The 57,671-nt window shown below is 49.1% G+C and carries 55 protein-coding genes (2 of these 55 cut by a window edge); 13 read left to right on the forward strand and 42 right to left on the reverse strand.

The features are described 5' to 3' along the window. A protein-coding gene (gene rtcR, locus A1SC_RS07785) for a DNA-binding transcriptional regulator RtcR (protein WP_001232910.1) crosses the window boundary here: on the forward strand, nucleotides 1-320 show its final stretch. Its footprint begins 1,279 nt before the window's first position; the window shows 320 of its 1,599 coding nt (coding positions 1,280-1,599); its start codon lies off the left edge, out of view; its stop codon occupies nucleotides 318-320. Here the strand turns inward: rtcR and A1SC_RS07780 are convergent. Genes A1SC_RS07780 through glpE form a run of 3 tightly spaced genes read right to left on the reverse strand, consistent with a single transcriptional unit; the run spans nucleotide 302 to nucleotide 2,278 of the window. Next, the gene (locus A1SC_RS07780) at nucleotides 302-1,060 is read right to left on the reverse strand and encodes a DeoR/GlpR family transcriptional regulator (protein ID WP_000815101.1); all 759 of its coding nucleotides are present in this window, start codon (nucleotides 1,058-1,060) and stop codon (nucleotides 302-304) included. The two genes, rtcR and A1SC_RS07780, sit on opposite strands and share 19 nt — an antisense overlap. A gap of 16 nt (nucleotides 1,061-1,076) precedes the next feature. Next, the gene (glpG, locus tag A1SC_RS07775) at nucleotides 1,077-1,907 is read right to left on the reverse strand and encodes a rhomboid family intramembrane serine protease GlpG (RefSeq protein ID WP_001517241.1); all 831 of its coding nucleotides are present in this window, start codon (nucleotides 1,905-1,907) and stop codon (nucleotides 1,077-1,079) included. 44 nt (nucleotides 1,908-1,951) lie between these two features. Continuing rightward, complete coding sequence (gene glpE / locus A1SC_RS07770; RefSeq protein ID WP_001517242.1) at nucleotides 1,952-2,278, reverse strand: thiosulfate sulfurtransferase GlpE; 327 nt, start codon at nucleotides 2,276-2,278, stop codon at nucleotides 1,952-1,954. A gap of 189 nt (nucleotides 2,279-2,467) precedes the next feature. Between glpE and glpD the strand changes: the two genes are divergently transcribed. Next, nucleotides 2,468-3,973 carry a glycerol-3-phosphate dehydrogenase gene (glpD, locus tag A1SC_RS07765; protein WP_016262617.1) on the forward strand — a complete coding sequence of 502 codons (1,506 nt, stop codon included), beginning with the start codon at nucleotides 2,468-2,470 and terminating at the stop codon, nucleotides 3,971-3,973. Nucleotides 3,974-4,187: 214 nt separating this feature from the next. Here glpD and A1SC_RS07760 read toward each other — a convergent pair whose 3' ends face one another. The 18 genes from A1SC_RS07760 to asd all read right to left on the reverse strand — a co-directional run bounded on the left by A1SC_RS07760 (nucleotide 4,188) and on the right by asd (nucleotide 26,053). Beyond that, a complete protein-coding gene (locus A1SC_RS07760) occupies nucleotides 4,188-4,787 on the reverse strand; it encodes a hypothetical protein (RefSeq protein WP_016262618.1) in 600 nt (199 codons plus the stop codon). 54 nt (nucleotides 4,788-4,841) lie between these two features. Next, nucleotides 4,842-4,985: a YbbD family protein gene (locus A1SC_RS25500; RefSeq protein ID WP_016262619.1), complete on the reverse strand. Its 144-nt coding sequence runs from the start codon at nucleotides 4,983-4,985 to the stop codon at nucleotides 4,842-4,844. Between the two features lie 158 nt (nucleotides 4,986-5,143). Continuing rightward, nucleotides 5,144-5,608: a hypothetical protein gene (locus A1SC_RS07755; protein ID WP_016262620.1), complete on the reverse strand. Its 465-nt coding sequence runs from the start codon at nucleotides 5,606-5,608 to the stop codon at nucleotides 5,144-5,146. A gap of 3 nt (nucleotides 5,609-5,611) precedes the next feature. Further along, nucleotides 5,612-6,016: a hypothetical protein gene (locus tag A1SC_RS07750; protein ID WP_016262621.1), complete on the reverse strand. Its 405-nt coding sequence runs from the start codon at nucleotides 6,014-6,016 to the stop codon at nucleotides 5,612-5,614. Nucleotides 6,017-6,037: 21 nt separating this feature from the next. Next, complete coding sequence (locus A1SC_RS07745) at nucleotides 6,038-7,552, reverse strand: PstS family phosphate ABC transporter substrate-binding protein (RefSeq protein ID WP_016262622.1); 1,515 nt, start codon at nucleotides 7,550-7,552, stop codon at nucleotides 6,038-6,040. A gap of 81 nt (nucleotides 7,553-7,633) precedes the next feature. Then, nucleotides 7,634-8,764 carry a fimbrial protein gene (locus tag A1SC_RS07740; protein WP_016262623.1) on the reverse strand — a complete coding sequence of 377 codons (1,131 nt, stop codon included), beginning with the start codon at nucleotides 8,762-8,764 and terminating at the stop codon, nucleotides 7,634-7,636. A gap of 13 nt (nucleotides 8,765-8,777) precedes the next feature. Continuing rightward, entirely contained in the window at nucleotides 8,778-9,554 is a 777-nt protein-coding gene (locus tag A1SC_RS07735) for a fimbrial biogenesis chaperone (RefSeq protein ID WP_016249295.1), read from the reverse strand. After that, a complete protein-coding gene (locus A1SC_RS07730; protein WP_000199134.1) occupies nucleotides 9,520-10,044 on the reverse strand; it encodes a fimbrial protein in 525 nt (174 codons plus the stop codon). The genes A1SC_RS07735 and A1SC_RS07730 overlap by 35 nt, the downstream gene beginning before the upstream one ends. A gap of 7 nt (nucleotides 10,045-10,051) precedes the next feature. Then, nucleotides 10,052-10,615 carry a fimbrial protein gene (locus A1SC_RS07725; RefSeq protein WP_016262624.1) on the reverse strand — a complete coding sequence of 188 codons (564 nt, stop codon included), beginning with the start codon at nucleotides 10,613-10,615 and terminating at the stop codon, nucleotides 10,052-10,054. After that, complete coding sequence (locus A1SC_RS07720) at nucleotides 10,615-13,206, reverse strand: fimbrial biogenesis usher protein (protein ID WP_016262625.1); 2,592 nt, start codon at nucleotides 13,204-13,206, stop codon at nucleotides 10,615-10,617. The genes A1SC_RS07725 and A1SC_RS07720 overlap by 1 nt, the downstream gene beginning before the upstream one ends. Nucleotides 13,207-13,247: 41 nt before the next feature. Beyond that, on the reverse strand, nucleotides 13,248-14,000 hold the full coding sequence (locus tag A1SC_RS07715; protein WP_016262626.1) for a fimbria/pilus periplasmic chaperone: 753 nt from the start codon (nucleotides 13,998-14,000) through the stop codon (nucleotides 13,248-13,250). A gap of 121 nt (nucleotides 14,001-14,121) precedes the next feature. Next, nucleotides 14,122-14,826 carry a fimbrial protein gene (locus tag A1SC_RS07710; RefSeq protein ID WP_016262627.1) on the reverse strand — a complete coding sequence of 235 codons (705 nt, stop codon included), beginning with the start codon at nucleotides 14,824-14,826 and terminating at the stop codon, nucleotides 14,122-14,124. A 483-nt stretch (nucleotides 14,827-15,309) separates the two neighbouring features. Beyond that, nucleotides 15,310-17,757 carry a glycogen phosphorylase gene (gene glgP / locus A1SC_RS07705; RefSeq protein WP_000993434.1) on the reverse strand — a complete coding sequence of 816 codons (2,448 nt, stop codon included), beginning with the start codon at nucleotides 17,755-17,757 and terminating at the stop codon, nucleotides 15,310-15,312. A gap of 18 nt (nucleotides 17,758-17,775) precedes the next feature. Then, a complete protein-coding gene (glgA, locus tag A1SC_RS07700; protein ID WP_001197632.1) occupies nucleotides 17,776-19,209 on the reverse strand; it encodes a glycogen synthase GlgA in 1,434 nt (477 codons plus the stop codon). Beyond that, nucleotides 19,209-20,504 carry a glucose-1-phosphate adenylyltransferase gene (glgC, locus tag A1SC_RS07695; protein ID WP_000624233.1) on the reverse strand — a complete coding sequence of 432 codons (1,296 nt, stop codon included), beginning with the start codon at nucleotides 20,502-20,504 and terminating at the stop codon, nucleotides 19,209-19,211. Before glgC ends, glgA begins: the two co-directional genes overlap by 1 nt. 17 nt (nucleotides 20,505-20,521) lie before the next feature. Further along, complete coding sequence (gene glgX / locus A1SC_RS07690) at nucleotides 20,522-22,495, reverse strand: glycogen debranching protein GlgX (protein ID WP_000192558.1); 1,974 nt, start codon at nucleotides 22,493-22,495, stop codon at nucleotides 20,522-20,524. Beyond that, nucleotides 22,492-24,678, reverse strand: coding sequence for a 1,4-alpha-glucan branching enzyme (gene glgB, locus A1SC_RS07685; RefSeq protein WP_000116221.1), 2,187 nt, complete (start codon nucleotides 24,676-24,678; stop codon nucleotides 22,492-22,494). The genes glgX and glgB overlap by 4 nt, the downstream gene beginning before the upstream one ends. Before the next feature lie 271 nt (nucleotides 24,679-24,949). Then, nucleotides 24,950-26,053, reverse strand: coding sequence for an aspartate-semialdehyde dehydrogenase (gene asd, locus A1SC_RS07680; RefSeq protein WP_001517255.1), 1,104 nt, complete (start codon nucleotides 26,051-26,053; stop codon nucleotides 24,950-24,952). 192 nt (nucleotides 26,054-26,245) lie between these two features. Between asd and yhgN the strand changes: the two genes are divergently transcribed. Beyond that, complete coding sequence (gene yhgN, locus A1SC_RS07675) at nucleotides 26,246-26,839, forward strand: NAAT family transporter YhgN (protein WP_016262628.1); 594 nt, start codon at nucleotides 26,246-26,248, stop codon at nucleotides 26,837-26,839. Between the two features lie 285 nt (nucleotides 26,840-27,124). Here yhgN and gntU read toward each other — a convergent pair whose 3' ends face one another. The 5 genes from gntU to A1SC_RS07650 all read right to left on the reverse strand — a co-directional run bounded on the left by gntU (nucleotide 27,125) and on the right by A1SC_RS07650 (nucleotide 32,078). After that, entirely contained in the window at nucleotides 27,125-28,465 is a 1,341-nt protein-coding gene (gene gntU, locus A1SC_RS07670; RefSeq protein ID WP_000210103.1) for a gluconate transporter, read from the reverse strand. Nucleotides 28,466-28,468: 3 nt separating this feature from the next. Continuing rightward, nucleotides 28,469-28,996 carry a gluconokinase gene (gntK, locus tag A1SC_RS07665; protein WP_000108330.1) on the reverse strand — a complete coding sequence of 176 codons (528 nt, stop codon included), beginning with the start codon at nucleotides 28,994-28,996 and terminating at the stop codon, nucleotides 28,469-28,471. Nucleotides 28,997-29,134: 138 nt separating this feature from the next. Then, nucleotides 29,135-30,130 carry a gluconate operon transcriptional repressor GntR gene (gene gntR / locus A1SC_RS07660; protein WP_000730265.1) on the reverse strand — a complete coding sequence of 332 codons (996 nt, stop codon included), beginning with the start codon at nucleotides 30,128-30,130 and terminating at the stop codon, nucleotides 29,135-29,137. Nucleotides 30,131-30,223: 93 nt separating this feature from the next. Then, a complete protein-coding gene (gene yhhW / locus A1SC_RS07655) occupies nucleotides 30,224-30,919 on the reverse strand; it encodes a quercetin 2,3-dioxygenase (protein ID WP_016249303.1) in 696 nt (231 codons plus the stop codon). A 121-nt stretch (nucleotides 30,920-31,040) separates the two neighbouring features. Further along, nucleotides 31,041-32,078: an oxidoreductase gene (locus A1SC_RS07650; RefSeq protein ID WP_016262629.1), complete on the reverse strand. Its 1,038-nt coding sequence runs from the start codon at nucleotides 32,076-32,078 to the stop codon at nucleotides 31,041-31,043. Nucleotides 32,079-32,554: 476 nt separating this feature from the next. Here A1SC_RS07650 and yhhY point away from each other — a divergent pair, with 476 nt between their 5' ends. Beyond that, nucleotides 32,555-33,043, forward strand: coding sequence for an N-acetyltransferase (gene yhhY, locus A1SC_RS07645; protein ID WP_001517259.1), 489 nt, complete (start codon nucleotides 32,555-32,557; stop codon nucleotides 33,041-33,043). 60 nt (nucleotides 33,044-33,103) lie between these two features. On the opposite strand, the gene ggt is transcribed toward yhhY, so the two are convergent. After that, the gene (ggt, locus tag A1SC_RS07640) at nucleotides 33,104-34,849 is read right to left on the reverse strand and encodes a gamma-glutamyltransferase (RefSeq protein ID WP_016262630.1); all 1,746 of its coding nucleotides are present in this window, start codon (nucleotides 34,847-34,849) and stop codon (nucleotides 33,104-33,106) included. Nucleotides 34,850-34,970: 121 nt separating this feature from the next. Here ggt and A1SC_RS07635 point away from each other — a divergent pair, with 121 nt between their 5' ends. Next, on the forward strand, nucleotides 34,971-35,411 hold the full coding sequence (locus A1SC_RS07635) for a DUF2756 family protein (RefSeq protein WP_000826135.1): 441 nt from the start codon (nucleotides 34,971-34,973) through the stop codon (nucleotides 35,409-35,411). Here A1SC_RS07635 and ugpQ read toward each other — a convergent pair. The 10 genes from ugpQ to livK form a co-directional block, all read right to left on the reverse strand. Continuing rightward, nucleotides 35,398-36,141, reverse strand: a complete 744-nt coding sequence (gene ugpQ / locus A1SC_RS07630) for a glycerophosphodiester phosphodiesterase (RefSeq protein WP_001517261.1) — start codon at nucleotides 36,139-36,141, stop codon at nucleotides 35,398-35,400. The two genes, A1SC_RS07635 and ugpQ, sit on opposite strands and share 14 nt — an antisense overlap. Then, complete coding sequence (gene ugpC, locus A1SC_RS07625) at nucleotides 36,138-37,208, reverse strand: sn-glycerol 3-phosphate ABC transporter ATP binding protein UgpC (RefSeq protein ID WP_000907767.1); 1,071 nt, start codon at nucleotides 37,206-37,208, stop codon at nucleotides 36,138-36,140. The genes ugpQ and ugpC overlap by 4 nt, the downstream gene beginning before the upstream one ends. A gap of 1 nt (nucleotide 37,209) precedes the next feature. Beyond that, nucleotides 37,210-38,055 (reverse strand): sn-glycerol-3-phosphate ABC transporter permease UgpE, encoded by an 846-nt coding sequence (gene ugpE, locus A1SC_RS07620; RefSeq protein WP_000572182.1) that lies wholly within the window; start codon nucleotides 38,053-38,055, stop codon nucleotides 37,210-37,212. Beyond that, nucleotides 38,052-38,939, reverse strand: a complete 888-nt coding sequence (ugpA, locus tag A1SC_RS07615; RefSeq protein ID WP_016262631.1) for a sn-glycerol-3-phosphate ABC transporter permease UgpA — start codon at nucleotides 38,937-38,939, stop codon at nucleotides 38,052-38,054. The genes ugpE and ugpA overlap by 4 nt, the downstream gene beginning before the upstream one ends. Before the next feature lie 97 nt (nucleotides 38,940-39,036). Beyond that, nucleotides 39,037-40,353: a sn-glycerol-3-phosphate ABC transporter substrate-binding protein UgpB gene (gene ugpB / locus A1SC_RS07610; protein ID WP_000803211.1), complete on the reverse strand. Its 1,317-nt coding sequence runs from the start codon at nucleotides 40,351-40,353 to the stop codon at nucleotides 39,037-39,039. Between the two features lie 407 nt (nucleotides 40,354-40,760). After that, entirely contained in the window at nucleotides 40,761-41,474 is a 714-nt protein-coding gene (livF, locus tag A1SC_RS07605) for a high-affinity branched-chain amino acid ABC transporter ATP-binding protein LivF (protein ID WP_000416891.1), read from the reverse strand. Nucleotide 41,475: 1 nt separating this feature from the next. Next, entirely contained in the window at nucleotides 41,476-42,243 is a 768-nt protein-coding gene (livG, locus tag A1SC_RS07600; protein WP_000082101.1) for a high-affinity branched-chain amino acid ABC transporter ATP-binding protein LivG, read from the reverse strand. Next, nucleotides 42,240-43,517 carry a branched chain amino acid ABC transporter permease LivM gene (livM, locus tag A1SC_RS07595; RefSeq protein ID WP_000803810.1) on the reverse strand — a complete coding sequence of 426 codons (1,278 nt, stop codon included), beginning with the start codon at nucleotides 43,515-43,517 and terminating at the stop codon, nucleotides 42,240-42,242. Before livM ends, livG begins: the two co-directional genes overlap by 4 nt. Beyond that, nucleotides 43,514-44,440: a high-affinity branched-chain amino acid ABC transporter permease LivH gene (livH, locus tag A1SC_RS07590; protein WP_016262632.1), complete on the reverse strand. Its 927-nt coding sequence runs from the start codon at nucleotides 44,438-44,440 to the stop codon at nucleotides 43,514-43,516. The genes livM and livH overlap by 4 nt, the downstream gene beginning before the upstream one ends. Nucleotides 44,441-44,487: 47 nt before the next feature. Beyond that, nucleotides 44,488-45,597: a high-affinity branched-chain amino acid ABC transporter substrate-binding protein LivK gene (gene livK / locus A1SC_RS07585; protein ID WP_001517262.1), complete on the reverse strand. Its 1,110-nt coding sequence runs from the start codon at nucleotides 45,595-45,597 to the stop codon at nucleotides 44,488-44,490. Between the two features lie 422 nt (nucleotides 45,598-46,019). On the opposite strand from livK, the gene panM reads away from it, so the two are divergent. Further along, nucleotides 46,020-46,403 (forward strand): aspartate 1-decarboxylase autocleavage activator PanM, encoded by a 384-nt coding sequence (gene panM / locus A1SC_RS07580; RefSeq protein ID WP_000778773.1) that lies wholly within the window; start codon nucleotides 46,020-46,022, stop codon nucleotides 46,401-46,403. A 187-nt stretch (nucleotides 46,404-46,590) separates the two neighbouring features. Here panM and livJ read toward each other — a convergent pair whose 3' ends face one another. Beyond that, nucleotides 46,591-47,694 (reverse strand): branched chain amino acid ABC transporter substrate-binding protein LivJ, encoded by a 1,104-nt coding sequence (gene livJ / locus A1SC_RS07575; RefSeq protein WP_010381090.1) that lies wholly within the window; start codon nucleotides 47,692-47,694, stop codon nucleotides 46,591-46,593. A gap of 543 nt (nucleotides 47,695-48,237) precedes the next feature. On the opposite strand from livJ, the gene A1SC_RS07570 reads away from it, so the two are divergent. The 6 genes from A1SC_RS07570 to dapA are packed head-to-tail and all read left to right on the forward strand — an operon-like array spanning nucleotide 48,238 to nucleotide 52,547. Continuing rightward, nucleotides 48,238-48,639, forward strand: coding sequence for a PTS sugar transporter subunit IIA (locus A1SC_RS07570; protein ID WP_001071222.1), 402 nt, complete (start codon nucleotides 48,238-48,240; stop codon nucleotides 48,637-48,639). Nucleotides 48,640-48,645: 6 nt separating this feature from the next. After that, entirely contained in the window at nucleotides 48,646-49,131 is a 486-nt protein-coding gene (locus A1SC_RS07565; protein WP_016249309.1) for a PTS sugar transporter subunit IIB, read from the forward strand. 16 nt (nucleotides 49,132-49,147) lie between these two features. After that, nucleotides 49,148-49,894, forward strand: coding sequence for a PTS mannose/fructose/sorbose/N-acetylgalactosamine transporter subunit IIC (locus tag A1SC_RS07560; RefSeq protein ID WP_000021881.1), 747 nt, complete (start codon nucleotides 49,148-49,150; stop codon nucleotides 49,892-49,894). Then, the gene (locus A1SC_RS07555; protein ID WP_000370586.1) at nucleotides 49,887-50,741 is read left to right on the forward strand and encodes a PTS system mannose/fructose/sorbose family transporter subunit IID; all 855 of its coding nucleotides are present in this window, start codon (nucleotides 49,887-49,889) and stop codon (nucleotides 50,739-50,741) included. Before A1SC_RS07560 ends, A1SC_RS07555 begins: the two co-directional genes overlap by 8 nt. Nucleotide 50,742: 1 nt before the next feature. Then, on the forward strand, nucleotides 50,743-51,663 hold the full coding sequence (locus tag A1SC_RS07550; RefSeq protein ID WP_016262633.1) for a phosphoglycerate dehydrogenase: 921 nt from the start codon (nucleotides 50,743-50,745) through the stop codon (nucleotides 51,661-51,663). After that, nucleotides 51,663-52,547 carry a 4-hydroxy-tetrahydrodipicolinate synthase gene (dapA, locus tag A1SC_RS07545; RefSeq protein ID WP_000661258.1) on the forward strand — a complete coding sequence of 295 codons (885 nt, stop codon included), beginning with the start codon at nucleotides 51,663-51,665 and terminating at the stop codon, nucleotides 52,545-52,547. The genes A1SC_RS07550 and dapA overlap by 1 nt, the downstream gene beginning before the upstream one ends. A 101-nt stretch (nucleotides 52,548-52,648) precedes the next feature. Here dapA and rpoH read toward each other — a convergent pair whose 3' ends face one another. The 4 genes from rpoH to ftsY form a co-directional block, all read right to left on the reverse strand. After that, nucleotides 52,649-53,503: an RNA polymerase sigma factor RpoH gene (rpoH, locus tag A1SC_RS07540; protein ID WP_000130220.1), complete on the reverse strand. Its 855-nt coding sequence runs from the start codon at nucleotides 53,501-53,503 to the stop codon at nucleotides 52,649-52,651. A 244-nt stretch (nucleotides 53,504-53,747) separates the two neighbouring features. Next, on the reverse strand, nucleotides 53,748-54,806 hold the full coding sequence (ftsX, locus tag A1SC_RS07535; protein WP_001042022.1) for a permease-like cell division protein FtsX: 1,059 nt from the start codon (nucleotides 54,804-54,806) through the stop codon (nucleotides 53,748-53,750). Then, the gene (ftsE, locus tag A1SC_RS07530; RefSeq protein ID WP_000617724.1) at nucleotides 54,799-55,467 is read right to left on the reverse strand and encodes a cell division ATP-binding protein FtsE; all 669 of its coding nucleotides are present in this window, start codon (nucleotides 55,465-55,467) and stop codon (nucleotides 54,799-54,801) included. The genes ftsX and ftsE overlap by 8 nt, the downstream gene beginning before the upstream one ends. A 2-nt stretch (nucleotides 55,468-55,469) precedes the next feature. After that, the gene (gene ftsY / locus A1SC_RS07525; RefSeq protein ID WP_001040682.1) at nucleotides 55,470-57,008 is read right to left on the reverse strand and encodes a signal recognition particle-docking protein FtsY; all 1,539 of its coding nucleotides are present in this window, start codon (nucleotides 57,006-57,008) and stop codon (nucleotides 55,470-55,472) included. Nucleotides 57,009-57,157: 149 nt separating this feature from the next. Here ftsY and rsmD point away from each other — a divergent pair, with 149 nt between their 5' ends. Further along, on the forward strand, nucleotides 57,158-57,671 hold the 5' portion of the coding sequence (gene rsmD, locus A1SC_RS07520; protein ID WP_000743180.1) for a 16S rRNA (guanine(966)-N(2))-methyltransferase. 83 nt of this gene lie beyond the right edge of the window; only the first 514 of its 597 coding nucleotides appear in the window; its start codon is at nucleotides 57,158-57,160; its stop codon lies off the right edge, out of view.

Genomic DNA, 57,671 nt, shown 5'->3' on the forward strand with positions numbered 1-57,671 from the left:
ATAGCGGACGCATCACTCTGGAAGCTGTGGAAGATGAGATTCGCCGTCTGCGCTATAACTGGCAGGAGAGTCGCCCTTCGGCACTTACGACGTTGCTGGGCGCAGAGGTGGAGAACATCGATCTCTTCGACCGAATGCAACTGGAAAACGTGATTGCCATTTGTCGCCAGGCAAAATCGCTTTCCGCCGCCGGACGTGAACTTTTTGACGTTTCGCGCCAGGGCAGAGCCAGCGTTAATGACGCGGATCGGCTACGCAAATACCTGGCGCGTTTTGGTCTGACGTGGGAATCGGTACTGACTCAGCACAGTTCCAGTTGAATATGATGGTCCGTCAGCACCTGCATCACCCCCGCAGGCGGCATGGTGTCGGTGTAAACGGCATCGACCATGCTGATGCTGCCCATGTTTACCATCGCATTACGGCCAAATTTTGAGTGATCGACAACCAGCATAACGTGGCGCGAGTTCTCAATAATGGCGCGTTTGGTGCGAACTTCATGGTAATCGAACTCCAGTAACGAGCCGTCGCTGTCAATGCCGCTGATCCCAAGAATGCCGAAATCGAGGCGGAACTGAGAGATAAAATCCAGCGTCGCTTCGCCAATGATCCCGCCATCGCGGCTACGCAATTCACCACCGGCGAGAATAATGCGGAAATCTTCTTTCACCATCAGCGTATTAGCGACATTGAGATTGTTGGTGACAATGCGCAAATTGCTGTGATTGAGCAGCGCGTGCGCCACCGCTTCCGGCGTGGTGCCGATATCAATAAACAGCGTCGAACCGTTGGGGATCTGCTCGGCCACTTTACGGGCGATACGCTCTTTTTCTTCGGTCTGGGTAGCTTTGCGATCGTGCCACGGCGTGTTAACCGAACTGGAAGGCAGCGCCGCGCCGCCATGATGGCGCAGGATCAGGTTCTGTTCCGCCAGTTCATTGAGGTCACGGCGAATAGTCTGCGGGCTGACGGAAAAATGCTCTACCAGCTCTTCGGTGCTGACATAGCCCTGCTGCTTAACCAGTTCGATAATACCGTTGTGTCGTTGTGTTTGTTTCATTTATAAATCCCTGGAATTATTTTCGTTTTCGCGCATTGAGCGAATCAACAAAAGCCATCGCTAAACCCACGGCTAACCCGGCGATGTGTGCTCCATTCGCCATCGACATCCCAAACAAATCAAACCATCCGGCAACAATCCAGATCAGCGCAAAGATGATTAACCCACGTTGCAGGTAAATACCGCTTTGCGGATCGCGCTCGCCGCGTAGCCAGACGTAGCCCATCAGTGCATAAACCACGCCGGAAAGCCCGCCAAACCACGGCCCACTGAACTTTTGCTGCACATAGCCGCTTAGCAGGGCGCTGATGAGAGTAATGACTATCAGCTTACCGCTACCGAGGCGTTTTTCCACTGCGCCACCGAGATACCACCACCAGAGCAGGTTAAAGAGGATATGCATCAGCGAGAAGTGCATTAACGCATGCGTGAAGTAGCGCCAGAACTCAAATTTCAGCGTCGGATCGAATGGCCAGGCCAGCCATAACATCACTTCCTGATCGCCAAGAATTTGCATGGCGATAAACACCAGCACGCAGGCAATCATCACTACCCAGGTGACCGGGCCTGCACGTTCACGCAAAGTGGCAAAGAAAGGAAAACGGCGATAGTGCAGGCCACTACCGGTATGACCTGACTGCCAACTGGCGGCGAGATAACGCGGATCTGCCGGGTTTTCGAGAAAACGCGCCAGCTCTGCCCGCACGCGTTCGGCCTGGGATTCATCCGCCAGCCAGACATCGCTTTGGTTATGTTGTTGAATCGTGAGGATAACGCCCTGTGTCGCCATGTAATCAACAAATGCCTGCGCCACGCGGGGGTTAGCAAAAGAGGTAATCATCAACATCGTTGCTGTCGCTTATTCCACACAAAAGGGGACAGTATAAAGCGTTACGCGCCGTAAGCCACCTCTGCGGGAAACTGACGCTGCCAGGCTTCAAAGCCACCATCGATACTGTAAACCACATCATAACCCTGTTGCAGCAGATACTGCGCCGCGCCTTTGCTGCTATTACCGTGGTAACACATCACCATTACCGGGGTATCGAAGTCATTTTCGCGCATGAACGCACCCAGCGTGTCATTGGTTAGATGGAAAGCCTGCGCCGCATGCCCCATTGCGAAACTTTGTGGATCGCGAATATCGACCAGCACCGCCTCTTTTTCCTGCAACTTCTGGTGCGCGTCGGCAACGTTAATACATTCGAACTGATCCATGCGTCTCTCTTTCTTTACAAACAAGTGGGCAAATTTATCGCACAGTTTACGTCGGAGCGGCAGATAAACGCCATAATGTTATGCATATCACTCTAAAATGTTTTTTCAATGTTACTCAAAGCGCGTTTGTTTGCTATTATGTTCGATAACGAACATTTATGAGCTTTAACGAAAGTGAATGAGGGCAGCATGGAAACCAAAGATCTGATTGTGATAGGTGGCGGCATCAATGGTGCTGGTATCGCGGCAGACGCCGCTGGACGCGGTTTATCCGTGCTAATGCTGGAAGCGCAGGATCTCGCTTGTGCGACATCTTCCGCCAGTTCAAAACTCATTCACGGTGGCCTGCGTTACCTTGAACACTATGAATTCCGTCTGGTCAGCGAGGCGCTGGCAGAACGTGAAGTGTTGCTGAAAATGGCCCCGCATATCGCTTTCCCAATGCGTTTTCGCCTGCCGCATCGCCCGCATCTGCGTCCCGCGTGGATGATTCGCATTGGTCTGTTTATGTACGATCATTTGGGTAAACGAACCAGCCTGCCGGGATCAACCGGTTTGCGTTTTGGCGCAAATTCAGTATTAAAACCGGAAATTACGCGCGGATTCGAATATTCCGACTGTTGGGTCGACGACGCCCGTCTGGTATTAGCCAACGCCCAGATGGTCGTGCGTAAAGGCGGTGAAGTGCTTACCCGTACTCGTGCCACGTCTGCCCGCCGCGAAAACGGTTTGTGGATTGTGGAAGCGGAAGATATCGATACCGGCAAAAAATATACATGGCAGGCTCGCGGCCTGGTTAACGCCACCGGTCCGTGGGTGAAACAGTTCTTCGACGAAGGAATGCATCTGCCTTCACCTTATGGCATTCGCCTGATCAAAGGCAGCCATATTGTGGTGCCGCGTGTGCATACCCAGAAACAAGCGTACATTCTGCAAAACGAAGATAAACGTATTGTGTTCGTGATCCCGTGGATGGATGAGTTTTCCATCATCGGTACCACCGATGTGGAATACAAAGGCGATCCGAAAGCAGTGAAGATTGAAGAGAGCGAAATAAATTACCTGCTGAAAGTGTATAACGCGCACTTTAAAAAACAGTTAAGCCGTGACGATATCGTCTGGACTTACTCCGGCGTGCGTCCGCTGTGTGATGATGAATCCGACTCACCGCAGGCAATCACTCGTGATTACACGCTCGATATCCATGATGAAAACGGCAAAGCACCGCTGCTGTCGGTATTTGGCGGCAAGCTGACGACCTATCGTAAACTGGCGGAACACGCGCTGGAAAAACTGACGCCGTATTATCAGGGTATTGGCCCGGCGTGGACGAAAGAGAGCGTATTACCTGGTGGAGCCATCGAAGGCGACCGCGACGACTACGCAGCCCGCCTGCGCCGCCGCTATCCGTTCCTGACCGAATCGCTGGCACGTCATTACGCACGTACTTACGGCAGCAACAGCGAACTGCTGCTCGGCAATGCGGAGACGATAAACGATCTCGGGGAAGATTTCGGTCATGAGTTTTACGAAGCGGAGCTTAAATATCTGGTTGACCACGAATGGGTCCGCCGCGCCGATGACGCTCTGTGGCGTCGCACGAAACAAGGCATGTGGCTGAATGCAGAACAACAATCTCGCATGAGTCAGTGGTTGGTGGAGTATACGCAGCAGAGGTTATCGCTAGCGTCATGATTTAACGTAAGCAGGCCAGGTCAGATTTCAATCTGACCTGAGACTGATGACAAACGCAAAAGCGGCCTGATGCGCTACGCTTATCAGGCCTACTTGGTTCATGCAATATATTGAATTTGCATGATTTTGTAGGCCGAATAAGGCGTTCACGCCGCATCCGGCATGAACAAAGCGCACTTTGTCAACAATCTGACAAACTTTTGGATTCAGGGAATTACGACAAAGCCCACACCATCATACCCAACGTAACAAAACTCAGGCACGTTCCCCACTCACTCCACTTCCGTATCTGGCTTCTATTTTTGCTACGCCACTGGCAGTAATATCCCAACGCAAAACCAAGCTGTGCACTTATCGGACCGACAAAGTCAGTCCACGGTTGGGACCAAAATGGCGAAAAATTCAGTGGGAGCCAGACAACTGTCACAAAGAAACTGCGCATATTTTCCAGCAAAGCAATTTGCGCTGGCGCGACATAAAAAATGATATTCCACAGGAGTAACCAGAAATAAACTGGTGCAAATACCAGCCAACAATGCAGTCTGCTTTTCAATTCGGGTGGCGTTCTGCGCGCAAATTGCCAACCAACGCCCACCATTACACAGAAGAAAAGCGCATATTCAGCCGATAACCATAGTTGTAATTCCAGAAGTGAAATACGCCTGATCATAAGCGGGATAGAGAACAGTATTTCCCCCAGAAAACTCAGCGTGATAATACAAGCAGCCAGAGCAACCACCGTCGGCCACACCAACAACGGCACAATAACAAAGCCGAAAATTAGCGGTGGAATATAAAGCCTGATTTTATTCATCTTTATTGTCCTGAGGATTCGGATGATGCGTCATTCATTGCACATAAACACTCATCAACCATCCAGAGCCTGGTTAATGAGCTGCTGAACAATGCCTTCATCCCAGTATGCCGATTTGCAGTTGGCAATCGTAATATCAACGCCTGTGAAGGGATCAGTACCGGCAAGACTTGCAAATAACGTATCAACTAATTCCATTTGGTTGTCCTTTATTATTAACTGACAGTTTAAGCTGTCAGGATAAACCTATCCTACAGATGATATCTATTCAAAATCCGTGCAATAAATAATAAAAAACTGTGCAAGGCTATTGAGAATGTCAGGAGTTTGTTGATAAATTCATTATTTCATAACGCTCATTCATTAACGCTATGTAGAAACACAGAAATATGGGACTCTATCCATCGTATCATTTCATTATGCCTGAAGCAGACATTCTCACCGTTAATTTTTCCACATAAACCAAAACCATCAAAATAGATATCACATTTTTTATTTTGATATGAAGTGATATTCACGCGCCACCTCAGATTAGTAACATTTTCCTCTTGTTCAGCATAATCCATCTGTAATAGCTCAACAATTTTTTTACTTTCTTTATCATCAAGCTCAGTGATTTCAACCTTGTATTTATAAATTTCATTCAGCCGTCCCTCATCAATTGAAACTGGCGAAGTGCATCCCTGCGGATAATTTATAATCTCTAGTTTATCTACACGATTACCTATGTGGCATAAATCGTTCACTTTGCCTTCGGCAACTGCGGATCCGGCGTAAATCATAAGCAAAACCGTTAAAGCTTTTTCTATTTTTTGTTTCATATTTTATTGAGTAACATTAACAGAGTCGTTTAGCGTTGATTTCTCCCTGTTGCCATCATCACTCCAGTAAATTAATTTATCGATATTATAATCAGGGTAAACTGCATATGATGTTGAAATATTTAACCTGTCCTCAAACGGACTTTTCGCGCTCACTCTCAATAAAGCAGAAACTGATGGTCCTCTGACTTGATTCTCTATATCCGGGCAACGAAAAGCATAATATTGGTACAAGTCAAATTCATTTTCTGAATAATACTCAGACAAATTAATTCCGGGGTTAATTTGCTCTCTTTCACAAACTAATGTGTAATGCAGGAAAGGCGGTGAAATACTCTGGTGTGCAGCATTACTCTCAGGAAGAAAGAGTAAGCAACTGCTGATAGGTAATAAAATCTTCATATCCATATCTGCCCCCTGTTTACTTTATTATTTAATATCTGATAACGTTTTATACATCGGCACATATCCCACATCTTCTACCAGGCTCTGCCCTTGTGGCGTTAAAAACCACTCCACCAGTTTTTGTGTTTCTAACGTTGTATTTTCCCGCGTCACCATGAACGCATCGACGATGTACGGATATTTGCCGTTGCGAATGTTTTCCGCAGTCGGCGCAATGCCGTTAATCGCTAATAATTTTATATTCTTATCAGCATTCATTTGCGTGGCGTAATAGCGGAAGGTGTAACCAATTGCGTTGTTTGTATTACGGTATTCGGCAACGACTTTAATCATTCCTTCCATCACACTTGCTACTTCTGTTTCCTGCGGAGAGATCATGCGGATATTTTTCATGACCTGTGATTGCATCACCGTCTGACTACCCGAGTCTTCCGGACGTTGCCAGGTCTGGATCTCCTGATCATTACCGCCAACCGTGCGCCAGTTGGTAATTGCGCCACTGAAGATGTCACGCACTTGTTGTTCAGTCAGGGAATTAACCGGGTTATCCGCATTGACGATGAAAACAAATGCTTCGCGAGCAAAAGGTGTGTGCATCAAAGTAACACCTGATTCCTCTGCACGTTTTTTCTGCCCACCGGAAGGTTGAGCCACAAAAATAATATCAGCGTCTCCCTTAACGATTTTGTTATACGCCTCCGGCGTGCGAGAGTTCGCCAAATATTCCCGGGTGTGTAAATCTTCCTGTATTACGCTTAACGCATAAAATGCAGAGGCATAAATTGGGTACGCTGCCGTAGCGCCATCGAGTCGCGGCCAGTTTTGCGTAAACTGGATTTGTGGTTTACCACGCAGCGCTGTAAGTTGATTATTGAGTTTATCGGGTCGCCAGGCCCAGGTATCAATATTTTCGCGTACACCAACGCCGGGATTGAGCTGTTTATATAAATAAGCCTGATAACCAGCGACAAAACCAAGCATGAGAAGGATAAACAGGAGAGAATTACGGCAACGTAGCCCGGATGTGCCGGTTAAAGAATGTCTGGTTGGCCAGGCGTATCCCAGCGAAAAACTGATATGCGCCCCAACGGGAATTATGACTATCCACCAGAACTCACCACCAACTAATGAGACTAACAAAACGCCCAGCCAGGGAAGCATAAGGTTTGCCAACCAATCTGCTCCCATCTGGCGAAATTGATAATCTGCCAGATGTAGCGTGATTATCCAGCCAACCAGGATTAATAGTGCCGGTAACAGAAAAAAGCATTGTCGCCAGGCGGCTATTTCTCTTTTTTCTGGAGCGCTATCGCCCGCCCATACTCGCCCCGAGAAAAATAGCATTATCGCGCCCAGCGCCAACATAAAAATGTTAAGCAGAAGGTAAATTGTTGGCGTGAAGAGTAAATTGCAAACCTCAAGAATGGCGGTAAGTCCGACCCCCAGCATGGCAACAACCGCTGCCAAAAATTGCGTCAGTATGGGGATGCCGAAAAAAGTCATTACCAGCGAGGTCAAAATCCATTTTCCGTTTTGCATATTATTCATCCTTGCTGTTACTGCGCTTTATTTTGCACCGATGGCTAAAAGCGGGCTAATCCGATTCTGTACTCACACACATTACTGATATTCCACCCGCAAAATAGCCAGGGCGTTATAACGACCCGCAGCAGGTAGCCGCCCTGTGGTACTGACGGGGAGAGACAGAAAAGTCACGTCTGCCGTCTGAGCTGACGCAGCCCGGTTTTCAACTAACTTAAATGGCACGCCAACATGCGCAGCCAGCTCATTCAAGTCTACGGACTCCTGTTGGCTATCCATAATCATAATGCCAACGTCTGGGTTATCCTCCGCCTGAATAATGCTTTGCCGACCATTAACATCTCTCGTTGATGAAATATTGCCATCAAAAACCAGCGTCATTACGGCATCAATATCTTTATTTGTACAGTTTATCGGAATAGTGGTTGCAACCGGGGAAACGCCCGTTGGCTTCACTCCAGCACCAGCCCGACTTAGCTCACTGGCCCAGACATCCGGCATATTAACGGTAAAACTGGTGCCCTCATTAATTGTGCAACCTTGTGGAACCTCAATATTTAAGTTACCAATATAAGCATTAAATACAGGAACTGGTCCGTGCTCCGTTGGGAACTGGCTGACATACAAAGAAACCAGCAGCACGTTATTTATTGAGATGTCGGATATTATTTTTTTATCAAGTCTGATTTTTATATAGCCTTCTGTTCCGGATGACCAACTCGATGGTTTACTTCTGTCTGCTGGATAATTGGTGCTATAGTTTTCAAAAGGAACTATCTTATCTGTCATTGTTTCATTTCTCTTATAGAGTTTTATATGTGTTGAAACCGATATCTCATGAGTCAAGGGGATAAATATATCGCTTCCCTGATGATCACCAGACGCACCTGATGGATCTATGCCAGATGTGGCTGTAAAATAAACCTCGTAATCATCCAGGGAATTGCAATACGCTTTATAAGTCCCTATTTTCCAGTTCTGCACTGGTAATATTTTCCCGGGAGCATTATTATTAACATCTGAGACAGTAACAGTACCAAAATTATAAGAAAATGTCGCAGGAGTAGTATTATTACCAGGCTTTCCAGGATAACAAAAAGCGCGATCCCGTCCCATATCTTCTGCATACACGATGTTATAGCAACTACTGATTAAAAGAAAAAACAATATACAAATTACTTTTATATTTCCCCAGGAATAAGTTAACATTCTGCTTCTCCAGTTATCCATGTATCGCTACTGCACCCATAACATTATTTTGCAAAACATTTAATTTCACGTTACATACAGGTAAGGCATTATTATAAAGATCCAACGTTTGCCAGTTAACCTCACAATATCCTTGCCGCAAACACCAATTCTGTTGACGATGGCTAAATGGTGCGACCATGCCACCATTTATGCTTTTACCATCAATAGATAAATTATAGAGTGTCACATACCAGGGGGTAGGGTTAAAAATGGTGACAGTTTCATTGTTTCGCGACCAACGTAACTGTTTATAAGCGTCAAGTGGATTACCTGATAATGTCTCCGGGCGATAAAATATTTTCATCCTATTGCGTACGGCTACCTGGAGTTGATTTTCGTTCTTAAGCTGTGAGTTTGGTTCCTGAGCAGGTAACGCTGCAATATTCAGTATAAATAAACTCTCACGATCTGCAGGTAACTGGCCACCCACGTGATTAATTCTTATTTTGGTATGTTTATCTTGTTTAAGTACTAATAATGGTGGCGTCGCAATAAATATCTTATCTGGAAGTAAAGGCTGGGATTCCACTGTCCCTTTTAACTGACGTCCATCATCAGGTGTCACGGAAATTTTAACCAACATATCTTTACTGGCAGTATTTTTAAGCTCGACCGATATTGATGACTGCTTTTCTGGGTAAACAAAACGGGTACTGCCAACGACAACCCCTGCTTGCGCATTTGTGCAACATATTAAAAAGAATATCAGCACATTAATCATAAGTGACGATAAAGGAAACTGATGCATTCGCATCTCCTGGTTGTACATCATTTTTTATGGCTTTATAAGCCGCAAAGAAATGCAATGTGTTATCTACCAATGGCGTAAGAGCATAACTGGTGCTTATTATACCATTACTAATACTTTGTCTGTTGTTATCAAAAATAGCCAGCGCTAACCCCTCAACAGATCCCTCATCCAGTTTATACAGGGTGGTATCTTCACTTACTGATGTTCCATCAAATTTGATATTGGCATTACTGACATCACTGCCACAGCGGGTTAATTTTATAGAGAAGTCAATTTTTTCAGTGACATCCCCTGAATTTCTAACCCTATAACTGGGTACATCTGGCATGTTGACCGTGAAATTTTTAGACTCATCGGCAACAATGCAAGTCTTTGCCGTTATTATTCCTTCTATACGTACAACACCTGTATGCGTTGTATCATCAGCAATGGATGATATTGATATCACAGAGAATAACAAAGCAATTAAATTACAATAGCGCGTCATATTATCCTCACTGATAGTCTATATCAAAGTACAACAGTGCATTTGCCTGCCCCGCATGTACGTTTTGCTGAGTTGACTTATAGCGGAGTTTAAAGTCTAAACTGGCATCGCCATTATTATCTAAAAATAATTCTTTGAAACCTGACTCATCATTAATTGCAATAACTTTATCATCGTTATCTAAAATTTCGACGCCCACTCCAGTTGCACTATCTGCACTGGAAGTAAGGCGTAATAAGGTGGTATTGATGGTGTCTGTATCCCCGCTAAACCGCACATTAGCACTGACTCCTGAACTATAAATAGTACTGGTTGCCGTTGGACATCCTTCCAGATTTATCGTAAATGTATGACTGCCAGAAACATCTCCCACATTTAAAAAATCATTGGCGTCATAAGTTCCCATGCTTACTGGCTGGTCTTTACTTCCAGTTGTAATATCACATGTTTTTGCTAATAACTGACCTGTAAATGTGACCACGACGGTATCGTTAGCAAGTGCATTACATGAAACCACCACCATGAATAATGAAGTAAAAATTAATAAAATAAATTTCTGTAATATATTCATTAGCGGCACTCCAGATTTGCATAGCTAATAGCATTATCTATCTCGCTTTTCGGTAATTGATAGCTTGCCTGACATTGCTGATAAGAACCGTCTCCCCACTGTATATTTATTATGCCTTGTAAAGGCAAACCGGAGAGATAAACCTGACCACTGTCGCCAACTATTCCTGTAATCTGAGCCGTCCCCTCAGTGGGTACACTGGCTGTCGCACCAAATGGAACAGGTTTATTACGATAGCGAACATTAAATAAACCACGAATACCGACATGGGCATTAAACTCAGCGCGAACTAAAGCGCCTTTACTGGGTATCACTTCCATGCTGGTAGCATCTAATTCTGTATGCATACTCATAGACATAGGGTCTAAAGAGATATTATTACGCCGGTATTCCGTGGCATAAGGTACGACAGCATAGCCACGCCAGTCTGTCTTCACTCCCGTTCCACGTTCCACATTTACATTGTTTGCCCCAGGTGCTTTTATCAGTATATTTGTTTCACCTAACGGCTGGCTTAGCGTGAGACCATTTTCATGAACAACCAGGGCACCACTTAAACCATAGTTAAATTGCTGGTTACCATTATTATCGTAGCTGTATCCTGAATTTAGTGAACCATAAGCACCACGGTAGTTTAAACCTACCGATCCATTCCCACCATTATTCTGATTGGCGAAATTTTGTTGAATGTTATAGTTAAGATTATGTTGCTCCAGCAGTGAGCCTGATACTCCAGCATACTGATTCACATGGCCGCTATTATCCTGACTGTAACCATAAGTCGCAGTCATAGAATTTGATGCATTACGCCCATCAACGGCTGGTGATAGCCAATTGCTGATCGGCAATGAGACATTGACGGATAAGATTCTGTCAGCATCAGAACCCGGTGATTTGCTATAATTATAAGCAACATTTAAATAAATCCCATGCACGCTCGTATTATAGCCGACCTGATATAAGGTATCTTTATTATTCGTATTCCAGTAACTTTGCTGACTTGCCGCCAAATACATAGAACCATATTTACCTAATGGTTGCGATATATTTGCCTGAAACTTTCCTCTTTTGTTATAACGCAAATTGTAAAAATCATTCCAGTTATAAACATAGTCTTTTTCATTAAGAGTATCTGGATCGATAACTGTCCCCGACATTTGTTTATATGTGGTATCACTCAACGAATAAAATCCTTCCGTCGAGTAACGATAACCAATAATCTGAAAAGCCGTACCTGTTTGCACTAATGATTTTGAGTATAGAAAACGGTACGATTTCCCTTGATGTTTACTGCCATCGGCAAGCGTGCTATTGGCTTGCGTCAAATCGAATGACGTCGCTCCAAACATACCAAGGTTGAACCCCAGCCCGAGAGCTATTGCCCGATAATTATCAGAATATTGTATTCCTCCATATGCAGTAATATCCCAGGGTAATCCCCAAATCAAATCGCCCTGAAAGATATATGGATTATTTTGATTGTAGCTATTAGTACGATATTTACCGGCCGTCGCGGAATATTTTATATGGCCTTCGCGTTGAAGGATGGGAACAGCGGCGTAAGGAATGGTATAGATAGTTTCAGAATTATCAGACTCTTTGATCGTAACGTCCAAATCCCCTGCGGAAGACGTAGGGTTCAGATCGTTGATTTCAAAAGGTCCGGGAGGAATATAAGTCTGATAAATAACATAGCCATTTTGTTTAATCGTTACCTGAGCATTGCTTTTAGCAATGCCGCGCACAGTAGGGGCAAAACCACTTTGGCTATCGGGCAGCATGTTTTCGTCGGACTCAAGTTTAGCACCACGAATACTCACGCTGTCGAAAACATCTGATGAAGACCAGGTATCACCCAGTGTTAATTCACTTTTGAAAGGAATAATTACCCGTTGTAATGTACTACTCACATGTGCAATTTTCCCCGGTGAATTACCTGAACGACTCCATGTAGAGTAATCACGAAAACGCCACGCCCCTAAATTTAAACCTGAACGCAGATTTAAATAATAGCTATCAGACACGTAGTCGCCACGATCACTATTGCCAGAAAAATCATAATTAATAAGAACTGCCGGGATACCATTATCCCATTCTTCAGGTGGAATATAGCCACGTGCCTCATGCTTTAATATTGCCTGCGGGAAAGTCAGTTTGAGTCGTTGCGCATCAAGTTCAGGTGTATATTGAACTTCTGCAAACCATATACGCAAATCGAGACAATGATTCCCCTCATCTTGCGCCTGCTCCGGCAATGCACTTTTGTTGATTCCTAAAATGACTAATTCATCGAGCGAAAAACAGGGAATCAACTGATTCTGCTCATCAGCTTTGAAAGTGACCTTACGTGATGTCAAAGGCGAATCATTGACCCATATTTCAACCTCATAACTACCAGGTAGATAAGTCATCCCTTTCTCAAAACGAGATAAATCAGCAACAGCTTCAGTATCACCCGACAGAAAGGCAGGGTTAAAGCGCATACCCGCCACTGAATACGCAGGCAAAAGTGTCAGTAGAAGCGGTATACACTGCCCCATCTGCTTGTTCCTTGCCATCCAGTGTTCGAGTTTTTTGAGCTTTAGGTTCATGTCCCTGACCTGAGTTGCTTTAACGTTTTAATCTTCCAGGTTTATTGCATCGTTCCCTTTTGCCTGGCCGTTGTGGCACCGTAATCATTGATAGTTTGATAAGTAATTTCGCCCGCTAACGTCACCGGAGAAGATACTGTGATGTCGCTTTTTGGGGGAACAAACGTATTGGGTAATTTTGCCCCTTGCACCCTGATTCCTGTCACCGTCAGGTAATAGGGAGAAGGGTTAATGATTTTCAGTTGTTTACCTTCGTATTTAAATCGCAGCATATCCCGTGCTTTACCAGCCTGAACGGGTAAGTTAGTCGGACGGTAAAATAATTTAATCCTGTTTTGTAACGCCAGTTGTAATGTGTTTTTCTGGGTATTCTTCTCATCCGTCGGCGGAATCGCTTTCACGTTCATCCAGAATAGTGTTTCACGGTCAGTCGGTAACGGTGTTTTACCAATAAACATTATCCGCAGTGATGCTTCTTTTCGGGTTGGCAACATAAATAATGGAGGCGTAACCACAAAGTTTGAACTTTTCTTACCGCTTTGATTGTCATCCACCCATGACTGAATTAAATAGCTGGTATTGGACCCACCATTCTGCACACTTAACGTGATTTGCTGACTGTCAGATGGATAAACCAGACGCGTAGAACCAAGACCGAAACCACCCGCTGCAATAGCGTTGATAGATATGGCGGACAGTAAAAATAGAGCACCGACCCTTATGGCATATTGAGTCTTCAGCGAAGGTTTAATGTTTCTATTTGCAAAACATTTATTTTTTGAAATCCATCTCATACTGCATCCTTGTAGATGAAAATTAACTGCAATTATTAACTCGTGTATATTTATTATAAATAAACACGTAGTATTAATTTCAGGCTACAAATAACTGTAACCTGAAATTATATTGTTGTAATTATTCGTACAGCACGACGAAACTTGCCGTAGATTTCACCAGACCTGGTGCAACGGTACTACCGTTCTGAGCATATCCCGCGGTAAATGCAGCGATAAAATCATGGGCGGTTGCATCGCCAGGAATCACGTAAGCCGCCGAAGAACTACTCCCCTGAGGAGATTGTGTATTCAGTTTAACCAGGCCATTAGTTGTCGTGTTTTTAGAATAAATACGAATCCCTACTCCAGTTGCTCCCGCTTCGCCAGTACCATCAGCATCAGCAGCCCCTTCCACTTCATTGGCAAGCGTCTGGTTGGCACCGTCCGCTGCACCAGTAAAACGGAATTCAATATTTTGACTGGTCGTATTGCTACAATCGGTTAGTTTAATGTTGAAGTTAGTCTGGTTACTGGCACCCGTTGCTTCAGTATCGATGCCCGTGAAAGCGTTAGAAGGTACGACTGGCAGTACCACTTCAATCTGTTTCGATTCTGTTGCAATCTTACACGTTGCTTTAACCACGCGACCAGTAAAACGAATGTTTCCGCCCATCGCATCGGTGTTGTCATCCATATCGGTAAGTTTCGGATAATCAACGGTGCTCCAGTCTGTATCGGCACCACCAAATTGTGATGCATCGCCTGGCGCAGCGGTTACCGCAGTTGACATCAGCATACCTGATGCGAGTAAAACTACGGATAAATTAGATAGATTGAATTTCATTTATACCTTTCCTTTTGTTAAAAAATCCAAGCAATATTGGCGATTATTATTACATTCAGCTTTAACAAGTCACATTATTAAGATGAGCAAAGCTGGCGTTGGTGAATCCCAGGGGGATTTTATTAAGGGATAGATTGACTTAAAAATATTATATGTGCTGTTTAGCAATGTAACTAAAAAATCCCATACTCGCAATGAGTGACTTTATATAAACATACAGTAGATTGAAAATAAAGGGTTTTATTTTAAACAGAATAGCTGAGGAGTGGTGAAATATATAAATATAACGAATGATTTATTGGTTATTTATTTATGGTGTTTATTATATAATGCGTACTCAGATGAAATTTTTTATTAATAATTTATTATTAATAGATGCTGTGTGTAAATCGTCATGACATATTATTTATCTGATATAAAAATGCCGTATGTCCATTAACGATAGTTTTAAATGGAACACACGGCAGTTATCACTTTGCGAAATTACAATCTCACTGGATCAATATGCCAGATAAGATCGGCGTACTCTTTGATGGTTCGATCAGAAGAGAAGTAGCCCATATTGGCGATGTTCAGCATCGCTTTGGCTGTCCACTCTTCCGGACGCTCGTAAAGTTCGTCAACCTTATCCTGGCAATCGACATAGCTGCGATAATCCGCCAGTACCTGGTAGTGATCGCCAAAGTTGATCAGCGAATCAACCAGATCGCGGTAGCGGCCCGGATCTTCCGGACTGAACACGCCGCTGCCGATTTGCGTCAGCACCTGATGCAGTTCTTCATCTTTCTCGTAGTATTCACGCGGTTTGTAGCCCTGACGACGCAGTTCTTCCACTTCTTCCGCTGTGTTACCAAAGATAAAGATGTTGTCCGCACCGACATGATCCAGCATCTCAACATTCGCGCCGTCCAGCGTTCCGATAGTCAGCGCACCGTTAAGTGCAAACTTCATGTTGCTGGTGCCAGAAGCTTCTGTCCCTGCCAGTGAGATCTGTTCGGAAAGATCGGCCGCCGGGATGATCAACTGCGCCAGGCTGACGCTGTAGTTCGGGATAAACACCACTTTCAACTTGTCGCCAATCTGCGGATCGTTGTTGATCACCGTCGCTACATCGTTGATCAAATGGATAATGTGCTTCGCCATGTAATAGGCCGATGCTGCCTTACCGGCAAAAATATTCACACGCGGAACCCATTTCGCATCAGGATCGGCCTTGATACGGTTATAGCGGGTGATAACGTGTAACACATTCATCAATTGACGTTTGTATTCGTGAATACGTTTGATTTGCACATCAAACAGCGCTTTTGGATTCACCACCACATTCAGTTGTTGTGCGATGTACTCCGCCAGACGCTTTTTGTTATCCAGCTTCGCCTGATGAACAGCATGATTGACCATCGGGAAATCACAGTGCTGTTGTAGCTCGTTTAATTGGCTCAGGTCGGTACGCCAGTTACGCCCCAGGTGTTCGTCCAGTACGGCTGAAAGCGACGGGTTCGCCACCGCCAGCCAGCGACGCGGCGTCACACCGTTGGTGACGTTGGTGAAACGCCCTGGGAAGATTTTCGCAAAGTCGGCAAACAGCGATTGCACCATCAGATTAGAGTGCAACTCCGACACACCGTTAACTTTGTGACTGACCACAACAGCCAGCCAGGCCATCCGCACACGACGCCCATTAGATTCATCAATGATCGACGCCCGTCCCAACAAGTCGGTATCGTTCGGATACTGCTCCTGCAAGGTTTTCAGGAAATAGTCGTTGATCTCAAAGATAATCTGCAAATGACGCGGCAGAATTTTACCCAGCATATCGACCGGCCAGGTTTCCAGCGCCTCGCTCATCAGCGTGTGGTTGGTGTATGAGAAGACCTCACAGCACACTTCAAAAGCGTCGTCCCAGCTAAATTTGTGCTCATCAATCAGCAGGCGCATCAGCTCAGGAATCGACAGCACCGGATGGGTGTCGTTGAGATGAATCGCGATTTTATCCGCCAGATTATCGTAGGTTTTATGCAACTGATAATGGCGACTTAAAATGTCCTGAATGGTTGAGGAGACCAGGAAATACTCCTGACGCAAACGCAGTTCACGCCCGGAATAGGTGGAATCATCCGGGTAAAGCACGCGGGAAACGTTCTCGGAGTGGTTTTTGTCCTCCACCGCCGCGAAGTAATCGCCCTGGTTAAATTTACCGAGATTAATTTCGCTACTGGCTTGTGCGCTCCACAGACGCAAGGTGTTTGTCGCGTCAGTATCATAACCTGGGATGATTTGGTCGTAAGCCACGGCCAAAATTTCTTCGGTTTCAATCCAGCGCGTTTTCTTGCCTTCTTGCTGAATACGACCGCCAAAACGCACTTTGTAGCGCGTATTGTGGCGTTTAAATTCCCACGGATTGCCGTACTCCAGCCAGTAGTCCGGAGACTCTTTCTGACTGCCGTTAACGATGTTCTGTTTGAACATACCGTAGTCATAACGGATTCCGTAACCGCGTCCCGGCAACCCTAAAGTCGCCAGTGAATCCAGGAAGCAGGCCGCCAGACGCCCCAGGCCGCCGTTACCGAGGCCCGGGTCATTTTCCTCATCAATCAACTCTTCGAGATTTAATCCCATCGACTCCAGCGCACCCTGGACATCGTCATAAATACCTAACGACAGCATGGCATTGGAGAGAGTTCGGCCAATCAAAAACTCCATCGACAGGTAGTAAACCTGTCGAGTTTCTTGCGATAGCTGGGCACGATTCGAGCGTAACCAGCGCTCCACGAGACGATCGCGCACAGCAAATAACGTTGCGTTCAGCCATTCATGTTTATTGGCTACGACCGGATCCTTTCCAATCGTAAACATCAGCTTATAAGCGATAGAGTGCTTAAGAGCTTCTACGCTAAGCGTGGGCGATGAATATGTAAACGGAGCATTCATATAGGCGTTTCCTGAAAACTATTTCAAGCGATAGTAAAGCTCACGGTACGACTTCGCCGCGACCTGCCAGCTAAAATCCATTGCCATAGCCTGACGTTGCACAAACCGCCACAGCGAAGGGCGGGACCACAGAACAAAAGCGCGCCGAATAGCCCGTAACAACGACCAGGCATTACTATCTTCAAAGACAAACCCACTGGCGACGCCATCTGCAAGGTTCTCAAGAGAACAGTCAGAAACCGTATCAGCAAGCCCACCGGTACGCCGCACTAACGGCAGCGTGCCGTACTTCAATCCATAAAGTTGCGTTAAGCCGCACGGTTCAAAACGACTGGGCACCAGAATGACGTCCGCGCCGCCCATAATGCGATGCGAAAATGCTTCGTGATAACCAATCTGTACACCAACCTGCCCGGGATGTTCCGCCGCTGCGGCAAGAAAACCTTCCTGCAACACCGGATCGCCCGCGCCGAGTAACGCCAGTTGTCCACCCTGTTCCAGAAGGCCCGGTAAGGCCTCCAGCACCAGGTCAAGACCTTTCTGGCTGGTCAGACGGCTCACCACTGCAAAAAGCGGCACTTTATCGTCAACCTTAAGCCCCATTGCGATTTGCAACTGGCGCTTATTCTCCGCTTTATCCTCCAATGAATCGCGGGTGTAACGCGAGGCTAAAAGTAAGTCCGTCTCTGGACTCCATATTTTCTCGTCCACGCCGTTCAGTATGCCGGAAAGCCGCCCTTCACGATGACGTTGCTGGAGCAGACCTTCCATACCGTAGGCAAACTGAGGTTCAGTAATCTCACGAGCGTAGGTCGGACTAACCGCGGTAATGTGGTCAGCGTAATACAATCCGGCTTTCAGGAAAGAGATTTGTCCGTTGAATTCCAGTCCGTGAACATTAAAGAATGACCATGGCAATTGGATGTCATTCATGTGATGTGCATAAAACATGCCTTGATAGGCCAGATTGTGCACAGTAAACACCGACTTCGCCGGACGCCCACTTGCCGCCAGATACGCAGGCGCAAGGCCTGCATGCCAGTCGTGCGCATGCACCACATCAGGACGCCAGAATGGGTCAAGCCCACTTGCCATCTCTGCCCCAACCCACCCCAGCAGTGCAAAACGCAATACGTTGTCGGTGTAGGCAAATAAGTTGGTATCGTGATACGGGCTTCCGGGACGATCGTAGAGATGTGGCGCATCAATCAGGTAAATGCCAACCCCGTTGTAATGCCCGAACAGCAGCGTGAAATGCCCGGCAAAGGTATCACGACGAGATACCACCTTTGCATCGGTCACGCCGCGGCGAATATCGGGAAATGCAGGCAACAGTACGCGAGCGTCAACGCCGTCTGCGATTTGTGCTGCGGGTAATGCCCCAATAACATCAGCCAGACCGCCGGTTTTAAGCAGCGGGAACATCTCTGAACATACATGTAAAACCTGCATTATCGCTCCTGTTTATACCCTAACTTCCGTAGCATTTCGCGCGTAACCAGCACGATGCCTTCTTCTGAACGATAGAAACGACGTGCATCCTCTTCTGCATCCTCACCAATCACCATGCCTTCCGGAATAACACAAGCGCGGTCAATGACACAGCGACGCAGACGGCACGAGCGACCTACCCATACTTCTGGTAGCAATACGGCGGAATCAATGTTGCAGAATGAATTCACGCGAACGCGTGAGAACAGAACGGACTGCACCACCACCGAACCAGAGATCACACAACCGCCAGAAACCAGGGAGTTAAGGGTCATCCCGTGGCTACCGGAGCGATCCTGAACGAATTTCGCTGGCGGCAATGATTCATTGTAGGTACGAATCGGCCAGTTGCGATCGTACATATCCAGTTCCGGCACGACAGAGGCCAGATCGAGGTTCGCTTTCCAATAAGCTTCCAGCGTCCCCACATCGCGCCAGTACGGCTCGGCGTCCGGGTCGGACTGTACACAAGAGAGCGGGAATGGATGCGCATAGGCGAGGCCTTCTTCGGTAATTTTTGGAATCAAATCTTTACCAAAGTCGTGGCTGGAGTTTTCATCGCGATCGTCTTCTTCCAGCAGTTCATACAGGTAGTCGGCGTCAAAGACGTAGATCCCCATACTCGCCAAAGATTTGCTCGGATCGTTTGGCATTGACGGCGGGTTAGCCGGTTTCTCAACAAATTCGATAATTTTATCGTTTTCATCGACAGCCATAACACCAAATGCAGAGGCTTCTTCAATTGGGACTGGCATACAAGCAACGGTACAACGCGCACCTTTTTCGACGTGGTCGATAAGCATTCGCGAATAGTCCTGCTTGTAGATATGGTCACCCGCCAGGATTACTACATACTCCGCTTTATAACGGCGAATAATGTCGAGGTTTTGGGTAACTGCATCTGCCGTACCGCGATACCAGTTTTCCCCTTTCATTCTCTGCTGCGCTGGCAGCAGATCGACAAACTCGTTCATTTCTTCATTGAAGAACGACCAGCCGCGCTGAATGTGCTGCACCAGGGTGTGAGACTGGTACTGGGTGATCACGCCCATACGGCGGATACCGGAGTTGATGCAGTTGGACAGAGCAAAGTCGATAATGCGGAACTTGCCGCCGAAGTGTACGGCAGGCTTTGCTCTCTTATTGGTTAAATCCTTCAGGCGAGTACCGCGTCCCCCCGCCAGAATCAAGGCAACAGACTTCAATGGCAGCTGGCGTGCCAACATTAAGTGATCGTTCTTCTCTAAACTAATCATGACTAACTCCTTTTTTATCATCTCTGGAACACACACAATCCGTGTGCAGGTCCCGGCCAGACAGCCGTAATCACTGGGTTATCCTCTCCAGCGAATGGGGGAATGGCATGCCACTCCCCTGCAGGTAAAACAATCTCTGTTACCTCAAGCGTGGCGTTTATTGCGATCAAGAAACGATCCGAAAGCAAAATTTGCAGTTGCTTCGGCCCGTTCTGCCACTCATCCGAGCTTAAAGATTGAGCATATCGATTTAGCCAACGGACATTGCCGTCGCCTTCTTCCCACCAGCGATCCTCTACCAAAGCAGGAATGCGCTTGCGCAGATGGATTAACGCGGCGGTAAACGCGATTAAACCACTGCTTGCTTGCGACCAGTCCAACCACGTTAGTTGGTTATCCTGACAGTAAGCATTGTTATTGCCATGCTGGCTGTGACCATGTTCGTCACCGGCCAGTAACATCGGCGTACCCTGGGAGAGCAACAACGTTGTTAACAGGGCGTGAATGCTGTCGCGCCGCCGTTCAACCAGATCAAGAGTACCGCCTAATCCTTCTTTACCATGATTGTTACTGTAATTGTTGTTGGTTCCGTCGCGATTTTCTTCTCCATTTGCTTCATTGTGTTTATGGTTGAAACAAACGCAGTCGCGAAGCGTAAAACCGTCATGTGCTGTGACCAGATTAATCGCAGCACTCGGCAGACGGCCATTACGTTTAAAAACATCACTGGATGCGGCAAAGCGTCCGGCAAACTCTCCCAGAGGTAAATCATAATGCAGCCAGAAACGGCGGGCGGCATCGCGGAAATGATCGTTCCACTCGGCAAACAGCGGAGGGAAATTCCCCACCTGATAGCCGCCGGGTGCGATATCCCACGGTTCAGCAATCAGCTTCACTTGCGAAAGCACCGGGCAATTCTGGATAGCGATAAACAGCGGCGCATCCTGACGAAACTCCGGCGTTCGCCCCATGACTGTTGCGAGATCGAAACGGAAGCCATCAACGTGACAGGTTTCCACCCAATAGCGTAGACAGGCGCTGGCGTATTCCACCACTGCCGGATGGCTCAAGTTGAGTGTGTTGCCACAGCCGGTCCAGTTGTGATAATCGCCGTCTTCTCTTATCCAATAATAGCTACGGTTATCGATCCCGCGCAGTGAGAATACCGGACCGTCGAGATCCAGTTCCGCACTGTGGTTGAGCACGATGTCGAGAATGACCTCAATGCCCGCTTTATGCAGGGCTTTGACTGCATCACGAAACTCATCCAGCGCCGTTTCTGGCGAGCAGGCATACGCCGGATGCAGCGCAAACAGCGCCACCGGGTTGTAACCCCAGTAGTTGCTTAGCCCCATGCGTTGCAAACGCGGCTCACTGGCAAATTGCGCCACCGGCAGCAGCTCCAGTGCGGTAATGCCCAACTGTTTTAAATAGTTGATCATCACCGGATGCCCCAGGGCTTTATAAGTGCCGCGGATCTCTACCGGGATCTCCGGGTGCAAGTAGGTTAATCCTTTGACATGGGCTTCATAAATGATAGTGCTGCCCCACGACGTGCACGGCGGGGCATCATCCTCCCAATCATAGTGGTCCACTACCACGACGCATTTCGGCGCAATGGCAGCATTGTCGCGATAGTCAGGTTCACTATGGCCAGCGTGCAGCAGCGGGTTATCTTTAAATTCCCCGACAATTTGCCGCGCGCAAGGATCAATCAACAACTTCGCCGGGTTAAAGCGATGCCCCATGGCGGGTTGCCATGGGCCATGAACGCGATAACCATAACGCAAACCCGGGCGCGCATCCGGCAGATAACCGTGCCAGATATCGCCACTTCGTCCTGGCAAGTCATACCGATGTTCTACGTCCTGGGCGTCAAACACACACAGCTCTACCCGCTCGGCATGAGCGGAGAAGAGCGTAAAGTTGACGCCCTGGCCGTCGTAATGCGCGCCAAGGGGAGCGGGTTTGCCAATGGCAAGTTGTGTCATTCTCCCTCCCGAACCAGCCAGATAGTGGCCAGCGGCGGTAGTGTAAGGCTTAATGAATGCTGACGACCGTGGCTGGCAATCTCATCGCTGTGTACCGCGCCGCCATTGCCGGCATTACTACCGTGGTAGTGCATGGAATCAGTGTTGAGGATTTCACGCCATTTACCCGGCTGATTAATGCCAAAGCGATAGTCATAGCGCGGCACCGGCGTAAAGTTACTGGCAACGATAATTTCATTCCCCTCTTTATCGCGGCGAACAAAAATCAGCACCGAGCGTTCATGGTCATCCACCACCAGCCATTCAAAGCCATACGCGTCGAAATCCAGCTCATGCAGTGCTTTATGATGACGATAAGTGTGGTTCAGATCGCGTACCAGACGCTGGACACCGTGATGCCAGTTGTCACCGCCTTCCAGCAGATGCCAGTCGAGGCTGGCATCGTGGTTCCACTCTCGCCCTTGGGCAAATTCATTACCCATGAACAGCAGTTTTTTGCCCGGAAACGCCCACATCCAGGCATAGTAGGCGCGCAAATTGGCAAACTTCTGCCATGCATCACCCGGCATTCTGTCGAGAATCGATTTTTTGCCGTGCACCACTTCGTCGTGCGACAACGGCAGGACGAAGTTTTCAGTGTAGTTGTAGAGCATCCCGAAGGTGAGTTTATCGTGATGGTATTGACGATAAATCGGGTCGAGCTTCATGTAATCCAGGGTGTCGTGCATCCAGCCCAGGTTCCATTTGTACCAGAAGCCCAGGCCGCCAATATCCTGAGGACGAGAAACGTTCGGGAAGTCGGTAGACTCCTCCGCCATCGTTACCGCGCCAGGAACTTGCTCACCGATAATACGGTTGGTATTGCGCAGGAACTCAATCGCTTCCAGATTCTCGCGTCCACCAAACTCGTTGGGGATCCACTCACCCTCTTTACGGCTGTAATCACGATAAATCATCGACGCTACTGCATCGACACGCAGCGCATCAATACCAAAACGTTCAACCCAGTACAGCGCGTTACCGACGAGGAAATTGCTGACTTCACGACGTCCATAGTTGTAGATCAGGGTATTCCAGTCCTGGTGGTAGCCTTCACGCGGATCGCTGTGCTCATACAGGTTCGTACCGTCAAATTCGGCAAGCGCAAAGTCATCAGTCGGGAAGTGCCCCGGCACCCAGTCGAGAATAACGTTCAAACCGGCTGCGTGTGCGGCATCAATGAAATAACGGAAGTCATCACGAGTACCAAAACGACGAGTTGGCGCATACAGACCCGTCGGCTGATAGCCCCAACTGCCATCGAACGGATGTTCATTAATCGGCAACAGTTCGAGGTGGGTAAAGCCCATCCACTTGGCGTAAGGCACCAGTTGATCAGCCAGTTCGCGATAGCTTAGCCAGAAGTTGTTGTCGGCGTGACGACGCCAGGAGCCCAGGTGAACTTCATAGATAGAGATTGGCGCATCAAACTGATTCGCTTTTTTGCGCTCTTCAGTCTGTACGACTTTTTCAGGCAGTCCGCAAATAAGGGAAGCGGTTTCCGGGCGCATCTGCGCTTCGAAAGCATAGGGATCAGACTTCAGACGGAGATTACCGTTAGCATCAATCATCTCGTATTTATAGAGCTGACCGTTATGCGCGCCAGGGATAAACAGTTCCCAGATACCGCTTTCTTTACGCAGACGCATTGGGTGACGGCGGCCATCCCAGTAGTTGAATTGCCCAACGACCGAGACTCGTCGGGCATTTGGTGCCCAGACAGAAAAACGCGTGCCGGTAACGCCATCCATAGTATCAGCGTGCGCGCCTAAGGTTTCATATGGGCGCAGGTGAGTACCTTCAGATAACAGCCAGGCATCCATTTCCTGGATTAAAGGACCAAAACGGTAAGGATCATCAATCAGGTTCTGCTGACCATGCCAGACAACAGCCAACTGATAACGGAAAAAATTCTTACGCCGCGGTATGACGCCGCTAAAGAATCCACGAGAGTCGAGACACTCCAGTTTAGCGACTTTGCGTCCGGTTTTTGGTTCAATCACCCACACATCGGTGGCATCAGGTAAAAGGGCACGGACTTCCAGTCCCGCTGTAGTTTTATGCATTCCCAGTACGGAAAATGGGTCTGCAAAATGGCCTGCAATTAGCGCGTTTATCACGTCTCTATCGATACGAACGGACATGCTTGTCTTCCTGTTTTATTGTGTCACCCCATCCAACTGATTTTTGACATCTGGTTGTGACATTTTTTTGACCTGAACGACGCAGCACTCTGTGCATCCTCTCTGCGTCGTCCTCCCTTCAGGTAAGGCAGTGAATACCCAGGTATTCTGCCACCCTTAAAGAATAGCCAATGCTTTATCTAACTCCCGGTAAATCATGAAACATCTGCGCTTACTCCTGTATTACGCACTAAAAGGGGCGGCATCGCGCCCCAAATTTAATGAATAAAGATTACGCCAGTTGACGAAGCATCCGACGCAGCGGCTCCGCGGCCCCCCACAGCAACTGATCACCCACGGTAAAGGCTGATAGGAATTCTGGTCCCATATTCAGTTTACGCAGGCGGCCTACAGGCGTGGTCAGCGTGCCGGTAACGGCTGCTGGGGTTAGCTCACGCATCGTGATTTCACGATCGTTTGGTACTACTTTCGCCCACGGATTGTGCGCAGCCAGCAGTTCTTCCACGGTCGGTATGGATACATCCTTTTTCAATTTAATGGTGAATGCCTGGCTGTGGCAGCGTAGTGCCCCGACACGCACACATAAGCCATCTACCGGGATCACGGAAGATGTGTTGAGGATCTTGTTAGTTTCCGCCTGCCCTTTCCACTCTTCGCGGCTCTGACCATTATCGAGCTGTTTGTCGATCCACGGAATCAGGCTACCAGCCAGCGGCACGCCAAAGTTATCAACTGGCAGTTCGCCGCTGCGGGTTAGCGTCGTAACTTTGCGTTCGATCTCGAGAATAGCAGAGGAGGGGGTCGCAAGTTCATCCGCCACATGGCCATACAACTGACCCATCTGGGTTAATAACTCACGCATATGTCGCGCACCACCGCCGGAAGCCGCCTGGTAGGTCGCAACGGAAACCCAATCAACAAGATTATTAGCGAATAAACCGCCCAACGACATCAACATCAGGCTGACAGTACAGTTACCGCCAACAAAAGTCCTGATGCCTTTATTTAATCCGTCGGTAATGACGCCCTGATTAACAGGGTCAAGGATGATGATGGCGTCATCTTTCATGCGCAGAGACGATGCTGCGTCAATCCAGTAACCTTGCCATCCGCTTTCACGAAGCTTTGGATAGATTTCGTTGGTATAATCGCCGCCCTGACAGGTCACGATGATATCGAGAGCCTTCAGCGCTTCCAGATCAAAAGCATCCTGAAGTGTGCCGGAGGTGCCGCCAAAGGACGGCGCAGCCTGGCCAGACTGGGAAGTCGAAAAGAAGACAGGGCGAATGGCGTCGAAATCGCGCTCTTCAACCATGCGTTGCATGAGAACGGAGCCGACCATACCGCGCCAGCCGATAAAACCAACATTTTTCATAAGCGTTTTTTTCCTGCAAAGATGTGTGCTGTATAAATGTGCCTGTGTCCTCATGGCACATCTTTCACCATACAAAAAGCAGCCAAAGTCGCAAGTGAAATTAATCAATGATAGCGAAGCCATCAGTAATGCGACTTATCCTGCTTTAACAGCACGCAGAAAGTCCACCGCAATTATCAGGGAACTTGAGTTATGAATGAAATCATTTCTGCAGCAGTTTTATTGATCCTGATTATGGATCCGCTCGGAAACCTACCTATTTTTATGTCCGTACTAAAACATACTGAACCGAAAAGACGCCGGGCAATCATGGTGCGAGAATTGCTCATCGCGCTATTGCTGATGTTAGTGTTCCTGTTTGCGGGCGAGAAAATTCTGGCATTTCTTAACCTGCGGGCAGAAACCGTCTCTATTTCTGGCGGCATCATTCTTTTTCTGATTGCCATTAAGATGATTTTCCCCAGCGCCTCGGGTAACAGTAGTGGACTTCCGGCAGGTGAAGAGCCGTTTATCGTGCCGCTGGCAATTCCACTGGTGGCGGGGCCGACTATCCTCGCCACGCTGATGCTGCTGTCACACCAGTACCCGAATCAGATGGGCCATCTGGTGATTGCCCTGCTGCTGGCCTGGGGCGGCACATTTATCATCCTGCTACAGTCATCGCTCTTTTTGCGCCTGCTGGGCGAGAAAGGGGTAAACGCACTGGAACGCCTGATGGGGTTGATTCTGGTAATGATGGCAACCCAGATGTTCCTCGACGGTATTCGGATGTGGATGAAGGGGTAATGTTCAAACAGGTGCTGCGCACAACCAGCATTTTTCGCCGCTGATTAACCACAGCATCTATAGCTTCCCATTGCCCTTCCCTGAAGGTAGCGGTGGCGTTACTTAACATCCGTTGTAACAGCAATTCAGCTCCGTGTTTCTCCATCATCTTCTCCTGCGTCCGTTAACGCAGTGATTAGAATGGATAATGAGCCAGTGTTTTTGCGAGAGAGAGCAAAAAGATGAAGAGAGGGGAAAAGAGAAATGAATTACTGCGAGCAAGCTCGCAGTAATTTGTCGCGGTAATTAACTCAACAACTGAAACGCAATCATCCCGACGATGGCACCGACAGTACCAAGAATGGTTTCCATCATGGTCCAGGTTTTCAGCGTTTCGGCTTCGGTCGCGCCGGTAAATTTACCGAACAACCAGAAACCGGCGTCGTTAACATGGCTGACTACAATCGAACCACCAGCGATACAAATCGACAGCGCCGCCATTTGCGCACCGGAGTAATTCAGTTGTTCAATAACCGGCATCACCAGCCCCACCGCCGTTAAACAGGCAACGGTTGCAGATCCCTGAATGATGCGCACCGCCGCTGCCAGCACGAAGCAGGTGATCGCAATCGGCAGGCCCATCCCGGTTAACGCTTCGCCCAGCGCAGGACCTACGCCAGAGTCAACCAGCACCTGTTTGAACACACCGCCCGCACCAATCACCAGCAGAATAATCCCCGCAGGTTGCAGCGCGTGACCGCAAATCTCCATCACTTTGTCTTTCGGCATACCCTGACGCATCGCCAGACCATAAATCGCCACCAGACAAGCAACCAGAATCGCGGTAAATGGATGGCCAACAAACTCAAACCATTCATAAGCCGTTGACCCTTCTGGCACAAAACGTGCAGCAATGGTTTTCAGCCCAACCAGTACTAACGGCAGCAGGATCAGCGACAAACTGAATCCGAAGGACGGCATTTTGCCTTCGCCAAGATGCGGTTCACTGATGTCGTCAGGAATATGCAGCTCAACGTAACGGCTGATGAAATTACCCCACAGCGGGCCGGCAATAATCATCCCCGGAATTGCCGCACACAGGCCAATCAGGATCATCCAGCCAAAGTCGGCATTCATCTGCGATGCCAGCAGCATTGGCGCTGGCCCCGGCAGCAAGAACGCCGCTGCCGCTGCTACGCCTGCAAACAGCGGGATAACCAGCTTTACCAGGTTTGTGCCCGTGTGGCGCGCCATTGAGAATGCAACGCTAATCAGCAGAACAATCGCCACTTCAAAGAACAATGGTAACGCACAGACCAGACCCGCAAGGCCAATGGCATAATGCGCGCGGCTGTGACCGAAGGATTTGAGCATTTTGACGGCAATCTGATCGACTGCGCCGGTTTCATGTAAGATCTTGCCAAACATGGCTCCCAGGGCGACAACCACCGCCAGGAAACCAAGGGTACCTCCCATCCCTTTTTCCATCGTCGCTGCGATTTTATCGAGCGGCATACCGGAAAAAAGGCCTGCCCCCATAGACACCACCATCAAAGCCAGGAAAGCATGCATACGCGCCTTCATGACTAAAAACAGCAGCAGTAAAACAGACCCTACTGCTGTTAAAACAAGCGTTAATGTAGTCACTACTTATTTGCCTTTTTTAATAACCTCAATGGTGCTTGCCACAACACCTTCCAGCGGCTGATCGATATCTACCACCAGTACATCGGTTTCGTCCGCACCCGGTTCCTGCAGCGTTTCAAACTGCGTCACCAGCATTTGGGTTTTAAAGAAATGGCCTTTGCGCGCTTTCAGGCGGCTTTCAATCACATCAAAATCGCCTTTCAGGTAGATGAAAGAGAGATTTGGATTACCTTCACGCAGCAGGTCGCGATAGTGCTTTTTCAGTGCGGAACAGACGATCAGCGACACTTTATTGGTACGCTGCATGGCAAACGCGGCGTCGTTCAGCGCCTGTAACCACGGTTTACGATCATCATCATTCAACGGTTCACCGGACGCCATTTTTTCGATATTGCGACGCGGATGGAGGAAATCGCCATCAAGAAACGCGGCATGAAGTTGATGCGCCACTTCACTGGCGACCGCAGATTTGCCGCTGCCCGATACGCCCATCAGAACGTAAATGTGGTGATCATGGTTAGTCGTGCTCAAAGTGGTGCCCCCACAGTACAAGAATTAAAAATGTTACGGGTAACTGTTATCGGTAACATTGTCCGGCCGGACAAAAACAGAAGCAATATCCATCCGTGCCTTAAGTGTATAAGTGTGAGCTACTTCAAATTTGTGAGCTTAAATAGATCCGCCCGGTGACAAGGTGAAACCTAAATCTAACATTTTCGGTGTCACCGCTTCGCCACGAATACGCGCCAGCAGGCGCTCAGCGCCAATGCTGCCCATCCGCTCACGCGGCGTCAGCACGCTCGCCAACCGTGGCTCCATCACCTGACCAATATCGTGACCGTGGAAACCGGCGATCGCCATATCATCAGGGATTTTCAGCCCCAGGCGCTGACATTCAAATGCCGCACCAACGGCCAGGTCATCGTTGGTACAGAACACGCCATCTAACTGCGGATATTCCCGCCGCGCCTGGCGAATCAGTTCAATACCAGAAGAGTAAGAAGAGGATTGCTCGACCATCACGCTATACGGCACCAGGCCGGCATCCAGCATCGCCTGCTCATATCCCTTCTGTTTGATGATAGTACGTTCATCGAGGCGCGCACCAAGATAAGCCACATGACGATGCCCACGGGCAATGATAGCGGCGGTCATCTGCCGTGCCGCTTCAAAGTTATTAAATCCGACGGCGATATCGAGACACGGCGACTGGCTGTCCATCAGTTCCACCACCGGAATACCTGCCACTTCAATCATCTTTAATGTGCGCGGCGTGTGGGTACGTTCGGTGAGGATCAGCCCGTCGATATTCCACGAGAGCATCGATTCGAGGCGTTCTTGCTCCATTTCCGGTTTATAACCGTAGTGAGCCAACATGGTTTGATAACCGTGTGCGTCGGTAACGCTTTCAATTCCGCGTAACACTTCGGCAAAAACCTGGTTAGTCAGAGAAGGTAGCAGGACACCAATCGCCCGACTGGTGGCGTTTGAGAGGATATCGGGTGCGCGATTGGGAATATAACCCAGTTCATCAAGAGCGGCAGCGATCTTGCCGCGCAGGGCGACGGAGACTTGCTCCGGGTTGCGTAAAAAACGACTGACCGTCATTTTGGTCACGCCTACACGATCAGCCACATCCTGAAGTACGGGTCTTTTCTTTTTCATCGTCCTGAAAGGTACAAAAGGGATAGATTCCTTTAGTTTACCACGGACGCATCAGAACCTTCCCGATTCCTCGGGAAGGTTTGTGAGATAAATTTAGACTGGCGGTAAATCGAACAGCAGAATTTCACTGTCGCTATCGGCGTGGATGGATATCGCCTGCTCATCCCAAATTGCCAGGCCATCGCTGGTCGAGGCTTTTACGCCGTTAATGGTGACGTTGCCTTTCACCACCTGGATCCAGACGCGGCGTTCAGCGGCAATCTGATGTATTGACTGTTCATCTTTCACCAGCGCCCAGCGGTACAGCTCCATATCCTGATGCACTTTCAACGAACCGTCACGCGCATCCGGCGAGAGCACCAGTTGTTTGCCCTGTACGGCATCGAAGCGACGCTGTTCATAACGCGGCGTAATGCCGTTTTCTTCCGGCATGATCCAGATCTGATACAGATGCAGACGCTCGGTGCTACTTGGGTTGTACTCTGAGTGACGAATACCCGTACCCGCACTCATAATCTGAAACTCGCCCGCCGGAACCTGTTCTTTGTTCCCCATGCTGTCCTGATGCTCAACCGCACCTTCCAGCACATAGGTCAAAATTTCCATATCTTTATGTGGGTGAGTGCCGAAGCCCTGCCCTGCTTCAATCACGTCGTCGTTAATCACACGCAGCGCGGAGAAGCCCATAAAGTTCGGATCGTAATAGTTGGCAAAAGAGAAAGTGTGCCAGGAGTCCAGCCAGCCATGATTCGCATGGCCACGTTCATTTGCTTTGCGTAAGTAGATCATTTGTATTCGCCCCCTGAATGATTTGATGGGCTTAGTGTGGACCCGATCCGTCCGGGATGATAGAGGGTGAAAATTGACCCCTCTGTTCAAAAAAATTGAACTATTTGAGGGGGCATAAAACTTACTTCGCGAGAGTTACCGTGGAGGGTGAAGCTTGCTCAAAACCGCGCTCAAGGATTTCCAGATTAGTAAGAACTTCAGATTCCTTGACGTAATTTGGCGCACCGGTAGTAATGGTTTGATACAGCGCATCGTAGACGCGTCCGTAATCTCCCACTTCCGGCTTCATTTCCTCTCTTACCGTAACGCCCTCGTCATTGACATACTCCAGCACACCGACCGAATCATCCGCCGCGAATCCCGCTTCGCCCGGCATAATATTAGCCTTCAGGCTGGTTTCCTGCTGGTCAATACCGTATTTAATAAATGTACCTTTCTTACCGTGAACGATAAATTTCGGATAATCGATTTTCACCAAATGGCTGGTTTTGACGATGGCTTTCAAATCACCATAAAACAACTGCGCTTCGAAAGTGTCGTCCGGATTGGCTTTATTACGCAGGCTGCGAATATCGTAAGCCACATGATCCGGGCGACCAAACAGTGAAATAATCTGGTCGAGGGTATGCACGCCAAGACCATAGAACGCGCCATCTTGCGGTAGTCCGGATTTAGTTTCTGCCACCGGGCGGTAGTAGTCAAAATGGCTTTCCACTTCGACAATCTCTCCCAGCTTGCCGCTTTCAATCGCTTTTTTCGCCGTCAGGAAGCAGGAGTCAAAGCGACGATTCTGATACGGCGTGACGGTCAGCCCTTTACTTTTTGCCAGCGCAAACAGCTCTTTCGCTTGCGCAAGCGTAGGGGTGAACGGTTTTTCGACCAGCACATTTTTTCCGGCCTCCAGCGCGCGCTTCGCATACTCGAAGTGACTGTCAGCATGGGTGCAGACGACAACCAGCTTAACGTCGGGATCATTTAATACTTCGTCGAGATCGCTGGTGAAATGAATATGGGAATAGATGGGAGCCTGTTCTTCCGGCCTGGCATGGCGGCGAAAAATATGCGCGACATGCCAGCTATCCTTGCGGTTAAGTACATACGGCAGATGGTAACGGGTGGTGCTTTTACCGAAGCCAATGAAGGCGCAGTTAATGACCATAGTTTCGTCCTTTTTAAGGTGGTTAGTGACACCTTAGCGCAAAGCGGACGTGGTTCCTATGCCTGTGTTTCAGTACGTCAGATTGTTGGCAAAGTGCACTTTGATCATGCCGGATGCGGCGTGAACGCCTTATCCGGCCTACACAAAATGGCATCGGTTTGTAGGCCTGATAAGCGTAGCGCATCAGGCAATTTTGCATTTGTCTCAACACGAGCACTTCCCGTGGGCAAAATAGCAAGTCAGCCTGGCTGAAACGAAAGCAAAAAAAAGCCAGCACCCGGCTGGCTAAGTAATACTGGAAGCAATGTGAGCAATGTCGTGCTTTCAGGTTCTCCGCGAGGGTCTTCCTGATCGCGAGACAATAATAATCATTCTCATTCGCACTTGTCCAACACTTTTTGCAAAAAAATGCATTTGACTCGCTTTTGAAAGTCAATGATGTTGAAAGGGACATTTACACCAAAGAGGACAGAGGAATGAATGAGATAGTGATACGCCACGCTGAAACGCGCGATTACGAGGCTATTCGGCAGATTCACGCCCAGCCGGAGGTGTATTACAACACGCTACAGGTGCCTCATCCTTCCGCTCATATGTGGCAGGAGCGACTCGCCGGGCATCCCGGCATCAAGCAACTCGTCGCCTGTATTGATGGAGACGTCGTAGGTCATCTTACCATTGACGTACAGCAACGCCCGCGTCGCAGTCATGTTGCCGATTTTGGTATCTGCGTCGACTCCCGCTGGAAGAATCGCGGCGTCGCCAGTGCCCTGATGCAAGAGATGATTGAAATGTGCGACAACTGGTTGCGGGTAGATCGCATTGAGCTAACGGTGTTTGTCGACAACGCCCCGGCAATTAAGGTCTATAAAAAATACGGCTTTGAGATTGAAGGAACTGGCAAGAAGTACGCATTGCGAAACGGTGAATATGTTGATGTGTATTATATGGCGCGGGTGAAATAGAAAATTTGCAATCTAAGTTTGTCATTTAAGCCCTCACCTACCGGGAGAGGGCTTAACATATTAATACCCCGCCGTTAAATCATCTACCGAACGTGGATCGGATGCGCCGTACAACTCACCGTCCGGAGCAACCATAATGCTTTGCGTGCTGCCCATCGCTTCTTTCAGCGCCACTTTCTGGCCTTTTGCTTCCAGTAGCTTGAGCGTATCCGGGCTAAATCCTTTCTCCACTCGCAACTCGTCCGGCAACCACTGATGGTGGAAACGCGGCGCATTAGTCGCTTCAGCGACGTTCATTCCATAATCGATACTGTTCACTACCATTTGCAGCACGGTGGTGATAATTCGGCTACCGCCAGGGCTGCCAGTGACCAGCCAGGTTTTGCCATCTTTCACCACAATGGTTGGTGACATCGATGACAGCGGGCGCTTGTTCGGCCCTACAGCATTGGCATCACCGCCTACCAGCCCGTACACGTTCGGTACGCCCGGTTTGGCCGAGAAATCATCCATTTGGTTATTAAGCAAAATACCGCTCTCGCCCGCGACAATACCCGTACCGAAGGTGGTGTTCAGCGTATAGGTCACCGCCACCGCGTTACCGTCTTTATCCACCACTGAATAATGGGTGGTTTGATTACTCTCATAAGGCGCAAGCTTGCCGGGGCGAATTTCGCTGGACGGCTTCGCTTTATTGATATCAATTTGATCGGCAATAGATTTGGCATAGGCCTTATTCGTCAGCGCCTGCCACGGTACTTTGACAAAATCCGGATCGCCAAGGTATTCCGAGCGATCGGCATAGGCATGTTTCTCGGCTTCGGCCATGATTTGCATCGCATCAGCGCTACCAAAGCCATATTTCTTCATATCGAAGTTTTCCAGAATATTGAGGATCTGCACGATATGAATCCCACCAGAAGATGGCGGTGGCATGGAGTAAACCTGATACCCGCGATAATCGCCACTAATCGGTGTGCGTTCGACCGCTTTATACGCAGCCAAATCCTCTTTGGTAATCAAACCACCGTTTTTCTGCATCTCCTGGGCAATCTGCTCAGCTATTGTGCCTTTGTAAAACGCGTCCGGGCCATTTTCGGCAATCATCTCCAGGCTCTTTGCCAGGTTCGCCTGCACCAACTTGTCGCCCTTTTTCAGCGGCTCCTCCTCTTTCCAGAAGATAGCCTTGCTGTTTTCGTGATTCGGCAGCACTTCGCTACCATAGGTTTTGAGATCGTCAGCCAACGCATCGTTAACGATAAAACCATCACGCGCCAGTTTAAACGCGGGCTGAACCACTTTGTTCAGCGGCATGGTGCCGTATTTATCCAGCGCCAGCGAGAAACCTGCTACCGTGCCCGGCGTGCCGGAGGCCAGATGCGAAGTGAGTGATTTTTTACTGTCCGGGTTGCCCTGGTCATCGAGGAACATATCGCGGGTCGCTTTGGCAGGTGCCATTTCGCGGAAGTCGATAGCGGTGGTGTTGCCATTTTTAGTGCGGATCAGCATAAAACCGCCGCCTCCCAGATTCCCCGCCTGCGGATGCGTTACCGCCAGCGCATATCCCACCGCCACGGCAGCATCCACGGCATTCCCGCCCTCCTTGAGGATATCTACCCCCACCTGAGTGGCAGTGGCATCGACAGAAGCCACCATTCCCTGCTTCGCGCGCACCGGATGGAAGACATCCTCCTCCACGCCATACGAGACGGGCGGCGGCGCAGGTGGCGCGGCTGCCGCACTAAAACAACATCCTGAAAGTAAAGTAGCAATCGCCGCCCGGCGTAAAAACGTCGGTTTTATCATCGTTATTCTCCAGTTGTATGAGGGGCCTTCCCCACTTAAGCCTGGTGTATAACTCTGAAATAATCATCGTTTTGCCGGGAAGCGAGTAAACTTAAAGGATATCTTCAGAGGAGGATACGCGATGAAACGACTTCTGCTTTTGACGGCACTCCTGCCGTTTGTCGGCTTTGCACAGCCCATTAATACTCTGAATAATCCTAACCAGCCGGGATATCAAATCCCCAGCCAGCAACGGATGCAAACCCAGATGCAGACTCAGCAAATCCAACAAAAAGGGATGCTGAATCAGCAACTGAAAACTCAGACGCAACTACAACAGCAGCATTTAGAAAATCAGATTAACAGCAACTCGCAGCGGGTATTGCAGTCACAGCCGGGGGAGCTAAATCCCGCCCGGCAGCAAATGCTGCCCAACAACAACGGCGGGATGTTAAACGGCAACCGTAATCCGGATAGTTCGTTGAATCAGCAGCATATGCTGCAAGAGAGGAGAAACGGCGACATGCTGAATCCACCCAGCACATCGCAGCCTGACCTTCCGTTGAAAACTATTGGGCCGTAAAATTTGGCCCGATCACGTCAATCGCATCAGTACAGATGCAATCCACACCCCAGCGCAGCAACTCTGCCGCTCGCTGGGGTCTGTTGACGGTATAAACCAGAATCCGCAACCCAGCGTCTTTCAACTGCATCACTCGCGCTTTATCGAGCAACTTATGATTGAGATGAATAGAAACGCAGCCCAGCCGCGTAGTCAGTTCGCGCCAGTCGTCGCGCCACTCATCAAGCAACAAACCGCGCGGCAGTTCCGGTGCTGCCAATTGTGCGGCTTCTAAAGCATCAATCTCAAACGATGACAGCAGCGGTGGGGTCATCTCCGCCCAAAGTTCGCGTGCCGCCAGTGCCACCATTTTGCCCGTCGACGACCCGGTGCCGGTGGTGGGTTTGATTTCGATATTCGCCATCATCCCGTGTTCGCGACAGCGTTCCGCCACCTGCGAAAGCAACGGCAGCGGCTCACCTTTAAACGCTTTGCTGTACCAACTGCCTGCATCCACGCGCAGTAAATCCTGCCAGTTCAGTTCGCCCGCGACGCCCCAGCCGTTGCTGGTACGTTCGAGGTTGTCATCATGGAGCAAGAAGATCTCACCATCTTTCGATAACTTCGCGTCAAATTCGATCATCTTATGACCGTATTTTGCCCCCACGTCGATTGCCGCCAGGGTGTTTTCCGGGGCAAGTTTACCGCCGCCACGGTGGGCGACGATGCGGGGATAAGGCCAGTTACTCATACTCGTTGTCCTGTTTCACCATCAAAAAGATGTAGCTGATTTTCCGGCAAATGCAGCCACAACATGCTGCCTGCCGTCGGGCGTTCCTGATGCGCCAGTCGTACCACCAGCTTCTGATCGCCCCAGCGTCCGTGCGCCAGATTATCAGCGCCGAGGATCTCCAGCGTGTCCATCACCAGCGGCACGCCGCCTTCTGCCTGCGAGCTTAACGCAATATGTTCCGGGCGGATACCGAGGGTCATTTTACGCCCGGCATACTGCCGATAATAACCGTTCAACGGTAGTACGATGCCGCCGTCCAGCTCGAAGTGCGTACCTTCGTTATTCACGCGACCTGTCAGCAGGTTCATCGCCGGACTGCCGATAAAACTCGCCACAAACAGGCTGGCGGGTTTTTCGTACACTTCAACCGGCGTGCCAATCTGTTCGGCAACGCCGCCGTTCATTACCATCACTCGCTGGGCGAGGGTCATCGCTTCAACCTGATCGTGGGTGACGTAGAGTGATGTCGTTTTCAGACGACGGTGTAACTGTTGCAACTCAAGACGCATCTGTACGCGCAGCTTGGCATCGAGGTTAGAGAGCGGCTCATCAAACAAGAACACCGCCGGATCGCGCACAATCGCGCGCCCCATCGCCACACGCTGACGCTGACCGCCAGAAAGCTCGCGTGGACGGCGCTTAAGCAAACCGTCAAGTTCGAGAATGCGTGCTGCTTCTTTGACACGTTCAGCAATTTGCTGCTTGCCCATACCGCGAATTTTCAGCCCCCACGCCATATTCTCCTCTACGCTCATATGCGGATAAAGCGCGTAGTTCTGGAACACCATCGCAATCCCGCGATCTTTCGGCTCCATTTCGGTTACGCGCTGCTCGTTGATCCAGATATCGCCCTCAGTCACCTGCTCCAGCCCGGCAACCATGCGCAGTAGCGTGGATTTTCCGCAGCCAGACGGCCCAACCATCACAATAAATTCACCGTCTGCCACATCAAGCGTCAGCGGTTTAATGACCTGGGTTTTGCCATCCCAGCTTTTGGTTACTGCCTGTAATTTCAGTCCTGCCATCTTATTTCTCACTATCGACCAGGCCGCGCACAAAGGCACGCTGCATCACTAAAACAATCAATACTGGTGGGATCAGGGTTAACAACATCGCAGCCATCACCGAGTTCCATTCTGTCGTGCCTTCGCCAGTGGCGATCATCCCTTTAATCCCCGCCACGGTGGTGCCGAGATCAACATCGGTAATAATCAGCAGCGGCCACAGATACTGGTTCCAGCCGTAGATAAAGGTGATCACAAACAGCGCCGCCAGATTGGTTTTTGACAGCGGAAAGACAATGTCGCAAAAGAAGCGCATCGGTGACGCACCGTCGATACGAGCCGCTTCCACCAGCTCATCCGGCAGCGTCATAAAGAACTGCCGGAACAGGAACGTAGCGGTCGCTGAGGCCATCAGCGGCAGCGTTAAACCTGCGTAGCTGTCGAGCATCTTCAGATTGGCGATCACTTCTACCGTCGGGAAAATACGCACTTCAACCGGCAGCATCAGAGTAATAAAAATCATCCAGAAGAAGAGGTTACGCAGCGGAAAACGAAACCAGACGATGGCGAATGCCGAGAGCATCGAAACGGTAATTTTGCCCAGCGTAATGCTGAACGCCATCACGAAACTGTTAAGCAACATCCGCCAGAATGGCGCGCTATTCGTGCCTACTCCGTTTACCCAAATGTTATGGATATTCTCCAGCAGATGCGTGCCGGGGATCAGCGTCATCGGCGCGGCGTAGACTTCCTGTTTATCCAGCGTCGCTGCGACAAACGCCACGTACAGCGGGAAGAGGATCACCGCAATCCCAAGGATCAGCATGGTATGGCTGAATATCGTCAGCCACGGACGGTTCTCAATCATTGGTAACGCACCTTGCTTTCAACATAGCGGAACTGCACCACCGTCAACACGATGACGAGGAACATCAACACCACCGACTGCGCGGCAGACGAAGCCAGATCCAGTCCGGTAAAGCCTTCGCGGTAGATCTTATAAATCAGCGTGGTAGTGGCCTGTACTGGCCCACCGGACGTAGCGGCATCAATCACCGGGAAGGTGTCGAAGAAGGCGTACACCAGATTAACCACCAGCAGAAAGAAACTCACCGGAGCGATAAGCGGTAACGCGATCTTAAAGAAGCGGCGAATCGGGCCTGCGCCGTCAATGGCCGCCGCTTCGATCAGTGAACGGGGAATGGATTGCAGCGCGGCATAGAAGAACAGAAAGTTGTAGCTGATTTGCTTCCACACCGAGGCGAACACCACCAGAAACATCGCCTGGCCGCTGTTTTGCGCGTGGTTCCAGTCATAGCCGAACTCAGCAAGAAAATGAGTGATCAGCCCGCGACCGGGGTTAAACAGGAAGATCCACAATACGGCGGCAACGGCGGGAGCCACGGCATACGGCAACAACATTAAAGTTTGATAGAAACGGCTGCCGCGCACGATGTACTCCACCAGCGCCGCAAAGAACAGCGACACCAGCAAACCGCTGACGGTGACAAAGGTGCTAAATTTTATCGTCGTCCAGAAGGAGTCGAGATAGTAACTGTCATGGAACAGCGTGACGAAGTTATCCAGCCCGACAAACTGGCTGGAGAAACCAAACGGATCGACGCTTTGTAGCGAGTACCACAACGCTTCGCCCGCAGGCCAGATAAAAAAGATAACGGTGATGATGAGCTGCGGCGCGACCAGAAAATAAGGCAGCCAGCGCGAGCGGAACACCGGACGGGATGATGACATTACGGTTAATTCCTGAACTGTGCCGGATGCGCTTCGCTTATCCGGCCTACACGCGATGCCAGGTCAGATAAGCGAAACGCATCCGACATTACACTGATTAAGACTTCGTCGATTTCTCAAAGCGGCGCAGCAACTGATTCCCACGCTCAACGGCGGTATCCAGCGCCTGCTGTGGCGTCTTCTTACCGGTCCACACGCTCTCCAGCTCTTCATCCACAATTACGCGGATCTGCGGCATATTGCCCAGACGCAGTCCTTTGGTATACGGCAACGGCGGCTTGTTCAGCATCTGACGCGTCGCAGTATCCGCTCCTGGGTTTTTCTCGTAAAAGCCCTGCTCACGGGTCAGGTCATAAGCCGCTTTAGTGATCGGCAGATAACCGGTTTTCTGATGCCACTCAGCAGCGTTTTCTGGCTTCGCGAGGAAGTCGAGGAACTTCGCCACACCGGTGTAAGTATCCTTATCTTTGCCCTGCATCACCCACAGGCTGGCTCCGCCGATAATGGCGTTTTGTGGCGCATCTTTCGCATCGGCGTCGTAAGGCATCATGCCTACGCCATAGTTGAATTTGGCATACTCTCGAATGTTGGCAAGCGAACCGGAAGAGGCGGTCGTCATCGCGCAATCACCGTTATAGAACTTCTCGGTGGATTCATCCTTACGCCCGACGTAGCTAAAATCGCCCTTCTTGTTCATCTCTTCCAGCATAGCGATATGTTTCACCTGCTCCGGCTTGTTGAACTCCAGCACCGCATCTGTGCCGTCAAACCCGTTGTTTTTGCTGGCAAATGGCAGGCCATTCCAGGCGCTAAAGTTTTCCAGTTGGATCCAGCCCTGCCAGCCGCTGGCGTAGCCGCACTTCATACCGGAGGCTTTCAGTTTTGCGGCATAGTCAGCCAAATCCTGCCAGGTTTTCGGCGGCTGCTCCGGGTCTAACCCTGCTTTTTTGAAAGCATCTTTGTTGTAATAGAGAACGGGAGTCGAGCTGTTGAACGGTTGGGAGAGTAAATGTCCGGTTTTGCTGTCGGAGTAGTAGCCTGAAACCGTCGGCACAAACTGCGACTCATCGAAGTTAATCCCCGCATCTTTAAATACTTCATACACCGGTTTAATCGCTTTCGACGCCATCATGGTGGCGGTGCCAACTTCATAAACCTGCAAAATAGCCGGCGCGTTACCGGTACGAAATGCTGCGATACCCGCGCTTAAATTCTGTTCGTAGTTGCCTTTGTAGGTCGGTACAATTTTGTAATCCGGGTTTTCGGCGTTAAAACGTTGAGCCAGAGAATCCACCTCTTTACCCAGTTCCCCTTCCATCGAATGCCAGAACGGAATAGTCGTCACGGCCTGTGCATTCCCCATTAACGCCAATCCGAGCGCCAGTGCTGAAGCTGTATAATGTAACGGTTTCATTGATTATCTCTCTTGTTGTACCGGATGCGCGAATTCACGCGTTTTATGCTCGCGGGGTAACATGACATGCTCGAATTACAGAAAAATAACTCTTTTGTTACATTTTTAAGATAGTAAGGTGTCAGAAAGATGACAAGGCGGTGACGGTACGGGTGAGGGAAAATGGGAGATGGGGCACGGATAAGCGGGAAAATAGAAGGTCTGAGTCAAACTCTACAGATTGTAGATAATGTGCTCATCGTTTCATGCCGGATGCGGCGTGAACGCCTTATACGGCCTACAAGATCGTGCAAATTCAATATATTGCAACTCACCCAATAGGCCTGATAAGCGCAGCGCATCAGGCAATTTTACATTTGTCACCTGTCTCAAAGGAGTCTTTTGACTCCTTATCAATCAACGCGTTATTACCCGCCTAAATACGCGCTTCTCACCGCTTCGTTCGCCAGTAGTGCGTCGCCGGTATCGGAGAGCACCACATGACCGTTTTCCAGCACGTAGCCGCGATCTGCCAGCTTCAGCGCCTGATTGGCATTCTGTTCGACGAGGAAGATGGTCATTCCCTGCTCGCGCAACTGCTCGATGGTGTCGAAGATTTGTTGGATGATAATCGGTGCCAGTCCGAGCGATGGCTCATCAAGCAGCAGCAAACGCGGATTGCTCATCAGTGCACGACCAATCGCCAGCATCTGCTGTTCACCGCCGGACATGGTGCCCGCCCGCTGAATACGGCGCTCATGCAGACGCGGGAACAGCTCATAGACCCACTTTATGCGCTCCTGAAACTGATCTCTTTCGGCAAAGAAACCGCCCATTGCCAGGTTCTCTTCCACCGTCATCCGCGAGAAGACACGACGCCCTTCCGGGACAATCGCCACTGCTTCACGCATGATTTTCGCCGTCTGCCAGTCGGTAATGTCTTTATCATCAAACACAATTCGTCCGCTGGTGGCGCGCGGGTCGCCGCATAACGTACCGAGCAAGGTGGTTTTCCCTGCGCCGTTCGCACCAATCAAGGTAACAATCTCTCCCTGATTAATATGCAGGCTCACCTCATGCAGCGCCTGGATTTTGCCGTAGTGGGCGCTGACTTTGTCAAAGGACAACATGACTTTTTCCATCTTATGCCTCACCTAAATAGGCACGGATCACGTCCGGGTTATTACGGATCTGCTCCGGCGTACCATTTGCCAGTGGCGTCCCCTGATTAACCACGTAGATTCTGTCTGAAATCCCCATCACCAGCTTCATATCGTGCTCAATCAACAAGATAGTGGTGTTGTGATGATTACGCAGCTCGGCAATCAGCTCATCCAGTTCTTTGGTCTCTTTCGGGTTAAGACCTGCCGCCGGTTCGTCGAGCATTAAAATCTCCGGCTGCGTCACCATGCAGCGGGCAATCTCCAGACGACGCTGGTCGCCATAGGCCAGGTTGCTCGCCTGGCGGTTGGCGTGTTCCAGCAAACCAATGCGCTCAAGCCAGGTTGCGGCGCGGTCGAGCGCTTCACTCTGGGCGCGACGGAAAGAAGGCGTTTTCAACAGGCCGGAAAACAGCCCGGTTTTTAGTTGCTGATGCTGCGCCACCAGCAGGTTTTCAATCACTGTCATTTCACGGAACAGACGCACATGCTGGAAGGTGCGCACCACGCCCATGCGGGCAATTTGCTGGCCGGGCAAACCTTCCAGATGCTGATCGCGCAGTAAAATGGTGCCGCCGGTGGGTTTGTAGAATCCGGTCAGGCAATTGAAGACCGTGGTTTTTCCGGCACCGTTAGGGCCGATTAACGAGACGATTTCCTGCGGGTACAGCTCGAGATTGACGTTGTTCACCGCCAACAGGCCGCCGAAGCGCATCATCAGGCCGTTAACAGATAATAATGGCTGACTCATGCCTGCTCTCCTTTCGCTTCGCCGTTCTTCAGCTTCAGTTGCGGGCGTGTCATGGGCAGCAAGCCCTGTGGACGCCAGATCATCATCAGCACCATCAGGCCACCGAGCATCAACATGCTGTATTCGTTGAAATCACGCATCAACTCGCGCGACACCACCAGCAGAACTGCCGCCAGAATCACCGCAAACTGTGACCCCATGCCACCGAGCACCACAATTGCCAGCACAAATGCCGATTCGGCAAAGGTGAAGGATTCCGGGCTGACAAAGCCCTGGCGCGCAGCAAACAGCGTTCCGGCGAAACCCGCAAACGCGGCGCTGATGGTAAAGGCTGTCAGCTTGATACGGCGCGGGCTTAAACCCAGCGAACGACAGGCGATTTCATCTTCACGCAACGCTTCCCATGCGCGACCCAGCGGCATCCGCAGCAGGCGATTAATGACGAATAAAGAAAACACCACCAGCAACAAGGCCACCAGGTAGAGAAAGATGACGCGATCGGACGGATCGTATTTCAGGCCAAAGAAATTACTGAAGGTATCCCAGCCGCCTTCACGGGCAGTACGACTGAACTCGAGGCCAAAAAAGGTCGGTTTAGGGATCTGGCTGATGCCGTTCGGACCGCCGGTAACTTCAGTATTATTGAGCAGCAAAATACGCACAATTTCACCGAAGCCGAGAGTAACGATCGCCAGATAATCACCGCGCAGACGCAACACCGGGAAACCGAGCAGGAAGCCCGCCGCCGCTGCCATCAGACCGGCAATCGGCAGACAGGTCCAGAAACCAAGACCATAATAGTGATTGAGCAGCGCAAAGGTGTAAGCACCAATGGCGTAAAATCCGCCATAACCGAGCACCAGCAGGCCGGAAAGCCCTACCACCACGTTCAACCCGAGGCCGAGGATAATATAGATCATGGTCAGAGTGGCGATATCCACCGTCCCTCGCGACACCATAAACGGCCACGCCACCGCAATCACCAGCAGCGCCACGAGGAACAGCTTCTGTTTCACCGTGGAACCATCAATCGCTGGCAGGATGAACTTCGGCCCGGAAACGCTTTTCAACCCTTTCTGGAAAGCAGGTCGCACAAGCTGAAAGAAAAAGACCACCGCCGTGCCGATAAACACCCATTCCCAACGGACATCCGAAGCCGTGTCGACCACCAGTTTGGTGCCGTCCAGCTCCAGTTGCACGCCCATAAAGACGCCCGCCAGGACAAAGAACATGGCGGCAGAGAGCAGCGCCATTGCAATATGCATCGGTTTCATACTTTCTCTACCTCCGGACGCCCCAGAATACCGGTCGGCATCACCAGCAACACCAGAATCAGCAAGGCGAATGAAACCACATCTTTATATTCCGTACTCAGATAGGCAGAAGAGAGCGCCTCCGCAATCCCCAGGATCAGCCCGCCAATCATCGCCCCCGGAATGCTACCAATCCCGCCGAGTACCGCAGCAGTAAAGGCTTTCATCCCGGCCATAAAGCCAATATAGGGGTTAATCACGCCGTAGAACTGACCGAGCAGAACGCCTGCCACCGCCGCCATCGCTGCGCCAATCACAAAGGTCAGCGCAATCACCCGGTCGGTGTTAATGCCAAGCAGACTCGCCATTTTCAGATCTTCCGCGCAGGCACGACACGCGCGTCCCATACGGGAATAGCGAATGAAAATCGTCAGCGCCAGCATGGCGAGGAAGGTGACAATCCAGATCACCGCCTGCATGGTGGTAATAGACGCAGAGAAGCTTTCGCTATGACCCACTATCCACTGACCATTAAACAGGCTGGGCAGCGCCACGTCGCGCGAACCTTCGGTCAGGCTGACGTAGTTTTGCAGGAAGATAGACATGCCAATCGCGGAAATAAGGGCAATCAGACGTTTAGAGTTACGCACCGGGCGATACGCTACCCGTTCGATACTCCAGCCGTAAGCGCTGGCAATGACTATTGCACCGACGAATCCCGCCGCCACCAGCAGCCAGCCGGTATCAATGCCCATCATCATCAGCGCAGCGATGATCATAAACGAGACGTAGCTGCCGATCATATAAACCTCGCCGTGGGCGAAGTTGATCATGCCGATAATGCCGTAAACCATGGTGTAGCCGATGGCAATCAGCGCGTAAGTACTGCCCAGCGTGACGCCGTTAAACATCTGCTGCAAGAAATACAAAAACTGCTCAGACATAAGGTAACCTTTCTAAACCTGCCCGCTTTTCACGGGCAGTGGGATGATTACTTGGCTGCCGTGGAAGAACCGTCGGCGTGCCACTGGAAGACACCAAAATCAAATCCCTTCAGATCGCCTTTTTCATCCCAGTTCAGCGGCCCAATCACGGTATTAGCACCGTTAGCTTTTAAATCTTTCACCAACGCCAACGGTTCATCGCTGCCGGTACGCTCAAGGGCAGTCGCCAGAGATTGCACCGCTGCGTAGGTGATCCAGACATAGGGACCGGTTGGATCTTTCTTGTCGGCTTTCAGCGCATCAACAATGCCCTGGTTTGCCGGGTCCTGGTCATAGCGTTTTGGCATGGTGACCAACATACCTTCGGCAGCATCACCGGCAATGTTCGACAGCGACGCGTTACCGACACCTTCCGGCCCCATAAACTGGGTTTTCAGGCCGACGGAACGAGCCTGGCGCAGCATCTGCCCCATTTCCGGGTAGTAACCGCCGTAGTAAACGAAGTCGATGTTTTCTTTTTTCAGGCGGGCAACCAGCGCGGAGAAATCTTTCTCGCCAGCAGTAATGCCGTCGAAGAAGACGATATTGGCATTAGCCGCTTTCAACGCGTCCTGCACCGAACGCGCCAGCCCTTCGCCATACTGTTGTTTGTCGTGAATAATGGCGATGCGCTCAGGTTTCACCGTCTCAACAATGTATTTCGCGGCAGTCGGCCCCTGGGAGGAGTCCAGCCCGGCAGTGCGCATGATGTGTTGATAACCGCGTTGAGTCAGTTCCGGGTTGGTCGCCCCCGGCGAGATCATCAGAATACCTTCGTCTTCATAGATGTCCGACGCCGGCTGGGTAGAGGAGGAACAGAGATGACCAATAACGTATTTAATGCCGTCGTTAACGATTTTGTTGGCGACCGCAACGGCTTGTTTCGGATCGCAGGCGTCGTCATATTCCACGCCAACCAGCTTATCGCCTTTAATTCCTCCTTTCGCGTTAATGTCTTTGATTGCCTGGCGAGCACCGTTAAATTCCATATCGCCCCACTGGGCAACCGGGCCAGACATCGCGCCGACAACGGCAACTTTAATATCGTCGGCCAACGCGGTGTGTGATATTGCCAGTGCAATCATCCCTGCGATGATAGTTTTCGCATTCCGTTTCATTATTCAAAATCCCCACTCGTAATGTTGTGTTGCTTTGTTTTTATGTATTAAAAAATCTGGTTGTTCTTTTTTTATACTGCGCTGTTTTGCCTGTCTGATTAAGGGTTTAGCGCAGTATTTTGTGATAATAGCGATTAAAATCCCTATTTTTCAGTCGATTAAGAACAGATAATATTCTGAATTTATTGATAGATAAACAGAAAAAAGCGCCGTTGTCAGCATAAAATAACGACACAAAGGGCGGAATAATTCACTACCATTCAGGGGATTATGCTGGACAATTTTCATTCTCTAATGTTTTTAATTTGTAATTATTGCTGAAAAAAAATTAATCACCTGCCAAAAGAAATAAAAAAGAGAAAGCCTCCGATTAAATTATTTCGCTACACTGGTTCCACTTTTGTGATTTGTACGGGTTACCTATGAAGCTGACCATCATTCGATTAGAAAATTTTAGCGACCAGGACCGGATTGACCTGCAAAAGATCTGGCCGGAGTATTCCCCTGCGTCTTTACAGGTTGACGATAACCACCGTATCTACGCCGCGCGTTTTAACGAGCGCCTGCTTGCTGCCGTGCGAGTAACCTTAAGCGGCACTCAGGGGGCACTGGATTCCCTACGCGTGCGGGAAGTCACCCGCCGACGCGGTGTGGGGCAATATCTGCTGGAAGAGGTGTTACGTAACAATCCTGGCGTTTCATGCTGGTGGATGGCGGATGCCGGTGTGGAAGATCGCAGCGTGATGGCGGCGTTTATGCAGGCGTTGGGATTTAAGGAACAACCGGGCGGCTGGGAAAAGCATTAATATTCAGGTGTGATGACAAACGAGGGATTGCCTGATGCGCTACGCTTATCAGGCCTACAATGTGTATTTCAATTTACTGATTTCTGTAGATCTTGTAGGCCGGATAAGGCGTTTACGCCGCATCCGGCATGAAGCAATGAACTTGATATCAGCAATTTGACGGCAACCCTGGGTTGCCGATTAATGATTACTTCGCATCGGTCGCCGTGCCATTAGCGTGCCAGTCAAACACGCCGAACTCGAAGCCTTTCAGATCGCCTTTCTCATCCCAGGTCAGCGGCCCCATCACCGTATCAACCGGGTTCGCTTTCAGGTATTTGGCGATCTCAGCCGGATCGTCGGACTGGTTCAGACCCGCCTGTAAAGATTGCAGTGCCGCGTAGGTGGTCCACACGAATGCGCCGCTTGGATCCTGTTTTTTCGCTTTGATCGCGTCAACAATTGGTTTGTTCGCCGGAACCTGATCGTAGTTCTTCGGCTTGGTCACCAGCAGACCTTCCGCTGACTCGCCCGCGATATTAGACAGCGAGACGTTAGCCACACCTTCCGGCCCCATAAACTGGGTTTTCAACCCCGCCGCACGTGCCTGACGCAGGATCTGCCCCATTTCCGGGTGGTAACCGCCGTAGTAAACGAAGTCGATATTCTCTTTCTTCAGACGCGCCACCAGGGTTGAGAAGTCTTTTTCTCCGGCGGTGATGCCGTCAAAGAACACCACGTTAGCGTTACCTTTCTTCAGGCCGTCCTGCACCGCACGCGCCAGACCTTCACCGTACTGCTGTTTGTCATGAACGATAGCAATACGCTGCGGTTTCACTTTCTCAAGAATATATTTCGCCGCTGTTGGTCCCTGGTCAGAGTCCAGGCCAGTGGTGCGCATAATCAACTTATAGCCACGCGCGGTCAGTTCTGGCGCGGTTGCCGCTGGGGTGATCATTAAAATACCTTCATCTTCATAGATGTCAGACGCTGGCTGCGTTGATGAAGAACAGAGGTGGCCAATCACATATTTTATGCCGTCGTTAACAACTTTGTTCGCCACTGCTACCGCCTGTTTCGGGTCACAGGCATCGTCATATTTTACGATTTGCAGTTTGTTGCCTTTAACGCCGCCTTTGGCGTTAATATCCGCAACTGCCTGCTCTGCGCCAGTAAATTCCTGGTCACCATACTGGGCTACCGGGCCAGACATCGCTCCGACAACCGCGACTTTGATATCTTCCGCCAGAGCCATATTGCTGAATGCCAGCGCGATACATCCTGCCAGTAACGCTTTACCCTTTATATTCATCCTGAGAATCCCCATTCTTCTGGTTATTACGTGTATTGTGATGTTGTTGTACAGCACTTTATTTCGTTTTGTGTATGACTACCCGTGCCTTAGCAGCATACTCTGCTAAAACATACCCGATTTTTATGATTTTGGAACGAGAAATTTAGACGAAACACCACAAATTCATAACAAAAATTACCATCATTGAGAACCATATCTTCGCTTAGATATTTATAAATACATGAAATGTATATTAATATATTATTTGCTATATTTATGGCATATCTTAAATAAGATATTCAGTTCAAGAATAAATAAAACATTAATCATCATTTAAAACAATAAAATATAACCCACCCTTCCTCTTATTTATTACAAAAAGTTTATTAGCAATTTTAGCCAACGCTACCATCTGTGATCCTGTTAACATTTTAATTTATTCGAATTAATATAAAATCTTAGACAAAGGATTCATCCTTAATATGATAAGAAACATAACATTCGAATTATGAATATTTATTTCTTATCAGCCGCGCCATAACTATAAAAGGAACTTATCATTTGAATCAGTTCGATATTATAATTCTGACACACGGTGAAGCTGGTAATTATTTATTATCCAGCAGCGAAATGATTGTAGGTAAAACAAAAAATTCCACGTCGCTTTCTCTGCAGCCTGGAATGTCACCTGAAACACTTATGCTACAAGTAAAAGCGGTACTCAGGCCTGGTATTGATACGCTCATATTCACAGATATCTATGGCGGAACGCCATCAAATATTGCCCTCCTTCTTTCTAAAGATTTTCCCATTCGCTGTATCAGCGGTGTCAATTTGGCTATGTTAATCGAAGCCAACATGTTACAGGATTCTGACGAAATACTTACCTTTGAAGAATATGTTCAACATGTACATGATGCGGGTAAAGAAATGGTTCAAACTTATTACTTTAATAAAGGATGATAAACTATGAGTATAGTACATGCCCGTATTGATTACCGTTTAATTCATGGACAAGTTATAACAAAATGGTTAAAAAGAAGTGATGCTAATAAAATAATTGTCATTGATGACCCTTTATCACGCGATCCTTTTCTTGCCGAAGTCTATAAGATGGCAGCGCCAAGTGGCGTCGAAGTAATAATGACATCTATTGAAGATGTATTACAGCGCTGGAATAGCAATAACTTCTATGAAGGAAAGCTATTAATACTTTTCAAATCGATCGATTCTGCATTACAAACCATACAAGGTGGTTTAATGCTAGAGGAATTACAGGTCGGCGGCGTTGAAAACACTCCAGGAAGGAAAATAGTTTTCAATCAAATATCACTCAATCATGAAGATGCCGACAAACTTCAAATCATCGAAGATAAGAATATAAAAGTTTATTTCCAAACTATTCCTGAAGAAGATCCTGCCAGCCTACAAAAAATCAAAAATAAGTTACCTTAATTAAGGAGAGGAACTTATGTCTATTTTTACCGCAGCAATTATTGCCCTGGTATATTGGATATCCCAGGCAAAAGTATGGTACGGTTTTTCTATTATGCGTATGCCATTATCGATAGCGCCTATTATGGGACTAATCTTTAATGATATGCCAACCGCTTTATCTGTTGGGGCCACCTTACAGATGATCTATATCGGGAGTATTGCCCCGGGAGGAAACCCTCCTGCCGATGAAGGTTTAGCCTCGTGTATCGCAATCCCAATTGCACTTACCGCAGGTATTAAACCAGAAATTGCTATCTCTTTAGCTATTCCTCTGGGATTGCTGGGCGTGGTTCTGGAAAACGTGCGCAAAACACTGAACACTACGTTTGTCCACATGGCTGACCGCTATGCAGAAAAAGGGGATATCAAAGGCATACAACGCGCAGCCACAATATATCCTCTCCTGTTAGCCTTTCCGATGCGTTTTGTACCGGTATTCATCGCCTGTTTGTACGGCCCGGATGCCATTGCCTCTTTTGTAAACCTGCTTCCCGCCTGGTCGACGAATGGACTGGCGATTGCCGGTAATATTCTGCCTGCACTCGGTTTCGCAATAACCATCATTGTCATCGGTAAAAAACAATATATCCCTCTGTTCATTATCGGCTTTTTCCTCGTGACCTATTCAGGTTTGAATACTATTGGCATCTCTATTTTTGGACTCTGTGCCGTCCTCTTATATATGCAGTCACAAAATGCAAAAGGAACGCAAAATGGATAATACAATTGAGTCAGGATACTCAGCATCCTCACCAATTACGCAAAGAGATGTTCAGATTGTTTGGCTAAAATGGCACGCGTTCTCTGAAACATCTTTGAATTTCGAACGCTTGCAAGCGCTGGCATTTTGTAACGCAATGACAGGGGTATTAGCGAAATTATATCCCGATGAAAAAGATCTCGCTAAAGCCCTACAACGCCATTTAACCATGTTCAACACTCAGGCGAACTGGGGATCGGTTATCGCTGGTATTAGTATTGCGCTGGAGGAAAAAGCAGCTCAGGAACCAGAAGAACAACGTGAAGCAACAACGCAGCTCGTTACGGGTTTAAAAACGGGTCTTATGGGGCCTGTATCAGGTATTGGTGACACGTTAGACTTTGGTACATTGCGCCCCATTGTTATTGGTGTCTGTATCCCGTTTGTTATTCAGGGATACGTTATTGCCGCACTTCTCCCCCTGATTTACCAGGTTGTTTACATGTTTTTCGCCAGTCGATTTGCACTCAATATCGGCTATAAAAAAGGGAAAGAATCAATCCTGGAAATCCTGCATTCTGGTAGCATTCATCGAATCATTGAAGGCGCAGGAATGTTCGGGTTGTTGATGATGGGGGCGCTTTCAGCAACATATGTAAAAATTAAGACGCCATTGCACATTACAACCGGTGGCGGTAATACCATCGTCTTGCAGGATATGCTGGATAAAATTGTACCTAACATGTTGCCGCTTATTGCCGTGTTGGGTATTTATTTTTACATACAAAAGTGTGGCCCACATTTCTTACGCATTCTGGTAACTATTCTGTTTTTAAGCCTGGCGTTTTCTTTCTTTGGAGTTTTATAAAATGAAAAAGATAACTATCACGCCAAGACCTTTTGTTGATAAAGGCAAAGTCTATATTGAAAAACTACAATCTGCAGGTTATGACGTTGAATGTAATGCCAGTGGAGGTCGATATAGCAAGGAAGAACTCATCGAGAAAATTAAATATGCAGATGCCATTATTACCGGCAACGATCCTTTAGACAGAGAAGTGATTGATCAGGCCAAAAACTTGAAGGTTATATCGAAATATGGTGTAGGGTTAGACAATATAGATGTCGATTACGCGAATAGAAAAGGCATCGTAGTGCACAAAGCTCTCAATGCCAATTCTATTTCCGTTGCAGAGATGGCCATCCTGATGATGCTCTCCAGTTGCCGAAAATATGTCGAAACCGAGAATCAAGCCAGAAATGGTCAGGATGTCAGGCTTGTCGGTCATGAGCTATATCAAAAAACGCTGGGATTAATTGGGCTTGGTGCAATTGGTCAGCATGTTGCCCATATTGCTCATTCTCTTGGAATGATTATCACCGCCTATGATCCCTATCTCGATAAAAATAAAGTTCCATCTTATATAGAGCTTAAATCACTGGATGATATTTATCATCATAGCGACATCCTTTCTCTACATTTGCCGTTACTGGATAATACTCGTAATCTGATCAACGAGACGGTATTCGATAAAATAAAACCCTCGGCCATTTTAATTAACACAGCAAGGGGGGGATTGGTTGATGAAGAATCTTTATATAGCGCACTTATTAATCAGAAAATAGCCTTTGCCAGCGAAGATATTGAGTTGAAGGAACGTTCAGCAAAAATTAAAGAACTAAAAAATTATTCTATTACACCTCATGCTGCTTCATTCACCAATGAGGCCGAGCATAACACCATGCAAATTTCTATTAAAAATGTCCTACAGGAACTGGAGAAAGAATAATGAAAGAGCTTAAAGGGATTATTACCGCAATGGTAACGCCTTTCGATGAAATGGAAAAAATGGACATTTCAGCAGCAAAAAAAATGGCACGTTGGTTAGTCGATAAAGGCGTACACGGCTTGTTTATTTGCGGAACGAACGGTGAGTTTCATTTGCTCTCCGATGACGAAAAAGTTGAACTAACAAAAGCCGTAGTTGAAGAAGTTGGCAATGAAGTGACTATTTGTGCAGGCGCGGGTTGCTGTAGCACAAAACAAACGATTGAATTAACAAAACGCTTAGTAGATGCAGGTGCCGATTACATTTCCGTTGTGACACCATACTACCTGGTGCCTAACCAGGAAGATTTATACCGCCACTATTATGATATTGCCTTAAGCACAACAGCCCCCATTATTCTTTATAACTTGCCGGGTCAGACAGGGTTGAGTATTGAATATGAAACGGCAAACCGTTTAGCCGATATTGAAAATATCGTAGCGATAAAAGATAGCAGTGGTAAATTTGAAGTTCAGAAACAATATCTGGAAATATCTAAACATAAAAACTTTAAGGTGTTAAATGGCTCAGACTCCTTAATGCTGGATGCATTTAAAGAAGGTTCTGTGGCTGCTGTTGCTGCAACGTCGAATGTTCTGCCTACTATTGAAGTCGATTTATATAACTACTTCATGGCCGGTGAACTGGATAAAGCACAGGAAGAGCGCAACAAGATGGATTCGCTACGCATGACCATTAAAAAAATGACTGCGCCTGCGGTAATGAAGGAAGCACTAAACCTGATGGGCGTGAAAGCCGGTATTACCCGTAGACCAATTCATATGCCAAACGACGCGATCGTCGAAGACATCAAGGAAATGCTAAAAGGCTATAAATTCCTGTAAATGATAAATGCCGGATGCACCTTATCCGGCAAGACAGCAGAAACAAAAACCCCCGGACTCGCTTCCAGGGGTTATCAGGTACAGCTCAACGCGTTGTGCAGTTACGCTTCAATAGCAGCGCGAAGTTTTTTCATCGCGTTCTTTTCAAGCTGACGCACACGCTCGGCGGAAACGCCGTAACGGTCAGCCAGTTCCTGCAACGTAGATTTGTTGTCTTCGTCAAGCCAGCGCGCGCGGATGATGTCCTGGCTACGTTCGTCCAGACCTTGCATCGCGTCGGTCAGACGGTTTGCCGCCTGCTCTTCCCAGTTATCATCTTCAATGCCGTCGGCAAAGTTAGATGATTTATCCTGCAGATAGAGCACCGGAGCCATCGGTTGGCTATCGGAATCGTCGTCGGAAGACATATCGAATGTCATGTCTTGTGCCGCCATACGCGATTCCATCTCACGCACGTCTTTGCTGGTAACGCCCAGTTCGCGAGCCACCATTTCGACTTCATCCTGATTAAACCAGCCCAGACGCTGCTTGGTTTTACGCAGGTTAAAGAACAGTTTGCGCTGTGCTTTGGTCGTCGCAACTTTAACGATACGCCAGTTACGCAGAACGTATTCGTGGATCTCTGCTTTGATCCAGTGGACGGCGAAGGAGACCAGGCGCACACCCACTTCCGGGTTGAAACGGCGCACTGCTTTCATCAGGCCGATGTTACCTTCCTGAATCAAATCCGCCTGTGGCAGGCCATAGCCCGCATAATTACGAGCAATATGAACAACAAACCGCAGGTGAGACAGGATCAGCGTTTTAGCTGCTTCCAGATCGCCATGGTAATGCAGCTTTTCAGCCAGCGCCCGCTCCTCGTCAGCCGACAACATCGGCCACGCGTTAGCTGCCCGGATGTAGGAATCCAGGTTGCCAACAGGGGCTAAAGCTAAACTTTGCATTTTGTCAGTCATTCAAATCCTCTCAATCGATATCTTCTGGCGCCTCAGTGGTAGCAACAACTGTGCCAGAGCTTAAGAGCAACGAGATTATCATTCACAGTTTTATCAGACCGTGATTTTATCCACAAGTTCAATGCTGGCTTGTGAATAAATTACGCACAAAATGTGACATAGAGATGAAATACCGGGAAGAGACAACGGGGTCTCTTTCCCTGCTACGGAACCCATTGCAGGGAAAGAGTATAGCACGCTTTTATTATTCCGGCGTAAAGTGGCGTAAATGCTGCACCGTGGCAAGCCACGCTGCCACCCAGCCAATCATCGAACACACCAGCAACAACAACAGGCATTCATCGAAAGATAACCCATTGATATCAAACTTCGTTCCGAATACCTGTGCCACTTCTGCAACCGCCGATGACAAACGTAGCACCAGGATTTCTGACAAAATTAATGACAGCAATGCGCCAGAAAATCCCAGCAGCGCACCACCGTACAGGAACGGGCGAAGGATGAAACCATCCGTCGCGCCAATCAGTTTCTGCACGTTTATAGAATCACGACGGGCAAAAATGCTCAGACGCACACTGTTGCCGATAACAAGGAACACTGCCGCCACCATCAGCACGCCGATCATTGCCGAAACACGCCCAACCAGCCCAGTCAGCGCGGTCAGACGGGCAAACCAGCTATCGTCCATTCGCACTTCATCAATGCCGTTAATCTGGGTAATACGGTCACGTAGCGTATTCAGTGACTCCGTACCCTGAAAATCGAGTTTCGGGATCACCACCGCTACTGCCGGAAGCGGGTTTTCCTCCAGCATATCCAGCGCACCGCCAAAACCAGACCAATTACGGAACTCGCCCAGCGCGTCTTCACGAGAAAGATAATTCACTTTCTCCACGCCCTGCTCGGCCTGTAGCTGCGCAACCACCCCCGCTGCGGCATCATCGTCCAGCGTTTTTTGCAGATAAACGGTGATTTGCGGTGACGGATAATATTGCGTCGCCGCATGGTTGACGTTTTTGTACACCATATAACAAACGCTGGGCAGCGTCAGGGAGATGGCGATCACCATCACCGTTAAAAACGTGGCGAACGGTTTGCTTTTTAGATCCTGCAAAGCACCGTGGAACGCATAGCGCACCTGTTCGTTGAAAACATTGGTTTTGCGATTCGCCGGTTTCGGTGATGACTTCGCTCGTTTCGGCGCGTTACGACCACCGTCGCCAGAGCCGCCGACCGATTTACGGAAGCGATCCAGACGTCCACCGAACTGGCGAATATTATTAATTGCATCGCGCTTATTCATGGGTCACGCCTCCATGCAAGTGACCATCGCTCAGAGTGAGCATGCGATAGGAACGCCGCGAAATCAGGTTAATATCGTGCGTTGCCATTAATACTGTTACTCCAACGCGGTTAAACTCTTCAAACAAACGTAAAATCCCTTCTGACAGCGCGTCGTCCAGGTTACCGGTCGGTTCATCCGCCAGCAGTACCGCAGGTTTGTTAACCACCGCACGGGCAATGCCAACGCGTTGTTGTTCACCGCCAGAAAGCTGAATAGGAAAGTTCTTCGCTTTGTCCAGTAGCCCGACTTTATCCAGCGCCGCCGATACACGGCGACGGATATCGTCACCACTGGCACCGGCGATAATCAGCGGGATCGCCACGTTATCGTAGACAGTACGATCCATCAGCAGATGGTGATCCTGGAAAATCATACCGATCTGGCGGCGCAGAAACGGAACTTCACGGTTTTTCAGACGCGTGATGTCATGGCCGCTAAACCAGATTTTCCCGGCGCTGGGCCGCTCAATCCCACAGATCAGCTTCAGGAGGGTACTTTTCCCTGCGCCGGAATGACCGGTCAGAAACGCCATCTCACCCGGCTGCATATGGAACGTCACGCCCTGCAGCGCCTGCCTCCCACCGAGATAAGCCTTGCTGACATGTTCAAAGCGAATCATTTTTAGTCCTCTCGGGCAAAAAGTGCCTCAATAAAGTCGTCCGCTTTAAACGGACGCAAATCCTCAATACGTTCGCCTACACCAATATAGCGGATAGGAATACCAAACTGGTCAGCCACCGAGAAAATTACCCCGCCTTTCGCCGTGCCGTCCAGTTTCGTCAGCGTGATACCGGTTAAGCCAACCGCTTCGTGGAACAGTTTGGCCTGGCTTACCGCATTCTGCCCGGTGCTGGCGTCGATAGTCAGCATAACTTCATGCGGAGCTTCAACGTCGAGTTTCTTCATCACGCGAACGATTTTCTTCAGCTCTTCCATCAGGTGCGATTTGTTCTGCAAACGTCCGGCGGTATCGGCAATCAGGACATCAACATTACGCGCCTTAGCGGCCTGAATGGCATCGAAGATAACAGAGGCGGAGTCCGCACCGGTATGCTGGGCAATCACCGGAATATTATTGCGCTGTCCCCAGACCTGAAGCTGCTCAACCGCTGCCGCACGGAAAGTATCGCCTGCCGCCAGCATTACCGACTTGCCCTGCTGCTCAAACTGACGCGCCAGCTTGCCGATGGTCGTGGTTTTACCCACACCGTTGACGCCCACCATCAGGATCACGAATGGTGTTTTGCCTTCGACATTCAGAGGCTCATCAACCTTCGCCAGAATCTCACCCATCTCTTCTTTCAGCAGGCCGTAAAGCGCCTCAGCATCGCGAAGCTGCTTGCGTGATGCGCCTTCTGTCAGATTGGTGATGATTTTGCGTGTGGTTTCCACGCCCACATCGGCAATCAAAAGCTGTTCTTCCAGCTCTTCAAACAGATCATCGTCGATTTTTTTCCCACGGAACAGGCTGATAAATCCGGAACCGAGGTTTTCTTTCGTTTTTAACAGGCTTCGCTTCAGGCGCGCGAAGAAACCTTCTTTGGTTGGTTTTTCCTGTTCCTGAGCGATTTCTTTAACCGGCTGATCTTCTTCTGCCGGAGTAACCACCATCACCGCCTCTTCTACCGCTTCGGCGGCCAGTGCCTGCGCTTCCAGCTCTTCGTCAGTGATTTCTTCTTGCGCCGCTTGTTCTTCCGCCGCGTCGACAATCTCCACGGTTTCCGCTTCTGCCTGCCATTCTTCTGGCGAAACTTCCTGGGCTTTGACTTCTTCCGGCAGCGGCAGTTCTTCACGCTCAATAGCCACCGGTTCCGGCGTGACTTCGGGTTCAACTACCGGCGCTGGCGCTTCTTCAACTATAGATTCCGGCTCTGCAATAACTTCCGGTTCGCTAACAGCTTCAGGCTGCACTTTCTCACTTTCGACAACCTGTTCGCTTACTTCCACCACTTCGGCAGCAAAAGTTTCCGCCCCGGCTTCAGTATGAACCTGCGGCTGCTCTTCAACAGCTTGTTCAGCTACTTTCGCAGGCTCTTCTGCCTGAACGATTTCTTCTACAACCTGTTGTTCATTTTGGACTTCTGTCTCTTTTTCCGGGGTCTGCTCTTTTTGACCAAAGCCCAGCCAGGAAAAAAAGCCACGTTTTTTTTCTTTCGCCATCTGCGACTATACTCCTCGCTGTTGCTTCATGGCACAGCGTTCACGCTATGTACATAGCAGCTAAAAAAATGATGAAATAGTCTATCACTTAACTTATTCCACATCACCGCCTGCAATTATGTGTTATCTGGCGGATTGAGCACTTTATCATGAAAAAACCGAATCATTCCGGCAGCGGTCAAATCCGCATTATTGGCGGGCAGTGGCGAGGCCGTAAACTCCCGGTTCCTGATAGCCCAGGTCTACGCCCCACTACTGATCGCGTACGTGAAACCTTGTTTAACTGGCTAGCGCCGATAATTGTTGATGCGCAATGTCTGGATTGCTTCGCAGGTAGCGGGGCTCTGGGGCTGGAAGCCTTGTCACGCTACGCTGCGGGAGCTACGCTGGTTGAGATGGATCGTGCAGTATCTCAGCAGTTAATCAAGAATCTGGCGACGCTGAAAGCAGGCAATGCGCGAGTCGTGAACACCAATGCGATGTCTTTTCTGATGCAAAAAGGAACGCCGCATAATATTGTGTTTGTTGACCCACCGTTCCGCCGTGGCTTGTTGGAAGAAACCATTAATTTACTGGAAAACAACGGCTGGCTGGCTGATGAAGCCTGGGTTTATGTTGAAAGTGAAGTAGAAAATGGCCTGCCCACCGTTCCGGCAAACTGGT

Source organism: Escherichia sp. KTE52 (assembly GCF_000408325.1).
GTDB classification, from domain to species: Bacteria; Pseudomonadota; Gammaproteobacteria; order Enterobacterales; family Enterobacteriaceae; genus Escherichia; species Escherichia marmotae.

Coding starts and splice junctions, on each gene's coding strand:
- ugpA (WP_016262631.1), bottom strand. CDS start 38,939: ATGTCATCATCCCGTCCGGTGTTCCGCTCGCGCTGGCTGCCTTATTTT.
- yhgN (WP_016262628.1), top strand. CDS start 26,246: ATGAATGAAATCATTTCTGCAGCAGTTTTATTGATCCTGATTATGGAT.
- livF (WP_000416891.1), bottom strand. CDS start 41,474: ATGGAAAAAGTCATGTTGTCCTTTGACAAAGTCAGCGCCCACTACGGC.
- ftsY (WP_001040682.1), bottom strand. CDS start 57,008: ATGGCGAAAGAAAAAAAACGTGGCTTTTTTTCCTGGCTGGGCTTTGGT.
- livJ (WP_010381090.1), bottom strand. CDS start 47,694: ATGAATATAAAGGGTAAAGCGTTACTGGCAGGATGTATCGCGCTGGCA.
- glgX (WP_000192558.1), bottom strand. CDS start 22,495: ATGACACAACTTGCCATTGGCAAACCCGCTCCCCTTGGCGCGCATTAC.
- A1SC_RS07560 (WP_000021881.1), top strand. CDS start 49,148: ATGTCTATTTTTACCGCAGCAATTATTGCCCTGGTATATTGGATATCC.
- A1SC_RS07725 (WP_016262624.1), bottom strand. CDS start 10,615: ATGAATATATTACAGAAATTTATTTTATTAATTTTTACTTCATTATTC.
- dapA (WP_000661258.1), top strand. CDS start 51,663: ATGAAAGAGCTTAAAGGGATTATTACCGCAATGGTAACGCCTTTCGAT.
- A1SC_RS07550 (WP_016262633.1), top strand. CDS start 50,743: ATGAAAAAGATAACTATCACGCCAAGACCTTTTGTTGATAAAGGCAAA.
- yhhW (WP_016249303.1), bottom strand. CDS start 30,919: ATGATCTACTTACGCAAAGCAAATGAACGTGGCCATGCGAATCATGGC.
- A1SC_RS07755 (WP_016262620.1), bottom strand. CDS start 5,608: ATGAAACAAAAAATAGAAAAAGCTTTAACGGTTTTGCTTATGATTTAC.
- livM (WP_000803810.1), bottom strand. CDS start 43,517: ATGAAACCGATGCATATTGCAATGGCGCTGCTCTCTGCCGCCATGTTC.
- A1SC_RS07750 (WP_016262621.1), bottom strand. CDS start 6,016: ATGGATATGAAGATTTTATTACCTATCAGCAGTTGCTTACTCTTTCTT.
- A1SC_RS07565 (WP_016249309.1), top strand. CDS start 48,646: ATGAGTATAGTACATGCCCGTATTGATTACCGTTTAATTCATGGACAA.
- A1SC_RS07760 (WP_016262618.1), bottom strand. CDS start 4,787: ATGAATAAAATCAGGCTTTATATTCCACCGCTAATTTTCGGCTTTGTT.
- glgB (WP_000116221.1), bottom strand. CDS start 24,678: ATGTCCGTTCGTATCGATAGAGACGTGATAAACGCGCTAATTGCAGGC.
- ftsE (WP_000617724.1), bottom strand. CDS start 55,467: ATGATTCGCTTTGAACATGTCAGCAAGGCTTATCTCGGTGGGAGGCAG.
- A1SC_RS07555 (WP_000370586.1), top strand. CDS start 49,887: ATGGATAATACAATTGAGTCAGGATACTCAGCATCCTCACCAATTACG.
- livG (WP_000082101.1), bottom strand. CDS start 42,243: ATGAGTCAGCCATTATTATCTGTTAACGGCCTGATGATGCGCTTCGGC.
- glpG (WP_001517241.1), bottom strand. CDS start 1,907: ATGTTGATGATTACCTCTTTTGCTAACCCCCGCGTGGCGCAGGCATTT.
- asd (WP_001517255.1), bottom strand. CDS start 26,053: ATGAAAAATGTTGGTTTTATCGGCTGGCGCGGTATGGTCGGCTCCGTT.
- glgA (WP_001197632.1), bottom strand. CDS start 19,209: ATGCAGGTTTTACATGTATGTTCAGAGATGTTCCCGCTGCTTAAAACC.
- A1SC_RS07730 (WP_000199134.1), bottom strand. CDS start 10,044: ATGACGCGCTATTGTAATTTAATTGCTTTGTTATTCTCTGTGATATCA.
- livH (WP_016262632.1), bottom strand. CDS start 44,440: ATGTCTGAGCAGTTTTTGTATTTCTTGCAGCAGATGTTTAACGGCGTC.
- yhhY (WP_001517259.1), top strand. CDS start 32,555: ATGAATGAGATAGTGATACGCCACGCTGAAACGCGCGATTACGAGGCT.
- ggt (WP_016262630.1), bottom strand. CDS start 34,849: ATGATAAAACCGACGTTTTTACGCCGGGCGGCGATTGCTACTTTACTT.
- A1SC_RS25500 (WP_016262619.1), bottom strand. CDS start 4,985: ATGGAATTAGTTGATACGTTATTTGCAAGTCTTGCCGGTACTGATCCC.
- A1SC_RS07715 (WP_016262626.1), bottom strand. CDS start 14,000: ATGAGATGGATTTCAAAAAATAAATGTTTTGCAAATAGAAACATTAAA.
- A1SC_RS07740 (WP_016262623.1), bottom strand. CDS start 8,764: ATGTTAACTTATTCCTGGGGAAATATAAAAGTAATTTGTATATTGTTT.
- ugpC (WP_000907767.1), bottom strand. CDS start 37,208: ATGGCAGGACTGAAATTACAGGCAGTAACCAAAAGCTGGGATGGCAAA.
- glpD (WP_016262617.1), top strand. CDS start 2,468: ATGGAAACCAAAGATCTGATTGTGATAGGTGGCGGCATCAATGGTGCT.
- A1SC_RS07650 (WP_016262629.1), bottom strand. CDS start 32,078: ATGGTCATTAACTGCGCCTTCATTGGCTTCGGTAAAAGCACCACCCGT.
- ugpQ (WP_001517261.1), bottom strand. CDS start 36,141: ATGAGTAACTGGCCTTATCCCCGCATCGTCGCCCACCGTGGCGGCGGT.
- panM (WP_000778773.1), top strand. CDS start 46,020: ATGAAGCTGACCATCATTCGATTAGAAAATTTTAGCGACCAGGACCGG.
- glpE (WP_001517242.1), bottom strand. CDS start 2,278: ATGGATCAGTTCGAATGTATTAACGTTGCCGACGCGCACCAGAAGTTG.
- livK (WP_001517262.1), bottom strand. CDS start 45,597: ATGAAACGGAATGCGAAAACTATCATCGCAGGGATGATTGCACTGGCA.
- glgC (WP_000624233.1), bottom strand. CDS start 20,504: ATGATTAGTTTAGAGAAGAACGATCACTTAATGTTGGCACGCCAGCTG.
- ugpB (WP_000803211.1), bottom strand. CDS start 40,353: ATGAAACCGTTACATTATACAGCTTCAGCACTGGCGCTCGGATTGGCG.
- A1SC_RS07710 (WP_016262627.1), bottom strand. CDS start 14,826: ATGAAATTCAATCTATCTAATTTATCCGTAGTTTTACTCGCATCAGGT.
- A1SC_RS07735 (WP_016249295.1), bottom strand. CDS start 9,554: ATGCATCAGTTTCCTTTATCGTCACTTATGATTAATGTGCTGATATTC.
- A1SC_RS07720 (WP_016262625.1), bottom strand. CDS start 13,206: ATGAACCTAAAGCTCAAAAAACTCGAACACTGGATGGCAAGGAACAAG.
- glgP (WP_000993434.1), bottom strand. CDS start 17,757: ATGAATGCTCCGTTTACATATTCATCGCCCACGCTTAGCGTAGAAGCT.
- ftsX (WP_001042022.1), bottom strand. CDS start 54,806: ATGAATAAGCGCGATGCAATTAATAATATTCGCCAGTTCGGTGGACGT.
- A1SC_RS07745 (WP_016262622.1), bottom strand. CDS start 7,552: ATGCAAAACGGAAAATGGATTTTGACCTCGCTGGTAATGACTTTTTTC.
- A1SC_RS07780 (WP_000815101.1), bottom strand. CDS start 1,060: ATGAAACAAACACAACGACACAACGGTATTATCGAACTGGTTAAGCAG.
- ugpE (WP_000572182.1), bottom strand. CDS start 38,055: ATGATTGAGAACCGTCCGTGGCTGACGATATTCAGCCATACCATGCTG.
- gntR (WP_000730265.1), bottom strand. CDS start 30,130: ATGAAAAAGAAAAGACCCGTACTTCAGGATGTGGCTGATCGTGTAGGC.
- A1SC_RS07635 (WP_000826135.1), top strand. CDS start 34,971: ATGAAACGACTTCTGCTTTTGACGGCACTCCTGCCGTTTGTCGGCTTT.
- rpoH (WP_000130220.1), bottom strand. CDS start 53,503: ATGACTGACAAAATGCAAAGTTTAGCTTTAGCCCCTGTTGGCAACCTG.